Annotated in this window: 52 protein-coding genes and 1 pseudogene (1 of these 53 only partly in view); 21 read left to right on the top strand and 32 right to left on the bottom strand. The window is 58.5% G+C overall.

All coding sequences use genetic code 11. The features are described 5' to 3' along the window. The first annotated feature begins 76 nt into the window (after positions 1-76). A complete protein-coding gene (locus C3406_RS09020) occupies positions 77-640 on the top strand; it encodes a helix-turn-helix domain-containing protein (protein WP_103822142.1) in 564 nt (187 codons plus the stop codon). Then, positions 637-1,191, top strand: a complete 555-nt coding sequence (locus C3406_RS09015; RefSeq protein WP_103822143.1) for a GNAT family N-acetyltransferase — start codon at positions 637-639, stop codon at positions 1,189-1,191. The genes C3406_RS09020 and C3406_RS09015 overlap by 4 nt, the downstream gene beginning before the upstream one ends. 46 nt (positions 1,192-1,237) lie before the next feature. Here the strand turns inward: C3406_RS09015 and C3406_RS09010 are convergent, their stop codons facing one another. The 5 genes from C3406_RS09010 to opgC all read right to left on the bottom strand — a co-directional run bounded on the left by C3406_RS09010 (position 1,238) and on the right by opgC (position 5,336). Further along, the gene (locus C3406_RS09010; RefSeq protein WP_103822144.1) at positions 1,238-1,657 is read right to left on the bottom strand and encodes an ATP-binding protein; all 420 of its coding nucleotides are present in this window, start codon (positions 1,655-1,657) and stop codon (positions 1,238-1,240) included. A gap of 1 nt (position 1,658) precedes the next feature. Continuing rightward, complete coding sequence (locus C3406_RS09005; protein WP_103822145.1) at positions 1,659-1,997, bottom strand: STAS domain-containing protein; 339 nt, start codon at positions 1,995-1,997, stop codon at positions 1,659-1,661. Beyond that, positions 1,994-3,139 (bottom strand): PP2C family protein-serine/threonine phosphatase, encoded by a 1,146-nt coding sequence (locus C3406_RS09000; protein ID WP_233210560.1) that lies wholly within the window; start codon positions 3,137-3,139, stop codon positions 1,994-1,996. The genes C3406_RS09005 and C3406_RS09000 overlap by 4 nt, the downstream gene beginning before the upstream one ends. Before the next feature lie 69 nt (positions 3,140-3,208). Beyond that, the gene (locus C3406_RS08995) at positions 3,209-4,108 is read right to left on the bottom strand and encodes a hypothetical protein (protein WP_103822146.1); all 900 of its coding nucleotides are present in this window, start codon (positions 4,106-4,108) and stop codon (positions 3,209-3,211) included. A gap of 10 nt (positions 4,109-4,118) precedes the next feature. Next, positions 4,119-5,336 carry an OpgC domain-containing protein gene (gene opgC, locus C3406_RS08990; protein ID WP_103822147.1) on the bottom strand — a complete coding sequence of 406 codons (1,218 nt, stop codon included), beginning with the start codon at positions 5,334-5,336 and terminating at the stop codon, positions 4,119-4,121. Between the two features lie 284 nt (positions 5,337-5,620). On the opposite strand from opgC, the gene C3406_RS08985 reads away from it, so the two are divergent. The 9 genes from C3406_RS08985 (at position 5,621) to nadS (ending at position 17,839) form a co-directional block, all read left to right on the top strand. After that, complete coding sequence (locus C3406_RS08985) at positions 5,621-7,435, top strand: glycosyltransferase family 2 protein (RefSeq protein WP_103822148.1); 1,815 nt, start codon at positions 5,621-5,623, stop codon at positions 7,433-7,435. Beyond that, entirely contained in the window at positions 7,432-8,763 is a 1,332-nt protein-coding gene (locus C3406_RS08980; protein WP_103822149.1) for a DUF3131 domain-containing protein, read from the top strand. Before C3406_RS08985 ends, C3406_RS08980 begins: the two co-directional genes overlap by 4 nt. Continuing rightward, positions 8,760-10,307 carry a DUF3131 domain-containing protein gene (locus tag C3406_RS08975; RefSeq protein WP_103822150.1) on the top strand — a complete coding sequence of 516 codons (1,548 nt, stop codon included), beginning with the start codon at positions 8,760-8,762 and terminating at the stop codon, positions 10,305-10,307. The genes C3406_RS08980 and C3406_RS08975 overlap by 4 nt, the downstream gene beginning before the upstream one ends. Further along, positions 10,292-11,686 (top strand): DUF3131 domain-containing protein, encoded by a 1,395-nt coding sequence (locus C3406_RS08970; RefSeq protein WP_103822151.1) that lies wholly within the window; start codon positions 10,292-10,294, stop codon positions 11,684-11,686. Before C3406_RS08975 ends, C3406_RS08970 begins: the two co-directional genes overlap by 16 nt. After that, positions 11,683-12,117 (top strand): globin family protein, encoded by a 435-nt coding sequence (locus C3406_RS08965; RefSeq protein WP_103179796.1) that lies wholly within the window; start codon positions 11,683-11,685, stop codon positions 12,115-12,117. Before C3406_RS08970 ends, C3406_RS08965 begins: the two co-directional genes overlap by 4 nt. A gap of 2 nt (positions 12,118-12,119) precedes the next feature. Then, positions 12,120-14,792, top strand: a complete 2,673-nt coding sequence (locus C3406_RS08960; RefSeq protein ID WP_103822152.1) for a response regulator — start codon at positions 12,120-12,122, stop codon at positions 14,790-14,792. Next, complete coding sequence (locus C3406_RS08955) at positions 14,782-16,980, top strand: glycoside hydrolase family 2 protein (protein ID WP_103822153.1); 2,199 nt, start codon at positions 14,782-14,784, stop codon at positions 16,978-16,980. Before C3406_RS08960 ends, C3406_RS08955 begins: the two co-directional genes overlap by 11 nt. Before the next feature lie 240 nt (positions 16,981-17,220). Then, positions 17,221-17,553 carry a type II toxin-antitoxin system RelE/ParE family toxin gene (locus tag C3406_RS08950; RefSeq protein WP_103822154.1) on the top strand — a complete coding sequence of 111 codons (333 nt, stop codon included), beginning with the start codon at positions 17,221-17,223 and terminating at the stop codon, positions 17,551-17,553. Position 17,554: 1 nt separating this feature from the next. Beyond that, positions 17,555-17,839: a NadS family protein gene (gene nadS, locus C3406_RS08945; protein ID WP_103822155.1), complete on the top strand. Its 285-nt coding sequence runs from the start codon at positions 17,555-17,557 to the stop codon at positions 17,837-17,839. Positions 17,840-17,999: 160 nt separating this feature from the next. Here the strand turns inward: nadS and paaY are convergent, their stop codons facing one another. The 13 genes from paaY to paaA form a co-directional block, all read right to left on the bottom strand. Further along, entirely contained in the window at positions 18,000-18,596 is a 597-nt protein-coding gene (paaY, locus tag C3406_RS08940) for a phenylacetic acid degradation protein PaaY (RefSeq protein WP_103822156.1), read from the bottom strand. 10 nt (positions 18,597-18,606) lie between these two features. Beyond that, on the bottom strand, positions 18,607-19,542 hold the full coding sequence (gene paaX / locus C3406_RS08935; RefSeq protein ID WP_103179802.1) for a phenylacetic acid degradation operon negative regulatory protein PaaX: 936 nt from the start codon (positions 19,540-19,542) through the stop codon (positions 18,607-18,609). Between the two features lie 85 nt (positions 19,543-19,627). Further along, a complete protein-coding gene (paaK, locus tag C3406_RS08930) occupies positions 19,628-20,980 on the bottom strand; it encodes a phenylacetate--CoA ligase PaaK (protein WP_103822157.1) in 1,353 nt (450 codons plus the stop codon). A gap of 39 nt (positions 20,981-21,019) precedes the next feature. Then, on the bottom strand, positions 21,020-22,225 hold the full coding sequence (gene pcaF, locus C3406_RS08925) for a 3-oxoadipyl-CoA thiolase (RefSeq protein WP_103822158.1): 1,206 nt from the start codon (positions 22,223-22,225) through the stop codon (positions 21,020-21,022). After that, positions 22,225-22,647 (bottom strand): hydroxyphenylacetyl-CoA thioesterase PaaI, encoded by a 423-nt coding sequence (paaI, locus tag C3406_RS08920; RefSeq protein ID WP_103822159.1) that lies wholly within the window; start codon positions 22,645-22,647, stop codon positions 22,225-22,227. Before paaI ends, pcaF begins: the two co-directional genes overlap by 1 nt. Beyond that, positions 22,637-24,061 carry a 3-hydroxyacyl-CoA dehydrogenase gene (locus C3406_RS08915; protein WP_103822160.1) on the bottom strand — a complete coding sequence of 475 codons (1,425 nt, stop codon included), beginning with the start codon at positions 24,059-24,061 and terminating at the stop codon, positions 22,637-22,639. The genes paaI and C3406_RS08915 overlap by 11 nt, the downstream gene beginning before the upstream one ends. 1 nt (position 24,062) lies before the next feature. Further along, complete coding sequence (gene paaG / locus C3406_RS08910; RefSeq protein WP_103822161.1) at positions 24,063-24,848, bottom strand: 2-(1,2-epoxy-1,2-dihydrophenyl)acetyl-CoA isomerase PaaG; 786 nt, start codon at positions 24,846-24,848, stop codon at positions 24,063-24,065. A gap of 2 nt (positions 24,849-24,850) precedes the next feature. After that, complete coding sequence (gene paaF / locus C3406_RS08905) at positions 24,851-25,618, bottom strand: 2,3-dehydroadipyl-CoA hydratase PaaF (RefSeq protein WP_103822162.1); 768 nt, start codon at positions 25,616-25,618, stop codon at positions 24,851-24,853. Beyond that, entirely contained in the window at positions 25,615-26,685 is a 1,071-nt protein-coding gene (gene paaE, locus C3406_RS08900) for a 1,2-phenylacetyl-CoA epoxidase subunit PaaE (RefSeq protein ID WP_103822163.1), read from the bottom strand. Before paaE ends, paaF begins: the two co-directional genes overlap by 4 nt. A 7-nt stretch (positions 26,686-26,692) precedes the next feature. Continuing rightward, positions 26,693-27,190 (bottom strand): 1,2-phenylacetyl-CoA epoxidase subunit PaaD, encoded by a 498-nt coding sequence (gene paaD, locus C3406_RS08895; RefSeq protein WP_103822164.1) that lies wholly within the window; start codon positions 27,188-27,190, stop codon positions 26,693-26,695. A 14-nt stretch (positions 27,191-27,204) separates the two neighbouring features. Beyond that, a complete protein-coding gene (gene paaC, locus C3406_RS08890; protein WP_103822165.1) occupies positions 27,205-27,951 on the bottom strand; it encodes a 1,2-phenylacetyl-CoA epoxidase subunit PaaC in 747 nt (248 codons plus the stop codon). 8 nt (positions 27,952-27,959) lie between these two features. Further along, entirely contained in the window at positions 27,960-28,247 is a 288-nt protein-coding gene (gene paaB / locus C3406_RS08885) for a 1,2-phenylacetyl-CoA epoxidase subunit PaaB (protein ID WP_103179812.1), read from the bottom strand. An 11-nt stretch (positions 28,248-28,258) separates the two neighbouring features. Continuing rightward, positions 28,259-29,188: a 1,2-phenylacetyl-CoA epoxidase subunit PaaA gene (gene paaA / locus C3406_RS08880; RefSeq protein WP_103822166.1), complete on the bottom strand. Its 930-nt coding sequence runs from the start codon at positions 29,186-29,188 to the stop codon at positions 28,259-28,261. A gap of 282 nt (positions 29,189-29,470) precedes the next feature. On the opposite strand from paaA, the gene paaZ reads away from it, so the two are divergent. Both paaZ and tynA read left to right on the top strand, forming a co-directional pair. After that, on the top strand, positions 29,471-31,516 hold the full coding sequence (gene paaZ, locus C3406_RS08875; protein WP_103822167.1) for a phenylacetic acid degradation bifunctional protein PaaZ: 2,046 nt from the start codon (positions 29,471-29,473) through the stop codon (positions 31,514-31,516). A gap of 176 nt (positions 31,517-31,692) precedes the next feature. Continuing rightward, positions 31,693-33,960 (top strand): primary-amine oxidase, encoded by a 2,268-nt coding sequence (gene tynA / locus C3406_RS08870; protein WP_103822168.1) that lies wholly within the window; start codon positions 31,693-31,695, stop codon positions 33,958-33,960. A 170-nt stretch (positions 33,961-34,130) separates the two neighbouring features. Here tynA and C3406_RS08865 read toward each other — a convergent pair whose 3' ends face one another. Then, positions 34,131-35,630 (bottom strand): aldehyde dehydrogenase family protein, encoded by a 1,500-nt coding sequence (locus tag C3406_RS08865; protein WP_103822169.1) that lies wholly within the window; start codon positions 35,628-35,630, stop codon positions 34,131-34,133. A 236-nt stretch (positions 35,631-35,866) separates the two neighbouring features. Between C3406_RS08865 and feaR the strand changes: the two genes are divergently transcribed. Next, positions 35,867-36,775 (top strand): transcriptional regulator FeaR, encoded by a 909-nt coding sequence (gene feaR / locus C3406_RS08860; protein WP_103822170.1) that lies wholly within the window; start codon positions 35,867-35,869, stop codon positions 36,773-36,775. Here the strand turns inward: feaR and C3406_RS08855 are convergent, their stop codons facing one another. Genes C3406_RS08855 through C3406_RS08845 form a run of 3 tightly spaced genes read right to left on the bottom strand, consistent with a single transcriptional unit; the run spans position 36,776 to position 39,931 of the window. Next, positions 36,776-37,096, bottom strand: coding sequence for a YdbL family probable chaperone protein (locus tag C3406_RS08855; RefSeq protein WP_103822171.1), 321 nt, complete (start codon positions 37,094-37,096; stop codon positions 36,776-36,778). Positions 37,097-37,103: 7 nt separating this feature from the next. Beyond that, complete coding sequence (locus C3406_RS08850) at positions 37,104-37,295, bottom strand: YnbE family lipoprotein (RefSeq protein ID WP_039028506.1); 192 nt, start codon at positions 37,293-37,295, stop codon at positions 37,104-37,106. After that, on the bottom strand, positions 37,292-39,931 hold the full coding sequence (locus tag C3406_RS08845; protein ID WP_103822172.1) for a YdbH family protein: 2,640 nt from the start codon (positions 39,929-39,931) through the stop codon (positions 37,292-37,294). The genes C3406_RS08850 and C3406_RS08845 overlap by 4 nt, the downstream gene beginning before the upstream one ends. A gap of 209 nt (positions 39,932-40,140) precedes the next feature. Here C3406_RS08845 and C3406_RS08840 point away from each other — a divergent pair, with 209 nt between their 5' ends. Together C3406_RS08840 and hslJ are read left to right on the top strand one after the other, a co-directional pair. Further along, entirely contained in the window at positions 40,141-41,130 is a 990-nt protein-coding gene (locus C3406_RS08840) for a 2-hydroxyacid dehydrogenase (protein WP_103822173.1), read from the top strand. A 497-nt stretch (positions 41,131-41,627) separates the two neighbouring features. Next, positions 41,628-42,041, top strand: coding sequence for a heat shock protein HslJ (gene hslJ / locus C3406_RS08835; RefSeq protein ID WP_103822174.1), 414 nt, complete (start codon positions 41,628-41,630; stop codon positions 42,039-42,041). Here hslJ and C3406_RS08830 read toward each other — a convergent pair whose 3' ends face one another. After that, complete coding sequence (locus tag C3406_RS08830) at positions 42,042-42,308, bottom strand: putative hemolysin (RefSeq protein ID WP_103179824.1); 267 nt, start codon at positions 42,306-42,308, stop codon at positions 42,042-42,044. A gap of 267 nt (positions 42,309-42,575) precedes the next feature. On the opposite strand from C3406_RS08830, the gene nifJ reads away from it, so the two are divergent. Beyond that, positions 42,576-46,100 (top strand): pyruvate:ferredoxin (flavodoxin) oxidoreductase, encoded by a 3,525-nt coding sequence (gene nifJ, locus C3406_RS08825; RefSeq protein WP_103822175.1) that lies wholly within the window; start codon positions 42,576-42,578, stop codon positions 46,098-46,100. A 400-nt stretch (positions 46,101-46,500) separates the two neighbouring features. Beyond that, positions 46,501-47,616: a porin OmpC gene (ompC, locus tag C3406_RS08820; RefSeq protein WP_103822176.1), complete on the top strand. Its 1,116-nt coding sequence runs from the start codon at positions 46,501-46,503 to the stop codon at positions 47,614-47,616. Positions 47,617-47,794: 178 nt separating this feature from the next. Here ompC and C3406_RS08815 read toward each other — a convergent pair whose 3' ends face one another. The 3 genes from C3406_RS08815 to C3406_RS26465 all read right to left on the bottom strand — a co-directional run bounded on the left by C3406_RS08815 (position 47,795) and on the right by C3406_RS26465 (position 49,123). Continuing rightward, on the bottom strand, positions 47,795-48,217 hold the full coding sequence (locus C3406_RS08815) for a GFA family protein (RefSeq protein WP_103822177.1): 423 nt from the start codon (positions 48,215-48,217) through the stop codon (positions 47,795-47,797). A gap of 82 nt (positions 48,218-48,299) precedes the next feature. Beyond that, the gene (locus C3406_RS08810; protein ID WP_103822178.1) at positions 48,300-48,806 is read right to left on the bottom strand and encodes a hypothetical protein; all 507 of its coding nucleotides are present in this window, start codon (positions 48,804-48,806) and stop codon (positions 48,300-48,302) included. Between the two features lie 239 nt (positions 48,807-49,045). Continuing rightward, complete coding sequence (locus C3406_RS26465; RefSeq protein WP_225759512.1) at positions 49,046-49,123, bottom strand: hypothetical protein; 78 nt, start codon at positions 49,121-49,123, stop codon at positions 49,046-49,048. A gap of 247 nt (positions 49,124-49,370) precedes the next feature. Between C3406_RS26465 and ttcA the strand changes: the two genes are divergently transcribed. Continuing rightward, a complete protein-coding gene (gene ttcA, locus C3406_RS08805) occupies positions 49,371-50,306 on the top strand; it encodes a tRNA 2-thiocytidine(32) synthetase TtcA (protein WP_103822179.1) in 936 nt (311 codons plus the stop codon). A 43-nt stretch (positions 50,307-50,349) separates the two neighbouring features. Here the strand turns inward: ttcA and dbpA are convergent, their stop codons facing one another. The 4 genes from dbpA to C3406_RS08780 all read right to left on the bottom strand — a co-directional run bounded on the left by dbpA (position 50,350) and on the right by C3406_RS08780 (position 54,319). Further along, positions 50,350-51,723, bottom strand: a complete 1,374-nt coding sequence (gene dbpA / locus C3406_RS08800) for an ATP-dependent RNA helicase DbpA (protein WP_103822180.1) — start codon at positions 51,721-51,723, stop codon at positions 50,350-50,352. 28 nt (positions 51,724-51,751) lie between these two features. Then, complete coding sequence (ynaL, locus tag C3406_RS26815; RefSeq protein ID WP_269776161.1) at positions 51,752-51,928, bottom strand: proline-rich small protein YnaL; 177 nt, start codon at positions 51,926-51,928, stop codon at positions 51,752-51,754. 282 nt (positions 51,929-52,210) lie between these two features. Further along, positions 52,211-53,194, bottom strand: coding sequence for a zinc transporter ZntB (gene zntB / locus C3406_RS08785; protein ID WP_103822182.1), 984 nt, complete (start codon positions 53,192-53,194; stop codon positions 52,211-52,213). A 156-nt stretch (positions 53,195-53,350) separates the two neighbouring features. Beyond that, the gene (locus tag C3406_RS08780) at positions 53,351-54,319 is read right to left on the bottom strand and encodes a methyl-accepting chemotaxis protein (RefSeq protein WP_103822183.1); all 969 of its coding nucleotides are present in this window, start codon (positions 54,317-54,319) and stop codon (positions 53,351-53,353) included. Positions 54,320-55,011: 692 nt separating this feature from the next. Here C3406_RS08780 and C3406_RS08775 point away from each other — a divergent pair. Further along, on the top strand, positions 55,012-56,244 hold the full coding sequence (locus C3406_RS08775; RefSeq protein ID WP_103822184.1) for a sensor domain-containing diguanylate cyclase: 1,233 nt from the start codon (positions 55,012-55,014) through the stop codon (positions 56,242-56,244). A gap of 53 nt (positions 56,245-56,297) precedes the next feature. Then, entirely contained in the window at positions 56,298-56,864 is a 567-nt protein-coding gene (locus C3406_RS08770) for a DJ-1/PfpI family protein (protein ID WP_103822500.1), read from the top strand. Between the two features lie 34 nt (positions 56,865-56,898). Here C3406_RS08770 and C3406_RS08765 read toward each other — a convergent pair whose 3' ends face one another. Together C3406_RS08765 and C3406_RS08760 are read right to left on the bottom strand one after the other, a co-directional pair. Then, positions 56,899-57,273, bottom strand: a complete 375-nt coding sequence (locus tag C3406_RS08765) for a hypothetical protein (RefSeq protein ID WP_476629932.1) — start codon at positions 57,271-57,273, stop codon at positions 56,899-56,901. A 148-nt stretch (positions 57,274-57,421) separates the two neighbouring features. Beyond that, a pseudogene (locus C3406_RS08760) lies at positions 57,422-57,671 on the bottom strand (VasL domain-containing protein); it runs 1,063 nt beyond the window's last position.

Raw genomic sequence — 57,671 nt, 5'->3', positions numbered from 1 at the left:
AGCGGTGCTTGACTCGCGTTCAGCGTGCAGTATTATCTCTCATTAGAGAATTTTATCTCACATGCGGGAATCAGGTATGAACAATCAGGACTACAGGGAAAAGCTGGCGGCACGTCTGGCCGCGCTACGCCTGCAGCATAACCGTTCGCTGGAGGATCTCTCCGCAGCGTCGGGAATAAGCAGAGCCTCACTGTCACGCATTGAACGGGGTGAAGTCAGCCCCACCGCGGAAGTGCTCAACCAGCTCTGCAGCGTATACGGCATGACCATGTCCCGGCTGATCAGCGAGGTTGAGCAGGTCGCCGATAACCTGTTCCGGGCCAGGGAGCAGAGCCTGTGGCATGATGAACACAGCGGGTTTGAGCGGCGTCTGTTAATACCACCGTCTAACGCTTTCCGCTGCGAAATGATTGACGGGAAATTACGTCCGGGTGCTTTTATTGAATATCTTCAGCCACCGGTTCAGGGGCTGGAGCAATATATCTGGTTACATGCAGGGGAGTTGATTATTACCATGAATGCGGAAACCTGGCATCTGAAAAAAGGTGACAGTTTACGTTTTCATTTATCGGGAACCTCATCATTCAGGGCACATGAAAATCTTGGCGCCCACTATATTCTGGTGGTATGTAAATCATGATTGAATATAAATGTCTGACTGCTGACGAGGCACGTCAACGCTTCTCAGAATTAGGTGATGTTTTGCAGGCGTGCGTAAAAGATGGCGCGAGTGTCGGTTTTATCGATCCCACCGACCGTCCTGCCATCGATCGTTTCTGGCAGGAAAAAATAGATAGCCTTGCGCGCCGCGATTGCGATCTTTTCATCGCCCTGGATAACGGCACGGCAGCCGGTACCGTCATGGTTAACTATTGCGCCACGCCTAATGGCCGCCACCGGGCAGAAATGACCAAGCTGCTGGTTCACCCACAATCACGTCGCCAGGGAATTGCACGAGCGCTGATGATGCAGGCAGAACAGTTGGCCTGGGAAAAGGGACTCGTTTTGCTGGTGCTGGATACACGCAGTGGCGACGTGGCCAGCGATCTCTACCGCTCGCTTGGCTGGCAGACCGCGGGGTCGATTCCGTTTTATGCGCAGTCGGTTGAAAACACCCTGGATTCGACCACATACATGTACAAAGTTAACGAAAACGCAAAAGCCGCTATCGCCAGCCCGTTGACCGCGTAAGTTTGCCCCTCTCACCGCCCGGTGGGAGGTTTTTGCTTTTCAGCCCTCACCACCCTTTTTCCAGCACCGCAATATTCTTTCCGTCCCGGCGTTCGAGGTCAAAACTGTCTACCGACAGCAGGATCAGTCTGAGCCCCCGGCCATTTTCTGCGAGCAGCGTGTCGTCATCAAACGCCTCATTACGCGCCTCGGCCAGGCGTTCAGCGGGAAAAGGCGTCCCTGCATCGGTAAAGCGCAGGGTCACGCCAGCGTCCGCGGCGATAAAGGTCACGTTAAAAAGCTGGCATTGATCCTCGTGCAGCGCATAGCGGATGATATTGGTCGCCGTCTCGCAGGCGGCGAGATCCAGCGCAAAGCGCCAGGTTTCGTCCACGGGCAGCGAGGCCATCTGTTGCGCCAGCCACTCCGCCAGCGGCGAGAGCGAACTTAACGCGGCCGAAAGCGCAATCTCGTGAGCCACGACCATATCATTGATTCAGCTGCGCCAGCGCCGCGGCGCGGTCCGGACAGATGCGGAAAATGCGATCCATCCGGGTCAGGGTAAACATGTTGCGGATGCCGGGGTTCAGCGCGCAGAGTACCATATCGCCTTTACCGTTCATCATTTTCAGCAGGGAGACCAGGGTCCCCAGACCGCTACTGTCGATAAAATCGATTTTGCTGAAGTCGACGATCAGGGCTTTGCGATCTTCACCGATCTCGCGGGTAATCGCCTCCTTAAACGCCGCCGCCACCGAGGCATCCAGCCGGCGCACCGCCGGGGTCATAATGTTCACATTGGGCTGCCGCTCTGTATCAATATTCATTGCTCTTCTCCTTTACGCTCAATCACTAAGAGTGAAACATCATCGGCCATCGATGATTGCTCCTGGTTTTCCCCGCTACGCCAGTGAATAAGGTGCCGGGCAAACTGCGCCAGGAGATCGTTCAGCCCGAGGGTGGCCCCGTGCCTCAGCGCCTCCTGCAGCCGCTGCGGGCCAAACTGTTCCCCGGTGAGGTTTTCACATTCGGTAATGCCGTCGCTGAACAGGCAGAGCCGCTCGCCTGCCGCCAGCGTGAAGTCAACATCCGTCCAGCTGAGATCCGGCATCAATCCTACCGGCGCTCCGCCGCTGCCGACGGCTCTGACCTCTCCGTCCGGGCTGACGATAAAGGGGGTCGGGTGACCGGCCTGGCACAGTTTCCCCTCGCCGGTATCAAGATCAATGACGCCGTAAATCATAGTGAAATAGCTGACTATCTCTACCTCATCGCTGCAAAAACGGCCGTTGAGGATGCGCACCACCTCGGCGGGCGACGCCACCTCGTCGTCGTCGGTAAAGAGAAAGCGCTCTACCGCCCTGCCGTGCAAAAACTGGCGGGCCACCGCGAGGGACATCATTGCCGCCCCTACGCCGTGGCCGGAGACGTCCACACAGTAAAAGCCCAGATGGTTATCCAGCGGGAAGACGTTAAAGATATCCCCGGAAACCCAGGCCGAGGGCAGAAAGAGCCAGTCGGAAAAGTAGTCCCGGTAGCGCTGCTGGTGCGCGGGCAGCACCGACTGCTGGATACGTGCCGCCACCTCGAGATCTTGTTCAATCTGGCGCAGGGCCTCACTAAGGCGGGCGTTGCGGGCGGCGAGGGTCGCCTCCAGGGAGAGAATACGCGCCCCCGCATGCAGCCGCGCCCGCAGTTCGCTCTGCTCGACAGGCTTGCTGAGAAAGTCATCCGCACCAGCGTCAAACCCCAGCGTCAGATCGTCTGGATTTTCACGGCCGGTAAGGAGAATGACATAGATATAGTGACCAATCTGGCGGCTGCGGATTTCCCGGCACAGCGTCAGGCCATCCATCTCCGGCATTTCCCAGTCGCTGATGACCAGACTGACCGGCTGGCTTTCGAGGATCTGCAGCGCGGCGAGGCCGTTTTCCGCCTCGCTGACCTTATAGCCCCACTGCGCCAGCATCCGGCTCAGCAGCCGACGATAGACCAGCGAATCTTCCACAATCAGTACATGCTGCGCCACTCTCGCCCCCTAAAGCGGTAAGAACCAGATAAGGCTAACCGTTCCTTCACGAAACTTACCGTTGCCGCTCTGGTGGCCGGGATAACGGGTGCCGGAATAGTTGGCATACTGAACGGAGAATGAGCCTGGCGTATAGCCTGCATAGCCGAAGCTGTAGCTGTAATCGCCGTTCCAGGGCTGTTGCTGGCTGCTGTCCGGGAACCAGAACGCCGTGGCGCGCACAAAGAAATGTTGTTTGAAGGTGTAACCGCACCCACCCAGCATCACGTTTTTGTTTTTGCGGATGTCGTTGCTCTCCAGATCGTAGTAGCGCGGTACCCAGCTGTAGCCCACCTGGCAGATAATGGAGTCACCTTTGTTGATCAACAGCGTATTCTCCACCGGTTTCGGCAGCGAGAATTTGTAGGCCAGGGTTACCGCCCCCTGCTCGAAATAGGTGTGACGACCGCTGCCCGAGGTCCAGAAGCGGTTATCCCCGTAATTGCTGTACACCAGGCTAAGGGTATTGGCGTGCCAGTCGTCGTAGCCGAAGCTGTAGCGAAAGTCAGCGGTATAGCGGCTGGTGTCGGTGACCGGTAGACGCGACGTGACGTTGGCAAACCAGTAGCTGTAAGGGGAATATTGCAGACTCAGGTTCAGCGTCTGGTTATATTTTCGCTTCTGCTCCGCGCTGTCTGAGCTGTTGGGGATAGTCATCCACTGCTCTTTCAGGCCCGAGCTAAAGCTCAGCGCGCCGGAAAAAACATCCTCATTGCCTGAGAAAAGCCGCCCCCAGCGGCTGGTAAATACCCCCGCCTGCACCGGCTCGCCGTTGTTGTCGCGCAGTGTCCCGGCATCCTCCTTCGGCGCCGCCTCTGCGCCGATGGCAATGCACAAGAGTGCGCAGGCCAGCAAATATCTCTCCCGCATCTCCCCTTCCTTAGTTAGGTATCCAGCGTGCGGCGACGTTATATTTCGCCAGTAGCCACAGCACACCAAGCGCCGCTGCATGTACAAAGGTGTTTACTATCCAGTCCTGACGCCACAGATCGAAGGTCACAAACTGGCTTACCGCGAGCACGACGTAGACGTGCAAAATAAAGGTATAAAGCGAGCGCTGGCCGAGCGGGATAAGAAACCAGCCTGCCAGCCGGTAAAGAGGTTGCCAGCACCAGGTCAGGAGGAGATAGACCGTCACCATCAGGCAGATATCGTTCAGCACCCTCACCGGGCCCAGCCCGTTTTTTGCCGCCCAGGTATGGTAAAAAGCGTTGAAGTCCGCCGCAGGGATGGTATGCATCAGGAGCGCGGGCGGCATAAAGGGGTTGGTATGATTCTGGGCGACAAAACCGAGGGCCAGTGCAATCACCACCAGCGCCGCGACCACCACTTTGCCAGCGGGGGTGCGAGCGAAAGAGAGCAGCTCCTCTTTATACCAGCCGCAACTCATTCCCAGCACAAAAATAAACTGCCACGCCAGCAGCGGAAAGGCGAACTCAAACTGCGACGGGGTTATCCGTACCGGCCAGCGCTGCCAGCAGCAGTAAACCAGCAGCGAAAGGCCCAGCAGCCAGTACACTTTATCCCTTTGCAACATGCCTAAAAACAAAGGGCTTAACAGCAGGAGAAAGATATAGAGCCCTAAAATTTGCGTCTGGTGAGGACCAATTTGCAGATAGAGAACAATGTTAAACCAGGTCTCTTTTATCTGCGGCGTCACCGGATAAAGGGACCAGGTGGTTCCCGAAAAACGGTCGGTAAAATGGGTCACTTCAAAAACGTTTATAAAAGGCAAATACCCCAGCAACAGAAAGGATAAAATGATAATAATATTTACCCGGTATATTTTCCACGCCCTGAGGTAAAGCCCCCAGGAAATAGTGAGCAAGACAACTTTTTGTAATCTGGCACGATTTAACATCCCCAGCATAAATCCGGAAAGAATGACAAATCCTTCCGCACCGGTCGTCAGACCAAAACGCTCCCAGGTAAATATATTAAATATCGACATCACCTCTGTATGCGCCACCACCATCATTACCAGCGCAATTCCGCGCATAAAATCAATACGCAGATCGCGATTCCCGGCAAGAGAATAGCGCCATGCCCTTGATTTTATGTTTTCTTCTTGCGGTATTGCAGGCGCAATCTGGCTCATAGGGAGTCCTGTTAATGATCCTGAAAAAGCATCGTGCTAATAATTTAGATAGCGTAAATGCCTTCATCTGGCAATTATTGCGGTACGCAGGAAAAAACCTTATTAATAATTAACTTTTATTTAAGCGCCCCTAAACTGTTGCAATTTAACCTGCTGGATTATTTTTATCCGCGTTCTACACTTACCTTAAATTATGTTTTTGTGAGCGTTATTTCCATGGCGTTCTCCCTGTCGGTAACAGGCTATTAATTTATTGTCATCGTGGAATCAGGATATCCTTCGCTATGGATTTTTATTTTTCCCGTTTTGAACATCGTCGTCCGCCTGAACCGCTTAAAACGCCGCGCTGGGTCATGATGACCTGGCAGGTATTAGCGGTGGCCGCGCTTATTCTTGGTGCCAACTATATTTACTGGCGCTGGACGGCCTCTTTAAATACCGACGCGCTCTGGTACGCCATTCCGCTGGTGCTGGCGGAAACCCTGGCCTGGATCGGCACGGTGCTGTTCACCATTAACTTGTGGAAGGAAGAGGATCCGCCGCAAACGCCCCCGCCGTCTGAGATCAACGACTGCCTGCGGCCGGAAGATGCCGAGGAGTCCAGGCCGATAAAGGTCGATCTCTTTATCGCCACCTACTCCGAAGATGTAGAGCTGGTGCGGCTCTCCATCCGCGACGCCATGAAAATGGCCTACCCTGTCCCGCTGGATTACAAGGTCCATGTGCTGGATGATGGCCGGCGTCCGGAGATGAAAGCCGTATGCGAAGAGGAAGGCGCCAACTACATTACCCGCCAGACCAATATCGGCTTTAAGGCGGGCAACCTGCGCAACGGACTTGAGCAGACCGACGGCGATTTCCTGATCATCTGCGACGCCGATACCCGCGTTTTCCCCACGCTGCTGAGCCATACGCTGGGCTATTTCCGCGATCCGGACGTCGCCTGGGTGCAAACACCCCAGTGGTTCTTCGACCTGCCGGAAGGGGAAAATCTGGCGCACTGGCTCGGGCGCAGGGCGGGTAAAGCGGGATACGGTCTCGGCTGGCTCGCCCAGAAATTTATCGGCCCGGTAACCCTTGGCCGGGATCCCTTTTTCAACGATCCGCGCATGTTCTACGACGTGATTTTACGCCGTCGCAACTGGGCTAATGCCGCCTTCTGCTGCGGCGCGGCCTCGGTGCATCGACGCGAGGCGGTGATGCAGGCGGCGCTGCGCAGCTACGTCTGGACCGTCGAAGAGGAGATCGACCGCCATACCCGGGACATACGCGATCCGGCGATGCGCGAAACCCTGCAGGAGGCAATGCGTCCCCACGTGGCCTTCGATACGGAGCTGACCCCATATAAATTCCACGTTTCCGAGGATATTTACACCTCTATCCTGCTGCACGGCGATGCCGCGCGCCGCTGGCGCTCGGTCATGCACCCGCGCATTGAATCCAAGATGCTCTCCCCGCAGGATATGCTGACCTGGATGATCCAGCGTTTTAAATATGCCGCCGGCTCGCTGGATATTCTGTTTCACGACAATATCTTCAGCCGCCGCCGCTTTAAGCTCTCTCTGCCGCAAACGCTGATGTATGCCACCACCTTCTGGTCCTACATGGCCTGCGTATGGAATACCATTTTCCTGGTCTCGCCGATTATCTATCTCTTTACCGGTATTCCCCCTGTGTCGGCCTGGTCTGAGCCCTTTTATCTCCACTTTTTGCCCTTTTTCATCGTCTCCGAACTGGCGTTTATGTTCGGCACCTGGGGAATATCAGCCTGGGATGGCAGGGCATCGTATCTCTCGTTTTTCTCCATGAATCTGCGGGCGCTCGATACGGTGCTGCGCGGCGAGCAGATAAAATTTCACGTCACCCCCAAAGAGCGGCAGACAGGGCGTTTTCTCTACCTGGTGAAGCCGCAGATCGCTATCGTCGTGCTCACCCTGGCGGGCCTCATCTGGGGCGGAATACAGGTAGCCCGCGGCCAGGTTGACGACCCTTCCGGCTACGTCATCAATATTTTCTGGGGTGCGGTGAATATTGCCGCCATGCTGCCGCTGATTCTGGCCGCCGTCTGGACCCCGGCCGAAGAGGAGGCGAGCCAATGAGAAAACGCGATGCGCTGCTGTCGGCCCGCAGCTACCTCACTATTCTGATCGGTTTCCTGCTGGGCTTCGCCATCGTCGTCTGGGTGGAGAAACAGATGCCTTCGCGCGTGGAGAGCAGCGCGGGCATGACCCTGAGTAAAGATTTCCCACCCCTGCCCGCCACGCGTGAACTCACCTTCGACGAGGCGATCTGGGCGCGGGTAGCCTGGCAATATTATGTCAACAATACCCAGCCGAACGGCCTGGCCAACGCCCACGATGGCGAGCCCTGGCTCAGCCTGTGGAGCACCGGCAGCTATCTCTTTGCGCTGGTGGCCGCCAAACAGCTCAATATCCTGACGACAGACGAATTTGATGAGCGCATCACCGCGGCGCTGTTTACGCTGGGGCAGCTCCCGCTGAATCCCGAAGGGCTACCCGCCGCTTATTATCATGCGGACACGCTGCAAATGCTGGGCAAGCCAGACTCCTCCGCTATTGGCATGGGCCGCCTGCTCAATGCCCTTCAAACCCTGCTGTGGCGCTATCCCCAGCATGCCGCCGCCGTGCGCGACCTCTTTAACCAGTGGAAGGTTGGGGCCCTGATCGCCAGTAATCCCGCGACCCAGGCCGCAGCGCCGCTCCACCACTGGGCACTGGCGGCGGACGAGCCCAGAAACAGCTTCGGTTATCGTCTGTATGCCAGCCATACGCTTCGGCTGATCGACAGCGCGGCGGGGCTGGCGGTGACCAACCCGCCGGAGGGGCAGCAGATGATCGATATCGACGGTATTATGGTGCCCGACGAGGGGCTACGTACCCCCTGGGGCCGACAGCCATCGCTTATCAGTCTCCCCTACCTGTTAACCGGCCTGGAGCTGGGCTTCGACGCCCAGAGCGCGGAGATCGCCTGGCGCATTATGCAGATCCAGCAGCGCCGTCACGGGCTGCGGGTGAGCAAGCCGCCCATCAGCACCGACTATGCCGAGCCCGCGCCGGATTACGTAAACGATCTGCCCGATCGCCAGCCGCTACAAACCAGCGCCCTGCGCGATGCCACCCCGGAACAGACTGCGATTACCTCCACCCGCTCCGCCTTCGCCTGGTACGCCCTGTTCCGCAACGGCTGGAGCGAAGCGCTGCGCCAGCAGGTTCAGACGCTGCAGGTGCCCGGCAAGGGGTGGCAGCGCGGACTTAACCTGAACAGCAGCGTGAATGATGTGATTGACGCTGATACCAATGCCATCGTGCTCGAAAGCCTGGCCTATATTGCCCACGGCCAGATGCTCTGTCTGGCCTGTCTGAGCCTGACGACTTCCCCTACTTCTTCAGCAGGAGCTACGCCATGAAGCTGAAATTTCTCCTCTTTTTTCCTCTTCTGGCCGGGCTTATGGCGTGCTGGCTCACGCTTTCCGCTGCACAGGCCGCCACCGGGCTGCCGGCCTCGGAGTACGAACCGCGCAACGGCGAGCTTACCCCCAGGGAGATGGCTATCGCCAAAAACGCCTGGCAATATTTTGTCGCCAACTTCCAACCCACCACCGGGCTGGTCAATGCGGTAAACAAATACCCCTCCACCACCATGTGGGACAGCGCCTCCTATATGGCCGCCATGACGGCGGCGCGGGAGCTGGGGATCATTGATAAAGCCGAGTTTGACCGCCGGATGCTGAAATTGCTCGCCACCCTGAACAAGCTGGATCTGTTCCGCAACGAGCTGCCTAACAAGGCCTACAACACCATTACCGGCCAGAAGGTGAACTACCAGAACAAACCGGGGGAGATTGGCTTCTCGGCGCTGGATATCGGCAGGATGCTGATCTGGTTAAAAGTGATCAAAGAGCGCTACCCGGAGTATGCCAACAGCATCGATAACGTGGTGCTGGGGTGGGACTTCAGCCACGTTATCGATCCCTGCGGCATGATGTACGGCGCCTACCTGGAGAACGGCCAGCCGAAATATGTGCAGGAAGGACGGCTGGGCTATGAAGAGTATGGCGCGGCAGGTTTCCAGCTCTGGGGGTTTAGCACCTGTCAGGCCAGCCGCCCGCAGCCTTACGAGCTGGCGGAGATCTACTGCGTGCTGGTGCCCTACGACTCGCGCGATCCGCGTCAAACCAGCCAGCATAACTACGTGGTGACCGAATCCTACGTGCTGTACGGCATGGAGTTCGGGTATGACAATCCGCTGGACCGGAATAACAGCCCGCGCGACTACTCCCACCCGTGGATGAAAAACTTTGCCGACCGGGTCTATCAGGCTCAGGAGAACCGCTACGCCATTACCGGGATACTGTCCGCCCGCTCCGAGCACCAGCTGGATAAGTCGCCCTACTTTGTATATGACACCGTCTTTAGCGACGGCTTTAACTGGAACACCATCACCGACAAAGGCCAGTATGTCCCTAACACCGCCGCCGTATCCCTGAAGGCGGCACTGGGGATGTGGGTACTCTGGAACTCGCCTTACACCGACCGCCTGCTGGACACCATTGAAAACGCCAACGAAGAGGGCAAAGGCTACTACGAGGGGCTTTACGAAAACGGCGACGGCCCGATTAAAGAGTTCACCGCCAATAACAACGGCATCATGCTGGAGGCGCTGCTGTTCAAGAAAGAGGGCAAGCTGCTGCGGTTTAATACCGACAACCCGAAAAACCGCGATTTCGCCCCTTCGCTCTGGGACAAAAAGCTGGTGGATCTTTTCGAGCCCAATAATACCCCGCGCAACCGCCCCTTCCTGAGCAGCACCCCGGCGGTTAAGAGCTGGTGTGAACAGACCGGGACCACCCAGCGCACGAAACCCGCCTGCCAGGCCTGCCAGTGCGCCGCCTGTAGTGCAGACGAGCCTGTCAAACTGCCGCCGGTGACCGCGCAATGCTTAAAACCGTAGCCCGCTGGCTGGCGGTCGCCCTCCTCCTAGTGCTTATTGCCCTCGCCCTCTTCAGCCGGGAGGGCGCAGGGTGGCGCTGGCTGACGAAGGGCGGCTGGCACACCACCGCGCGCATCGACAGCCTGACGTCGCAGGAGCAGGCGTGGGCCCGCATCGCCTGGCGCTATTTCGAAAATAACACCCAGCCGCAGACCGGGCTGGTGAACGGCAGCGACAAACAGCCGCGGGTCACCCTCTGGCAAATGGGCGACACCCTCATCGCCCTGCTCGCCGCCCGGGATCTGGGGCTGGTGCAGGAGTCTGAGTTTGACGCCCCCCTGACGCGCCTGCTCGGCACGCTTAACCGGCTGACCCTGACCGAAACCCGCACCCCGGGCAGGCTTTACTCCAGCCGGACGGCGACCCCCATCGACTTTACCGGTAAACCGGCAAAGAGCGGTTGGTCGGCAAAGGATATGGCCCGACTGATGCTGGCCCTGCGGCTTACTGCCGAACGCGCCCCCCAGTATCGCGAGTATCTGGATAAGATCATTCTGCGCTGGAACTTCTGCCGGGTGATGGATAACGAGGGGGAACTGTGGTCCGCCTCCGTTCAGAACGGCCAGCCGGTGCTGCGCGAGGAGCTGCGTATGGGTGAGAGTGAGTACGCCGCCAGCGCGTTTCGCCTGTGGGGATTCCCGGCAGGAAAGGCGTTCACTCCCCCTTCGCGTAATGTGATCCTCTTTCAGCGCAGCCTCGCCGTAGATGCCCGGGATCCGCGCACCACCTGGCAACCTTCGCTGCTGACCACCCTCCCCGCGATGCTGCCGGGAGTGGAGTTCGGCTGGCAGCCGCCCGGCGTACCGTCCGATGTGCAAAAAGCGCTGCGCGCCCGGGCAGAAGGGATATGGCTCTCTCAGAAATCGCGCTGGGAGCAGGACAAAGTGCTCACCGCGCGGGCCGATTTTTATCTCTCCCAGGCGCCCTGGCACGTTGAGGACACCGTCTGGGGAAACGGCTATGCCTGGAACACCCTGGGGGACGACGGCAAATACTACCCCCGGCTGGCGCAGGTCTCTACCAAAGCGGTCTTCCTGCTCTGGGCGCTGTGGGAAAACGACTATACCGATGCTCTGATGGCGGTCACCCGCCATCTCAACAACCCGCAGCAGGGCTGGTTTGAGGGACGCGTTGAGGCGACCGGCGATATCAACCCGACCCTCACCCTCTCCACCAACGCCATGGTGCTGGAAGCCCTCTACTACAAACACAACGCCGGGCCGCTGTTTGAAAACGGCCTTGCGGATGAGAACAGCTATTTCTCCCGCCGCACGACGGATGAATTTAACCCGCCCGGCCTCTGTCTGCCCGGCGAACGGGCCACGAGGGGTGCACCATGAAGTTTTATCGCGATCTCTTTGAGGCAAGCCTGAATCGCGTCTTGCCGGAGAACGACAAAAAACGCTTTTTTGAGGCCTTCCGGGAGACATTTATCCATATGTCTCCTGAAACGGAGCAGCACTTCGCCCGGCATCCGGAGGCGGAGGGCCAGCAGATGCTCTTTAAGAGCTTTTTCGCCATGCTGGCCGTCGATGGTGCGCTCTTCGTGCCGGACTTTCTGGAGCGGCTGGCGCGGGAGCAGAGCCATGAAGGGCTGCGCCTGCCGCCGCGGTTTTTCGCCCTCTGGCGGGAAGCGATGCTCAGAACCGTTCGCGCCTGCGATCCCCTCTGCGACGAGGAGATCCTCACCGCCTGGGCAATGGCGATCGCGCCCGGGCTGGAGTACCTGCGCCGCCAGGCGGAGCTGCACTATCAGGCGGGAGGCGAATAACCATGCAAGAGCGATCCTATTTCGATCTTAACGCGCTGCCCATGGGGGTAATGATCTACGATCCGGCGGAGCGCCTGCTGGCCTGGAACGACCAGGTGACGCGCTTTTACCCGGTCATCACCCCCTGGCTGGCCGTCGGCGCCACCCTGGAGAGCCTGGCGGAAAAATTTATCGATGCGGGCTATAACATCGATCCTGGCCGCCGCCAGACCCTGCGCGAAGCGATTATCCGCAACTGCCGTCAGCCGAGCCATCGCGAAGTGCGGCAGTCGGGTCAGCGGCGGCTCTACGTCCAGCATCAGCGGCTGGCGGACGGCGGCATTATCAGCCTGCATACGGACATCACCGAGCTGGACGAGGCCCAGCGCTCGCGCCACCAGCTGCACGACGATTTTTTACTTACCGCGGAGTCGATCCAGATCGGCATCTGGGACTGGCAGGTCTCCCACGACAGCCTGCAGGTGAACGATACTCTACTGGCGATGGTGGGCGAGTCACGCACGCAGTTGCTCTATCCGCTGCGCTTTTTGCTTAACCTGGTGCACGAGGAGGATCGCGCCACCCTGCGCCAGGCGATGATCGCCTCGCGCCAGGCGCATATGCCGGTATTCGAATGCGAAATTCGCGTCCAGCACGCCGCCCGGGGCTGGCGCTGGATGTTGATTTCGGGCCAGGTGGTGACTCTCAACATGCAGCAGCAGGCCGAACGGGTGATCGGCACCCTACAGGATATTACCCGTCGTAAAGAGGCGGAACTGCTGGCCATAGAGGCGGCGAAGGTGGCCCGGGAGGCCAACGAGGCGAAGAGCGCCTTCCTCGCCAACATGAGCCACGAAATTCGCACCCCGATGAACGGCATTCTGGGCATGACCCAGCTCTGTCTGGACACCCCTCTTAACCCGGAGCAGCGGGAGTATCTTTCGCTGGTCATGAGTTCGGCCCAGTCGCTACTGCATATTATCAATGACATTCTCGACTTCTCCCGCATCGAGTCGGGCAAGATGTCGGTGGATGTGGAGCCGCTGGAGATCCGCCCCTTTATTCAGTCGCTGATCCGCCCCCACATGCCCGCCGCCAGCGAAAAAGGCATTGAGCTGCTGGTGGATATTGCCCCCGAGCTGCCGGAGGTGCTGGTAGCGGACGGTCCCCGGCTGCGCCAGATCCTTACCAACCTGCTGGGCAACGCCCTGAAGTTTACCCACCAGGGCGAAGTGCTGCTGGCGATAGCGCCCGCTGACGATGAAGGTCGGTGGCGTTTTCGCATACGCGACAGCGGCATCGGCATTCCGGCGGATAAGCAAAAAGCGATCTTCGAGGCCTTCAGCCAAGCCGATAGCTCCACCACCCGCCGTTACGGCGGCACCGGACTGGGGCTGACCATCTCGGCCCGGCTGGTGAGCCTGATGGGTGGCGAGCTGACGGTTGAGAGCCAGCCCGGCGTGGGGAGCGAATTTGCTTTCACCCTGCCGCTGGAGAGCCAGCAGGCCGCCGCGCCTGTGGGGCGCTTCAATGGCGAACAGGTGCTAGTGGTGGATGACAACAGCACCAACCTGCGCCTGCTTGATACCATGCTTCACCAGATGGGGCTGGCGCCAACCTGCGTTAACAACGCCGCCGAGGCGCTGCGACGCGCAGCCGAAGAGAGGCGCTGGGCGCTGATCCTGCTGGACGCGCAAATGCCGGATATGGACGGCGTTTCGCTGGCGCTCGAACTCTCCGTGCTGCCCCAGACCGAGCAAAGCCATATCATTATGCTCAGCTCCATGAGCCGCCATTTTGACGCCAACATGCTTAAGCGCATCGGCATCGCCCACTATCTGCATAAACCCATTGCCCAGCGCGAGCTGCATCAGGTGATTGCCAGCGTGCTTGAACCCACCCCAGTCCTGACCCCGGCCCCCGCGACGGCGCCCGCCGTGCCGCAGTCCGGGCTACGCATTCTGCTGGCCGAGGATAATCTGGTGAACCAGAAAGTCGCCCGCCGCCTGCTGGAGCGGCTCGGCCACCGGTGCGAAGTGGTCAATAACGGGCGCGAGGCGCTGGAACGCTGGCGGGAACACGCCTGGGACATTCTGCTGATCGACCTGCAAATGCCGGAGATGGACGGCGAAACCGCTATCCGCCAGCTGCGGGAAGAGACGCAGGCCAAGGGGGGCACCCACCAGCCCGCCATCGCCATGACCGCCCACGCCATGCAGGGAGATAAAGAACGCTGCCTGGCGATGGGGTTCGATGGCTATATCGCCAAACCGGTGAGCCAGGAGGCGTTGCAGCAAGAGATTGCGCGCGTCGGCCCGGGGAGTCATAACCCGCAGAGTGATAAAGGGCTGCCGGACGAAGCCCGGCTATTAAAACAGTGCGCGGACGATCCCGCTCTGGTACAGGAGCTGCTGGATCTGTTCGGCGAGGGGCTCGACGAGGCGGTAGCAACAATCGCCCGGGCGATCGACCGCGACGACCGCGAGGCTCTGGGCCGGGCGGCGCACCGGCTTCGCGGCGAAGCCGCCACCCTCGGCTTTACCGGATTGGCAGAACGGCTCCAGCAGTTAGAGAGCCAGGCGGCAACGCTGGACCCGGCCGGGCTTAAAGCGCTGCGCGGCGAGCTCTTCAGCGAGGCCGGACGCGGTGCCGCCTGGCTGCACCACCGGGCGCAGGAGATAAATCATGATCCCTAAACTTATTCTGCCGCTGGTCGTCTGGCTTCCGCTGGCGCAAGCGGCGCCTGTGCCGGTCACCTGGTCGCTGGCCGGGCAGTGGCGCGTGCATGATGCCAACGACAACACTTTTAACGGGGCCAGCGCCCCTGACAGCGGCTGGCGCACGCTCCGGGTGCCCGCCAACTGGTACAGCGCCGGATACGATCATCAGGGCGCGCTCTGGTACCGTCATGAATTTACCCTGCCGGAGCGCGCGCCGGATACCATGGCTACCCTGGTGTTTGACGGCGTGGATTATTTCGCCGACGTGACGCTCAACGGCAAGGCGCTTGCCCGCCACGAAGGCTATTTCCAGCGCTTCCCGGTGGATATAAGCGACGCCCTGCGCCGCCATAACCGGCTCGCCGTTCGGGTGGAGAGCCCGTTCGAAGATCCGAAAACCATCTGGCCGCTGCACAAAACCCTGGTCAAAGGGGTGCTTAACCAGCACGACACCCGCCCCGGCGGCGCCTGGTCCGAGCACGGTCAGGATGCCAACTCCGGCGGCATCTGGGCTCCGGTGAAGCTGCACCTGAGCCGCGGCGTGACGATTGACGAGGTGATCCTGCGCCCGGACTGGCGCGAGGGGCTGGAAAACCCCATCTTGCGCGCCGAGATTCGCTACCGGGCGCTGGCGGATGGGCCCGCCATCCTGCGCCTCTCTGCCGCACCGGACAATTTCAGCGGCCCGGACTTTCAGCAGGACTTCCCGGTCACGCTCAAGAGCACCGCTGGCACCCTGAACGTCTCGCTACCAATGCGCTCCGCCAGGCTCTGGTGGCCGGTGGGCGTCGGCAAGCCGAACCTCTACCGGGTGCGAGCCTCGCTGCGGAATGAGCAGGGGCTGATGGACACCGCCCTCACCCGAACCGGGTTACGCAAGCTGGAGGAGCAGCCGGACAATAAAGGCTGGCTCATCAACGACCGTCGGCTGTTCATCAAGGGCCGTAACTATATTGGCTCCCCCTGGCTCGGTACCATGACGCGGGCAAAATACCGCCGGGATTTCGAACTGGTGGAGGCGATGAACGCCAACGCCATTCGCGTCCACGGGCATGTGGCAGGCCGCGCGCTCTATGATGTAGCGGACGAGATGGGGCTGATGATCTGGCAGGATGTGCCCCTGCAGTGGGGCTATGATGACAGCGTCGCCTTTGCCGATAACGCGGTTCGCCAGACCCGCCAGATGGTTGAGCAGTTCGGTAACTCGCCGGCCATCATCGTCTGGGGCGGGCACAACGAGCCGCCCTGGAACTCACCGTGGATGGAAAAACGCTTCCCGGACTGGAACAAAAGCTTAAACCAGTCCCTGACGAAACGGGTGGGCGACACGCTCGCGGAAGATAGCTCCCGCATCGTGCACCGTTTTTCCGCCGTGGAGGAACACTATTGGGCGGGGTGGTACTTCGGCACGATACGCGATCTGCTGGCGCCCGCCAAAACCGGGATTATCACCGAGTTTGGCGCCCAGGCGCTGCCGCGGCTCTCCACCCTGAAAACCTTCATCCCTGAGAGCCTGATGTGGCCGAAGAGCACGGCGGCGGACGATCCCGGCTGGACGCACTGGAAGTACCATAACTTCCAGCCCTTCCAGACCTTTAAGTTCGCCAACATTCCCCGGGGCAATACTATCCAGGAGATGATTGCCAATACCCAGGCGTATCAGGCGCAGCTGGTAGCGACGGCGGCGGAGAGCTATCGCCGACAGCGCTATCAGCCGGTGACGGCCCTCTTCCACTTTATGTTTGTCGAAACCTGGCCCTCGATTAACTGGGGGGTGGTGGATTACCTGCGCAAACCGAAGGCGGGTTACTACGCCCTGAAGCGCGCCTACCAGCCGATCCTCCCCTCCATCGAACCCGTTACCGATATCTGGCGTCAGGGAAGCGAGGCGACGGTGCGCCTGTGGGCGATTAACGACACCTGGTCAGCCTGCGAAGATTGCCGCCTGACGTGGCAGGTGAAGCAGAGCGGAAAACGGCTGGCTGAAGGCGAGACGATCATGACCCTGCCGCCCGACTCGGGTACCAGGGTAAAAGAGATTACCGTCACACCGACCAGTGGTGAACGGGTGACCATTGAGTATCGCATTGAGAATAACGCGCGAGAAACGGTGGGCAAAAACCGGCGTGAAGAGTCTGTCGAGGCGTCGCCCGCCAGGAAGTAAAGCGTAAATTTCCTGATAACCCTCTCCTCTGAGAGGGTTTACCTTCTGATAAACCCTGCAATTTTACGAGACGCCTCGTAGCGTCAGCACGTGTTTCAGCACACTCTCGCCATGCTCCTTACAATGCCGCTCGGTGCCAGCGCGCGTTTCAGTTCACGCGTTCTCTGGCAGCAAAATAATTCTGGATCTGTACTATGTACACCTGAAGGTGTACATGGTACCTTACATGGAGAGAGAATCGTGTGCCATGCGATAGAATTTATCGAGACGTCACTGTTTACGCGGCAAATCAAACAGATCGCGACTGATGATGAACTCCTGACGTTACAAAAAGAGCTCATTGCCTTTCCGGACAAAGGTGATGTTATTCAGAATACCGGCGGGCTGCGAAAAGTCAGGATGGCCACGGGTGGCCAGGGTAAAAGCAGCAGCGCCAGGGTAATTTACCTTCTGGCAACACGGGAGATTATCTGGCTGGTGCTCGCTTATCCGAAAAGCGCCAAAGAGAATCTGACTGATGCGGAAAAGGTTGAACTAAAAAAACTGACAACCTTACTGAAAAACGAGGTGTGAAATGCATTTTTTTGACGAACTCAAAACGTCCCTGGAAGAGGCGGTCGACATCAAAAACGGGACCAAAGCCCCTTCCCGCGTTACCCGCTATGAGATTGCCGATGTCAAAGCGATCAGAGAGCAGCTCAACGTCTCCCAGGCAGAAATGGCAAAAGCGCTGGGCACCAGCGTGGATACCATCAAAAGCTGGGAATCCAGAAGACGTAACCCCACCGGCCTGGCAGCCAAAGTGCTGGCCACGATCCAGGCGAACCCGGCATTCTTTTACGAACTGGCAGCGCATTAACAGGTCGTGTTGGGGATGCCAACAGCGACAGGTAAAATAAAAACGCAGAAAAAAGCCCCAGCGACAGCGTGCCGGGGCTTTTAGGGTGCCACTAAATTAACCCTTAACATCCTTCAATCTACACAAAGATGGCCTCACGCAGGATTAAGGGGTTTGCCGCTCAGCGGGCCGACTTGGGCCGCAGGTTCTCGTCAAACACCAGCCGCTTGCGATCCGGTTCCACCTCGTGCAATGGCTCCACCTGATGCATCGTCTGTTTGCAGCGCTCCACCAGCGTCTGATACTCACGGGTGCCCTGCTTTTTCCACGCCATCTCCTGCTCGCTCAACACGCGGATCGCTTTGGCCGGGCTGCCGATAATCAGATGGTCGGCAGGCATTTCCGCTTTCGCTTTCACAAATGCCGCCGCGCCGACGATGCTGTTCTCGCCAATCACGGCGCCATCCATGATCACCGCATTCATCCCCACCAGCGCATTGCGGCGGATCACGCAGCCGTGCAGAATGGCGCCGTGCCCGATATGCCCCTCTTCTTCCACCACCGTATCCTGCTCGGGGAAGCCGTGCATGATGCAGTTATCCTGAATATTGGCCCCGTCTTTCACCACGATACGGCCAAAATCTCCGCGCAGGCTGGCGTTGGGGCCCACGTAGACGCCCTTACCGAGGATCACGTCGCCAATCAGGACCGCTGTCGGGTGGACATAACTCTCCTGTGGAACAACCGGTGTCAGACCATCAATTTGATATACAGGCACATAACCTCCGTTACGCGGGCGTCAGGCCGCCGAAGCGCTGCCAGTAGGAGGAGCCGGGCGACGGCAGTTCGCCGACCGAGGTCTCCCCTTTCTCACTGACAAACGCCAGCGCACCCGGCGCGACGCGCTGATAAATGTTAATGCACAGCTGGCGGGCCGTCTGGCCTGCCCAGTGCGACGGGAGTAACTCTTCCGGCAGGAGCGGATCCTTAAGCACCACCCGGCGATAAAAATGGATCAGCAAGAGCTGGATATGGAAACAGCGCGCCGGCGTCAGCTCCTCCGGCGTGGCCTCCCGCAGCAGGGGCAGCAGGGGCCGGAACGAGTCGATAAAGGTTTCATACATCAGGTTCTGCTCGCTGAGCTGCCAGCACTCCTCCACCCGGGCGCGCAGCGCGGCGCGGGAGAGCGCCAGCGGCGAATGCGCCTCAAAGCAGATGACGTTTTCCGCCACGCCCGCTTCATGCAACAAGGTCTGTACGTCTGCCAGCTGTTGCGACGGCGAGGCCATCAGGCTCGGCGCCAGGGTGCCGAAGCCCTGCCAGATCAGCTGCTTTTTCACATCCGCCAGCGTGGTTTTGTCCATCCCTTCAGAGAGCAGCAGCAGCCATTTGCCGTCCCAGGCCGGTAGCTCTGCGCGATAAATTTTGGTTTCTGCCCGGCGGGTTAAACGCAATCCTTTGTCGCTCAGGCGGTAGAAGCTGCGCCTGCCGATGCGAACCACATCCAGCCAGCCCTCTTTATTAAGACGGAACAGCGCGGTACGCACGAAGCGCTCGCCGAATCCCATCCCCTCCAGCAGGGCCGCCAGGCTTCCCAGCCAGACTTCACCGCCGCGATGGGACAGGGCATCACCGTACAGGGAGGAGATCAGCGAGGTGCCGCTGACGGGAACGGAGCTGACAGCGTGCTGGATAAAGGCGTCGAGTTTACTCATGTGATTCATTCTGTTGTGATTATTTTCGCGGATGAATCATAGCATAGCGCTAAAAGCGCGACCCTCCCTAATACGCAGAGGGTCGCGGACAGCCTTAGCTGTTGGCAGCGGCTTTACGCAGATCGAAGACGCGGCAGGCTTTGCCTTCGGAACGTGGAATGCTGCCGCAGTTGACGATCGTCACGTCGGTAGAGATCCCCACCATCGACTTAATGCGGTGGCGCAGCTGGTGGCAGACGTTGCAACGCTGCTCGTGGGTCAGGGTTAAGCTGCTTTCTCTCAGCTCCACCTTCACCGAAAGTGAATCAAGATGGCCCCGACGGTTCACCTCCAGCTGATAGTGCGGCGACAGGTGCTCAAACTTGACGATCTCCTCTTCCAGCTGGGACGGGAAGACGTTGACGCCGCGGATAATCAGCATATCGTCGCTGCGGCCGCTGATCCTGTCCATGCGGCGCATGGTGCGGGCGGTGCCCGGCAGCAGGCGGGTCAGGTCGCGGGTGCGGTAGCGGATCACCGGCAGCGCCTCTTTGGTGAGGGTAGTGAAGAGCAGTTCCCCCTGCTCGCCATCGGCCAGCGGCGTGCCGTCGTTCGGGTTGACGATCTCCGGGTAGAAGTGATCTTCCCAGATGGTCGGGCCGTCGGCGGTTTCGATGCACTCCATCGCCACCCCCGGCCCCATCACTTCGGAGAGCCCATAGATATCCAGAGCGGTAATACCGAGGCGTTTTTCAATTTCCCGGCGCATCGCCAGGGTCCACGGCTCGGCGCCAAAAACGCCCACGCGCAGGGAGCACTGGCTGGCATCGCCGCCCATCTGGCGCTCAAGCTCTTCGATCAGGTTGAGGCAGTAAGAGGGGGTCACCATGATCATGTCCGGCTGAAAATCGCGGATCAGCTGGGCCTGTTTCTCGGTCTGGCCGCCGGACATCGGGATCACCGTGGCGCCCAGGCGCTCGGCGCCGTAGTGGGCGCCCAGGCCGCCGGTGAACAGGCCATAGCCGTAGGCGACATGAATTTTGTCCCTGGCACTGCCCCCCGCGGCGCGCAGGGAGCGGGCCACAATGTTGGCCCAGTTATCAATGTCGTTCTGCGTGTAGCCGACCACGGTGGGTTTACCGGTGGTGCCGGAGGAGGCATGAATACGCACCACCTGTTCCATCGGCACCGCAAAGGTGTCAAACGGATAGTTATCGCGCAGATCCTGCTTGGTGGTGCACGGGAACTTGCGGATATCCGCTAACTCTTTGAAATCGTCAGGATGCACGCCTGCCGCATCAAACTTGCGTTTGTACATCGGCACATTTTCATAGGCGTGTTTTAAGGTCCATTTCATGCGCTCGGTTTGCAGGGCCTGCAGCTCATCAAGGGAGGCGGTTTCGATGGGGTCAAGATGCGTTGCCGTCGAGGTTGCAGTTGACGTTGCGGTTGTCGCTGTATTTGTCATTGTCGTTGTCATCGTAGGGTACTCGCTTTTTATAATTGTTCAGACACGCTCAAGGATCATGGCAATGCCCTGACCGACACCAATGCACATCGTACAGAGCGCATAGCGCCCTTTACGACGATGCAGCTCATTGCTGGCGGCCAGCGCCAGGCGGGCCCCGCTCATACCCAGCGGATGGCCTAAGGCAATTGCCCCGCCGTTGGGGTTAACGTGCGGCGCATCGTCCGGCAACCCCAGCTCTCGCAGCACGCCCAGCGCCTGCGAAGCAAAGGCTTCATTCAGTTCGATCACGTCCATGTCGTTGATGCTCAGCCCGGCGCGCTCCAGCACACGACGGGTGGCAGGCACCGGGCCCAGCCCCATCAGACGCGGCTCAACGCCGGCGGTGGCCATCGCCACGATGCGGGTACGCGGGGTCAGGCCCTGGGCCGCCGCCATCTTCTCGCTGGCGACAATCAGCGCCGCAGCGCCATCGTTCACGCCGGAAGCATTACCGGCGGTGACCACGCCGCCCGCCCGGAAAGGGGCTTTCAGCCCGGCCAGCATTTCGAGGGTGGTGTCCGGGCGCAGATGCTCGTCATGCACCACTTCGGTGACCGCCCCTTTTTTGCCTTTAATGACGACCGGCACGATCTCCTGGGCCAGAATGCCGCTGGCCTGGGCCTGAGCGGTGCGCTGCTGGCTGCGCAGGGCGAAGGCATCCTGATCCTCACGGGAAATCTTTAACAATTCCGCTACATTCTCTGCCGTTTCCGGCATGCTGTCAGAACCAAATTGCTGCGCCATGAGCGGGTTCACAAAACGCCAGCCGATGGTGGTATCGAAAATTTCATTCTGGCGCTGGAAGGCGCTGGTCGCTTTGCCCATCACGAACGGCGCGCGGGACATCGACTCCACACCACCGGCGATCATCAGGTCGCCATCACCAGCGCGGATGGCGCGGGCGGCAAAGCCCAGCGCATCCAGACCGGAACCACAAAGGCGGTTCAGGGTGGTGCCGGATACCGTCTGCGGCAGCCCGGCCAGCAGCAGGGACATGCGCGCCACGTTACGGTTGTCTTCCCCCGCCTGGTTCGCGCAACCAAAGATCACATCGTCGATGCGCTCCGCATCCAGACCCGGGTTACGCGCCAGCAGTTCGCGCAGCGGGATGGCGCCCAGGTCGTCCGCGCGCACACCGGACAGCGCACCGGCATAGCGACCGATTGGGGTTCTGATCCCGTCACAGATAAAGGCGTCACGCATCATGCTTCTCCTGTCACAGTGCCGCCGATACGGTGGGATTTCCCACGGAACAGGGCAACCGTTTTCTGTTGTTGATTAACGATTTCAATGTCATATACGCCGGTCTGTTTCCCCTGATGACGCACCTGCGCGGTGGCGGTGAGCTTGTCCTGGGCAAACGCCGGACGGACAAAATCGATGGTGCAGCCCGAGGCCACCGCCGCCAGCCCCTGGCTGTTGCAGGCGTAGGCGAAAGCGGTGTCGGCGAGGGTAAACAGCTGTCCGCCGTGGCAGCTCTTGTGGCCGTTGAGCATCTGCGGCGTGACGGTCATGGTCAACACGGCGACGCCGTCATCCATCTCAATAATGTCGATGCCATAGGCCTGGGCGCAGGCATCGTTTTCATACATGGCGCGGGCGTTGCGCCAGGCGTTATGACTCATAGCTACTCTCCAGAAGCGCGCGCTGGCGCAGCAGGGATGAAGGACGGTAACGCTCTTCGCCGTAATGGCGTTGCAGGTTTTCCAGCAGGCGCAGCAGACGCTGCCAGCCAAACTGTTCTCCCCAGGCCAGCGGGCCGCGCGGGTAGTTCACCCCGAGGCGCATGGCGGTATCGATATCCTGTTCGCTGGCGACCCCTTTTTGCAGGGCGTCGAGGGCTTCGTTGATAATCATCGCCACCGTGCGCCAGATGAGCAGGCCGGGATAATCCGCCACCTGCAACACGCGCTTGCCCTGCTGCTGGAAGTGGCGCACCGCTTTCAGTGTCGCGGCTGTCGGGTTGCTGGCCGCGGCGGCAATCACCGCCACGTCGCTCTCCTGTCTGTCGAACACAACCACTGGCTGGCCGTAACGGTTCGCCAGCGCCTGAGCGGTCTCGCCCTGGGTTTCAATCAGCAGTACGCCGTCGATTTCAGTGACACCGTCACTTTTTTTCTGCTGATGCGTGACACTGTAACTATCGTCCACCTCTGCAAGCCAGTTAACGGCAGGCTTTTCGTTACGCCAGTTGTAGACCCCCTGCCCGCTCTTCTTGCCGAGACGTCCGCCCAGCACCAGCTCCTGCTGCACCAGCGACGGCAGGAACCGGCGCTCCTGCCAGAAAGCGTTAAATACCGAGCAGGTCACGGCGAAGTTGACGTCCTGGCCGATCATGTCGGTCAGCTCCAGTGGCCCCATCGGGAAGCCCGCCCCCTCACGCAGCGCCGCGTCGATGACTTCCGGAGCGGCAACCTGCTCTTCCAGCGCCCGCCAGGCTTCGGCATAGTACGGACGCGCCACGCGGTTAACGATAAAGCCCGGCGTGGACTGGCAGCGCACCGGCTGTTTGCCCCAGCGCGTCGCCAGCTCGCTCAGCTGTTCGACCACTTCCCCGGAGGTCGCCAGGCCGCTTACCACTTCCACCAGCTTCATCACCGGGGCGGGGTTAAAGAAGTGCAGCCCCGCCACGCGCTCAGGATGACGCAGGTCGGCGGCAATCGCGGTAATAGAAATTGAGGATGTGTTGCTGGTTAAAAGCGTGTTAGCCGGGCAGATCTCCGCCAGTTGGGCAAAGAGCGCCTTTTTAACGGCCATTTGCTCAGAGGCAGCTTCAATCACCAGGTCGGCCTTCGCCAGCGCGTGGATGTTAGTCGCCGGGATGAGGCGCTGGAGCGTCTGTTCGGCGTCATGGGCGGCGAGCTTGCCGCGCGCCACGCGGGATTCAAGACGGCTGCGGATGGCGTCAATGGCGCGGGAGATGGCGTCGGCATTGATGTCATAGACCAGCACCGGATGGCCGTGGCTGGCCGCCACTTCGGCGATCCCGGCCCCCATAATGCCGCTGCCAATCACCGCCACGGTATGAATTGTCGTCATCTTATTTCCCCGTAAACTGCGGCGCGCGTTTGTTGAGGAAGGCGCTGACCCCTTCCCGGTAGTCGGCGCTGCGCCCGGCCAGACGCTGATAGTCGCGCTCCAGATCCAGCTGCGCGTCAAGGGTGTTGGTTTCGGCGGCATTGATCGCCCGCTTGATCAGCCCCAGGCCAAAGGTCGGCTGGGTGGCGAGATGCACGGCCAGCTGACGGGCGGTGTCGGTCAGTTCGGCATCATCCACGACCTGCCAGATCATCCCCCAGGCGTGTGCCTGCTCAGCGCTGATCTTCTCCCCCAGCAGGGCCAGGCCCATCGCCCGGGCGCGTCCGGTCAGACGCGGCAGCAGCCAGGTACCGCCGGAATCCGGCACCAGACCGAGCTTGCTGAAGGCCATCACAAAGTTCACCGAACGGGCGGCGATAACGATGTCGCAGCCCAGCGCCAGGGTCGCCCCCGCTCCGGCGGCCACGCCGTTCACCGCGCAGATCACCGGCTTGGGCAGTTTTGCCAGACGGCGTACCAGCGGGTTGTAAAATTTCTCCACCGACATGCCGAGATCCGGCGCGGGGCTGTTCGGGTCGACGTTACGGTCGTTGAGATCCTGCCCGGCACAAAAACCGCGTCCGGCACCGGTAATCAGCAGACAACGCACGCTGTCGTCGCGCTCCGCCTGGGTCAGACATGCCGCCAGCTGCTGATGCATCTCCTCATTGAAGCTGTTGAGCCGATCCGGGCGGTTCAGGGTAAGGGTCATGACCCCCTGCTCAACGTGACTCAGAATGAAATCCATGGTTAGCGTCCTTTAAATTCAGGGGTGCGTTTTTGCAGGAAGGCGTCGATCCCTTCCCGGCGATCCTCGGTGGCCGCCAGCAGGGTGAAGAGCTGACGCTCCTGGGCCAGCCCGGCGGTGAGGGCCACCTCCTGAGACTGGCGTAACGCCTGCTTCGTCGCCTGCAACGCCAGCGGGGAGTGACGCGCCATCAGTGCCGCCTGTTTGAGAGCATATTCCAGGGTCAGGGCTTCGGGATGTACATCGCTCACCAGCCCGGCCGCCAGCGCCTGACGGGCGGTGATGCTTTCCCCGGTCAGCACCATTTTGCTGGCAAGGGATTTGCCGACGCTGCGGATCAGGCGCTGCGTGCCGCCCGCGCCCGGCATAATGCCTAAGGTGATTTCCGGCAGGCCGAAGCGGGCATTTTCTCCGGCGATCGCCACATCGCACAGCAGCGCCAGCTCGCAGCCCGCGCCCAGCGCATAGCCATTGACGGCGGCGATAAGCGGCTTACTGAAGGCGTTGATCCGCGCCCACAGCTGCGGGCGAATGTCGTTGAGGGTGGCGGGGAGATCTTTTTCCGCCATCTCGTTCAGATCGGCTCCGGCGGCAAAGAAGCGTTCGTTGCCGGTAATCACGCACACCGAAATCTCGCTGTCTACGGCGGCAGCTTCCAGGGTGGACGCCAGTTCGCTCAGCAGGCCATTGTTCAGGGCGTTGCGGGCCGCGGGGCGATTGAGGGTCAGGAGCAATACCCGACCGTGACGGGTGACAATCAGGTCGCTCATGCCATCCCCTTCGCATCAAAGTCCACCACCACGTCGCTGGTCAGCGGCAGGGTCTGGCAGCTCAGCACGTAGCCTGCCGCCAGTTCATCCGGCTCCAGACTGTAGTTGGTCACCATATCCACCTTGCCGCGCACCACCTTGCATTTGCAGGTGGCGCAGACCCCGCCTTTACAGGCGTACGGCAGGTCCGCCCCCTGGCGCAGAGCGGCATCCAGAATGCTTTCGTCTTCGGCGGTGAGGGTGATCTCGCGGTCGCGCCCGTCCTGGCGCACCGTCACTTTCTGTCCTTCCACCTGTACCTGGTGGGCGCGTTTCACGCTGGTGCCCGGCGTGTTGAAGCGCTCAAGATGCAGCGATTTCTCCGGCATCCCCAGCGCCTTAAGCGTCTGTTCGGCCTGGTCCATCATTGCCGCCGGGCCGCAGATAAAGGCTTCATCAAACTGGCTGAAGTCGATGAGGTGTTTGGCCAGCGCCTGCAGTTTTTCGCCGTCGATGCGCCCGTGCAGCAGTTCGCTGTCCAGGGTCTCCTGGCTGAAGATGTTGACCACCTGCAGGCGGGTCGGATAGCTGTCTTTCAGATCGGCCAGCGCCTGGCGGAACATCATGCTCTGGCTGCTGCGGTTGCCGTAGATGAGGGTGAACTGGCTTTTCGGTTCGGTTTTCAGGGTGCTGGAGATGATTGCCAGCATCGGGGTAATGCCGGAACCGGCGGCAATCGCCAGGTAGCAGCCTTCCCGTTCGGCCAGCGGCTGATAGCCAAAATGGCCCTGCGGCACCATCACCTCCAGCGCCATCCCCTGCTTGATTTCATCCCGGGCATAGCGCGAGAAGCGCCCGCCGTCGATGGCTTTTACCGCCACGCTGATTTCGCCCGGCTGAACGCTGCGGCAGATGGAGTAGCAGCGGCGCAGTTCTTCGCCCGCGAGGTGGGCTTTCAGGGTCAGATGCTGGCCCGGACGGAAGCGATAGGCCTCCTGCAAAGGCTGGGGAACCGCGAAGGTGATGGTCACCGCATCGCGGGTTTCGGGTTCCACTTTTGCCACCGTTAAGGAATGAAACGTTGTCATGGCGACCTCAGATACATTTGAAATAATCGAAGGGTTCACGGCAGCTGTCGCAGCGCCAGAGCGCTTTGCAGGCCGTGGAACCAAATTCACTGATCAGCGTGGTGCGGGTGCTGGCGCAGCGCGGACAGGTCACCTCAGCTGGCAGATGCGCATGGCAGCTGTGCCCGACCGGTGGGCTGATGCCGTACTGGCGCAGGCGCTCCCGGGCGTCCGGGGTCATCCAGTCGGTGGTCCATGCCGGGTTGAGCTGGATGGTGATCTGCACCGGGCCATAGCCGTGGGCGGTCAGGGTGTCGCGGATCGCCCCCATCAGATGGTCGGTAGCCGGACAGCCGGAATAGGTCGGCGTAAAACCGATGGCCCAGCCCTCATCCTGCGGCGTCACGCTGCGCACCATCCCTAAGTCGGTGATGGTCAGTACCGGGATCTCCGGGTCCGGGATTTGGCTTAACAGAGACCAGATCTGCGGGACGGCGGCGGGGGTGAGTTGGACGGCATGTTGCATGGCGCTCTCCTGGGTTACCACTGCTGGCCGGGATAGACGCGCTGCAGATACTGCATCTCTGCCAGCATCGGCCCCAGATGTTCGGTGTGCAGCCCTTTACGACCACCGGTGCGGTAGGCGGACTCGCCCGGCACGCTCAGCGTCGCCTCGTTCAGCCCGGCAAAGACTTCCGCTTCCCACGCGTCGCGCAGGCTGCGCGGATCGACGGCGATACCTTCGGCAGCCAAAGTCAGGTCAATCTCGTCGGCCTCGAACAGCTCGGCGGTGAAACGCCACAGGTCATTGACCGCCTGCTGCATTTTTTGCCCGGAGATCTCCGTGCCGTTGCCCAGGCGTTCCAGCCAGCCGCGGCTGAAGCGCAGGTGGTAGCGGGCTTCTTTGATGGATTTGGCGGCGATGGCGGCAAGCTGCCCGTCGCGGCTCTGGGTCAGACGGGTATAGAGCGCCACGTGCCAGGCGTCGATAAAGTACTGACGGGTGATGGTGTCGGCGAAGTTGCCGTTGGGCTGCTCCACCAGCAGCAGGTTGCTGAACTGGCGCTCGTCGCGCTGGAAGGCCAGCGTGTCTTCGTCGCCCTCGCCTTCCAGCTCGGCGGCGTAGGTTAAGAAATTGCGCGCCTGGCCCAGCAGGTCGAGGCCGATATTGGCCAGCGCGAGGTCAATCTCCAGCTCCGGGGCGTGACCACACCACGCCCCCAGACGCTGGGAGAGCACCAGCCCGTTATCACCCAGGCGCAGAACATATTGCGTTAACGTTTTCATCCCTTGCCTCACATGTGCTCAATGCCATCAGGGATGGTGTAGAAGGTCGGATGGCGGTAGACCTTGCTCTCCGCCGGGTCGAAAAACTCACCACGCTCTTCCGGCTGAGAGGCGACAATTTCGCTCGCCTTCACCACCCAGATGGAACAGCCTTCATTACGGCGGGTGTAGGCGTCCCGGGCGTTTTCCAGCGCCATACGGTCATCGGCGGCATGCAGGCTGCCCACGTGACGGTGGGATAACCCCTGCTTGCTGCGGACAAAGACTTCGTACAACGGCCAGTATGTTTTGCTCATCTTGATTCCCCTTATGCGACCTTGCGGGCGTGTTGTTTTTCAGCGTGCGCCAGTGCGGCTTCGCGCACCCACGTCCCCTCTTCCCAGGCTTTACGCTTGGCGGCCAGACGTTCGTGATTGCAGACACCGCGCCCGTTAATCACCTCGTCAAACTCCTGCCAGTCGATCTCGCCAAAACGGTAGTGACCGGTTTCGGCATCGAACTGCAGATCCGCATCCGGGACGGTCATGCCCAGCATTTCCACCTGCGGCACGGTGTTGTCGACAAAGCGCTGGCGCAGCTCGTCATTGCCAAAACGTTTGATCTTCCAGGCCAGGCTGCGGGCGCTGTTCGGCGAGTTGTCGTCGTTCGGGCCAAACATCATTAGCGCTGGCCACCAGAAGCGGTTGATGGCGTCTTGCAACATCTGGCGCTGGGCTTCGCTGCCCTGGGCCAGGGCCATGCAGGCCTCAAAGCCCTGACGCTGGTGGAAGCTCTCTTCTTTACAGATTTTCACCATCGCCCGGGCATAGGGGCCGTAGGAGGTCCGGCACAGCGCCACCTGGTTAACGATGGCCGCGCCATCCACCAGCCAGCCGATCACGCCGATATCCGCCCAGCTCAGGGTCGGGTAGTTGAAGATGGAGGAGTATTTCATCTTGCCGTCGAGCATCTTCTGGTAGATGTCTTCCCGGGCGCAGCCCAACGTTTCCGCCGCGCTATAGAGGTAGAGCCCGTGCCCGGCTTCGTCCTGCACTTTCGCCAGCAGGATGGCCTTACGGCGCAGCGTCGGGGCGCGGGTGATCCAGTTCCCTTCCGGCAGCATGCCGACAATTTCGGAGTGCGCATGCTGACCAATCTGGCGGATCAGCGTTTTACGGTACGCGTCAGGCATCCAGTCCTGCGGCTCGATGGCCGTCTCTTGCGCGATGCGCTGCTCAAAGCGTTGTTCTTCCGTCACGTCATCACCCTTTTGATTCGTTTAACTGCTAAATATCATTCAATGATGAATCACTTTGTTTTATAAAAGTTACACAAAGGTTAATGAATAACCCAAGAAGCGTTTATTCGTTTTGTGATGAGGCTCGCAAGAGATTTCCACACCCCAGATACGACGCGGCCTGCGGGAGTTAAGAAGATTAAGCGAGATCACAATGTTAATAAAACATTAACAAGTCGCTTGCTTTTTATGATTCACAAACGAACTATTTATAGTGAAATTACGAACCATCTGGAGAGAAAGATGCAGCAGTTAGCCAGCTTCTTGTCCGGTACCTGGCAGTCTGGCCGGGGCCGTGAGCGCACCATTCAACACGCCATCAGCGGTGAATCCCTCTGGTCCGTTACCAGCGAAGGGCTGGACATGGCCGCCGCGCGTCGCTACGCCATAGAGAAAGGCGGCGAAGCGCTTCATGCCATGACCTTTATCGAACGCGCCGCGATGCTGAAGGCGGTAGCAAAACATCTGTTGAGCCAGAAAGAGACCTTCTATGCCCTGTCGGCGCAAACCGGGGCGACCCGCGCCGACAGCTGGGTGGATATCGAGGGCGGGATCGGCACGCTGTTCACCTTCGCCAGCCTCGGCAGCCGCGAGCTGCCGGACGATACCCTGTGGCCGGAAGATGAGCTGATCCCGCTCTCAAAAGAAGGCGGTTTCGCCGCGCGTCACGTCCTGACATCGAAATCCGGCGTCGCCGTCCACATTAACGCCTTTAACTTCCCCTGCTGGGGGATGCTGGAAAAGCTGGCCCCCACCTGGCTGGCGGGGATGCCAGCAATCATTAAACCAGCCACCGCCACCGCTCAGGTGACTCAGGCGATGGTGAAAGCGATCGTCGACAGCGGCCTGGTACCGGAGGGCGCCATCAGCCTGATCTGCGGCGGCGCGGGGGATCTGCTCGACCAGCTCGACAGCCAGGACGTGGTGACCTTTACCGGCTCCGCCGTGACCGGCCAGAAGCTGCGTGTCCACCCCAACATCGTGGCAAAATCGATTCCCTTCACCATGGAAGCGGACTCCCTGAACTGCTGCGTGCTGGGGGATGACGTCACCCCGGAGCAGCCGGAGTTTGCGCTGTTTATCCGCGAAGTGGTGCGGGAGATGACCGCAAAAGCCGGGCAGAAATGTACCGCGATCCGCCGCATCATCGTTCCGCAGGCGCAGGTGGAGGCCGTCAGCCAGGCGCTGATCGCCCGGCTGGAAAAAGTGGCTGTCGGCGACCCGGCTCAGGAAGGGATCAAAATGGGCTCGCTGGTGAACGCCGAGCAGCGCGCTGACGTGCAGGAGAAAGTGGATGCTTTAGTCACGGCAGGCTGCCAGATTCGTCTGGGCGGGAAAGCCGACCTGAACGCTGCCGGGGCCTTCTTCCCACCGACGCTGCTGTTCTGTCCGCAGCCGGATGAAACCCCTGCCGTACACGCCACCGAAGCCTTTGGCCCGGTGGCGACCCTGATGCCGTATCAGGATCGCGAGCACGCCATGACCCTCGCCCGCGCCGGGGAAGGTAGCCTTGCCGGGACGCTGGTCACCGCCGATTTGCACCTGGCGCGTCAGTTTATCGCCGGCGCCGCCCGCGCCCACGGACGTATCCAGATCCTCAACGAAGAGTCGGCCAAAGAGTCCACCGGCCACGGTTCCCCGCTGCCGCAGCTGGTACACGGCGGCCCGGGCCGCGCCGGGGGTGGTGAGGAGCTGGGCGGCCTGCGGGCGGTGAAACACTACCTGCAACGCACCGCTATCCAGGGCAGCCCGAGCATGCTGGCCGCCATCAGCCAGCAGTGGGTACGCGGCGCGCAGGTGCAGGAGGATCGCGTTCATCCGTTCCGCAAATACTTCGAGGAGTTACAGCCGGGCGACAGCCTGCTGACCCCACGCCGCACCCTGACCGAGACCGACATCGTTAACTTTGCCTGCCTGAGCGGGGATCATTTCTACGCCCACATGGACAAGATTGGTGCGGCGGAGTCGATTTTTGGCGAACGCGTGGTGCATGGCTACTTCCTGATCTCTGCGGCAGCGGGTCTGTTCGTCGATGCGGGCGTCGGGCCGGTGATCGCCAACTACGGCATGGAAAACCTGCGCTTTATTGAGCCGGTGAAGCCGGGCGACACCATCCAGGTGCGGCTGACCTGTAAGCGCAAGACGCTGAAGAAACAGCGTACAGCGGAAGAGAAACCGACCGGCGTGGTGGAATGGGCGGTTGAGATTTTCAACCAGCACCAGCAGCCGGTAGCGCTCTACTCGATCCTGACCCTCGTCTCCCGTCAGCGCGGAGATTTTGACGCCTGATTCCCCTCCATCCGGGTAACGTCGCGCACGTTACCCGGCTTCTGGCACATCTGACAAAACATCTGGCAAATGCAGGCAAACGGTACTTAACGCGTTATTGCTATGTTGGCAATGAATAAACCGCGCGCAGAACAGCGGTCCCGAGTGGATAACAACACATACAACAGAGGTTAATCATGGGAAGCTCCTCCATTTTTTCTCCACGTAAAACGGCGCTGGCGTTGGCCGTTGCCTGTCTCTTTTCCGGCCAGGTGCTTGCGCACGGTGGTGCAGCACATATGGTCGAAATGGATAAAACCCTGACCGAGTTTGGCGCTGATGTGAAATGGGACGACTACGCCCAGATGTTCACCATCAGCAAAGACGGGGCCTTCATCAAAGTGAAGCCGGGCGCCACGACCGCTATGGTCAACGGCAAACCGCTGACCCTACAGGCGCCGGTGGTGATGAAAGACAATAAGGCCTGGATCGCCGATACCTTTGTTAACGATGTGTTCCAGTCCGGCCTTGACCAGACCTTCCAGGTGGAGAAAACCCCGCACCCGCTGAACGCCCTCTCCGCGGATGAGATCAAAGAGGCCGTCGAGATTGTGAAAGCCTCGCCGGACTTTAAACCGAATACCCGCTTCACGCAGATCGCGCTGGCCGAGCCGGACAAAGCCAAAGTGTGGGATTTCGTGCTGAACGGCACGGCGGTGGATGCGCCGCGTCAGGCCAATATCACCCTGCTGGACGGCAAATTTATCGTTGAAGCGCTGGTAGATCTGCAGGACAAAAAAATCCTGCACTGGGAGCCGATCAAAGACGCCCACGGCATGGTGCTGCTGGATGACTTTATGTCGGTGCAGAAGATCGTCACCGGCAGCCCGGAGTATGCCGAGGCGCTGAAAAAACGCGGCATCAACGACCCGGCAAAGGTGATGACCACCCCGCTGACGGTCGGCTACTTTGACGGTAAGGATGGTCTGAAGCAGGAAGATCGCCTGCTGAAAGTGGTGAGCTACCTGGATACCGGCGACGGCAACTACTGGGCTCACCCGATTGAAAACCTGGTGGCGGTGGTCGACCTGATCGAGAAGAAGATCGTCAAAATTGAAGAAGGCGCCGTCGTGCCAGTACCGATGCAGTCCCGCCCCTATGATGGCCGCGACCGCGAACCGGTGGTGCACAAACCGCTGGAGATTGTGGAGCCGGAAGGCAAGAACTACACCATTACCGGTAATATGATCCACTGGCAGAACTGGGACTTCCACCTGAGCCTCGACTCCCGCGTCGGGCCGATCATCTCCACCGTCACCTTTAATGACAACGGCAAAAAACGCCAGGTGATGTACGAGGGATCGCTGGGCGGGATGATCGTCCCTTACGGCGACCCGGACGTGGGCTGGTACTTCAAAGCCTATCTGGATTCCGGCGACTACGGCATGGGCACCCTCACCTCGCCGCTGGTGCGCGGTAAAGATGTGCCCTCCAACGCCGTGCTGCTGAATCAGACCATCCCGGATTACACCGGTCAGCCAATGGAGATCCCGCGGGCGATGGCGATTTTTGAACGCTACGCCGGGCCGGAGTATAAGCACCAGGAGATGAATCAGCCGAACGTCAGCACCGAACGCCGCGAGCTGGTGGTACGCTGGATCAGCACCGTGGGCAACTATGACTACATCTTCGACTGGATCTTCCACGAAAACGGCACCATCGGCATTGATGCCGGGGCGACCGGTATCGAAGCGGTGAAAGGGGTGATGGCGAAAACCATGCATGACCCGAGCGCCAAAGAGGATACGAAGTACGGCACCCTGATTGACCACAACATTGTCGGCACCACCCACCAGCACATCTATAACTTCCGCCTGGATCTGGACGTGGATGGCACCAACAACAGCCTGGTGGCGATGGATCCGGAGGTAAAACCGAACACCGCAGGCGGCCCGCGCACCAGTACCATGCAGGTTAATCAATACAACATCGACAGCGAGCAGCAGGCGGCGCAGAAATTTGACCCGGGCACCATTCGTCTGCTGAGCAACACCAGCAAAGAGAACCGCATGGGTAACCCGATCTCTTACCAGATCATCCCTTATGCGGGCGGTACGCACCCGGTGGCGACCGGCGCGAAATTCGCCCCGGATGAGTGGATCTATCACCGCCTGAGCTTTATGGATAAACAGCTGTGGGTGACCCGCTACCATCCAAACGAGATGTACCCGGAGGGCAAATTCCCGAATCGCTCCTCCCATGACCAGGGGCTGGGCCAGTTCAGCAAGGATAACGAGTCGCTGAATAACCAGGATAACGTGGTGTGGATCACCACCGGTACCACCCACGTGGCCCGCGCCGAAGAGTGGCCGATCATGCCAACCGAGTGGGTGCATGCCCTGCTCAAACCGTGGAACTTCTTCGACGAGACGCCCTCTTTAGGCAAGAAGAAAGAGGGGCAGTAGTGTTAAAAAGCCGGGCATCTTGCCCGGCTTTTTATTGTCTGTGCGGTTTGTTGTCGGGTGGCGGCTACGCCTTACCCGACCTACGGGTTCGTGCGGTTTGATGTCGGGTGACGCTGCGCTTACCCGACCTACGGGACCGTAGGCCCGTGCAAGCGCAGCGCCGCCGGGCGTCAGTAGCGCACGCACACCGATTTGGTTTCACACCAGCCATCCAACCAGTCCGGGCCGAAATCACGGCCTGTGCCGGACTGCTTCATCCCCCCAAACGGCAGGTTGGCGTCGATCAGGGTATGGCTGTTCACCCACACGGTGCCCGCCTGCAGGCGGTCGGTGTACTCCAGCGCTTTACTGATGTTTTGCGTCCAGACGCTGGCGGTCAGGCCATATTCGGTATCGTTCGCCAGGCGTAGCGCCTCTTCGCCGTCGGCAACGCGCACCAGGTTGACCACCGGGCCAAACACCTCTTCGCGGGTCAGGCGCAGGCTGGCGTCCGGGTTCACCACCAGCGTCGGTGACACGTAGTAACCCTGATCGTTCGGGCCGCGGTTACCGGTGATTAGCTCCGCCTGGCGCGACTGCGCTTCGTCGAGGAAGGTCTGCACTTTGTCGCAGTGGGCGCGGGAAACCAGCGGGTTGATGTGCGCCTCCTGGGACATCCCCGGCCCGACGCTGAGGGATTTCACCGCCTGCTCAAAACCGCTCACCACGGTATCAAACAGCGGCGCTTCAATGTAAATACGCGAGCTGGCGGCGCACACCTGGCCCTGGTTGAGGAAACTGCCGGTCATCAGCCCTTCGATCACCCATGCCGGATCGGCATCTTTCAGGACAATCGCCGGGTTTTTACCGCCCAGCTCCAGCGTTACCCCCATCAGGCGATCGGCGGCGGCGCGCGCAATCTGTTTCCCGGTGGCGGTCGAGCCGGTAAAGCTCACCTTGGCGATATGCGGATGGTTGGTGAGCGCAGCGCCACACACCGCCCCGCTGCCGGTTACTACGTTAAAGACGCCGTCCGGGACCCCGGCCTCGGTTGCCAGTTCCGCCACGCGCAGCAGGGTCAGGGGCGTGGTTTCGGACGGTTTGATCACGATAGAGCAGCCGGCCGCCAGGGCGGGCATCACTTTCCACATGCCAATCAGCAGCGGGAAGTTCCACGGCACAATCCCGGCCACCACACCAATCGGCTCTTTGCGCGTCCACGCCTGGTAGCGCGCTCCCTGCGGCATAGGAATAGAGAGATCCAGCGTCTTACCGGCGATTTTAGTGGTCAGCCCGGCGGTGTAGCGCATCCAGTTCAGGGTGCAGCCCACTTCAAAGGCGCGGGAGATGTTAATGGATTTACCCTGCTCCAGAGTTTCGAGCTGGGCCAGCTCCTCGGTGTGCTGCTCCACCAGATCGGCGAAGCGCAGCAAAATACGTTCGCGCTCAGCCGGCAGTTTGCCGGACCAGCTGCGGGCGACAAAGGCACGCCAGCCTGACATCACCGCGCGGTCGACATCCTGCGCGCTGGCATCGGCGGTCGAGGCAATCACCTGCCCGGTTGCCGGGTTAAAGATATCCAGACGCTTTTCGCTGTCGGAGGCGGACGGTTGTCCCTCGATCCAGAGGCCATGTTGGCGATCCAGAAATTGCTGCACGCTGTGCAGTACTGCGACCTGTGTATCAGACATAGCGATTCCTTATTATTCGCAGGGTGTCATCGCAGTCTAAGATGGGTTTGCGCAGTGCGCTTTTATCTCTGTGACATTCGCTTTGTCGGCTGTGACAGGCTCCGCAAAACGCGACAATAACGCCGTTTCGCTCTGTTCCACCGCAAGGTTCTTGCCTATATTTCGCCCCATGTCACGGGTAATTAGAAACATAAATGCAACAATGTTTAAACATTCACGACGTAGCAGGTCAGACGATGGCGAGTGCAAAGGAAACGGACAATTATCAGCAGTGGCTGGCGCAGATTAATCAGGCTTGCGGAAGTTTTGCGGCCCGGCCCATGAGCGGCGAGTTTTACGGCGAGCTGGACTCCACCTGGACCGGCAACCTGAAGCTCAGCACCGTCACCGCTGGCGGCGTAAACCTGTTTCGTACCCGCCAGGAGATTAAGACCAGCAACGATGCCTGGTTCTACACTGTCTTTCAGCTGGAAGGTGAAGCGGGACTGGAGCAGGACGACCGGCAAATTATGCTCAACGCGGGGGATATCACGCTGATCGACGCCTCCCGCCCCTGCTCGATCTACTGGCCGGAAAAATCCCGGCAGATCTCATTGCTGCTGCCGCGCCAGATCCTTGAGCAGCACTTTCGTTTTCAGGAGGTAAGCTGCGCACAAAAACTCTCCCACAGTCTGCCTACCGTCCAGCTTAGCTATCGTCTGCTGCAGGAGAGCATGAACAATCCGCGATTGAGTGAAACCGAGAGCGAAGCCGCGCTGGAGGCGATGGTCTGTCTGCTGCGACCGGTATTGCAGCAACGGGAAAGCGTTCAGCCGCGCAAGGCGCGCCAGTTCAACCACGTACTGACGCTCATCGACGATCATATTCAGGCGGAACATTTGCGACCGGAGTGGATTGCGGCGGAGTGTGGGATGTCGGTGCGAAGCCTGTACCGGATGTTTGCCGAGAAAGGGCTGGTGGTGGCGCAGTACATCAAGAACCGTCGGCTGGATCTCTGCGCGCAGATGCTACGTGGCGCCCGTGACGACGAAAAGCTGGCGGGCATTGGCTACAGCTGGGGCTTTACCGACCATAGCCACTTCTCCACCGCGTTTAAGCAGCGCTTTGGGATCTCCCCTGGCGAATACCGCAAACGCCACCGCTAATCACTTCTGTAACCATTTGCCATTAACGCCCTGGACATACTCTCCGGGGCTGGCGCGGGCAACCAGTTTGCTCCCCGCCATTTTCGCCACCTCATCGACCGGAAGGTTATTGCTGTCGGCAAGCCGCTGATAACTCTCGGTGCGGGCCTTGTTGATCTGCTCCACCAACGCCAGGGTTTCGCGATCCTGGCTGCGCGGGGCGATATACCCGCTCAGCGTTTCCCCCACGCGCCCCTCGGTGCGGGCTTCGTTGAGGGTCAGGGCGAACGCGGGCGCACAGAGCCCCGGCGTCAGCAGAATGAGCGTGAAGTATTTTCTCATGGCGGCCTCAGAAGAGATCGCTGCGCGATTTCAGCAGCGATTCCACATCTTTATCCACTTTGATGTGGATTTCATGTTCAATTTTGACGTTCATGTTGATGGTGATGGGCTCCTTCGACGCCGCCACTTCTATCCTCGGCGTGCAGCCTGTCAGCGTCAGTATCACAATCGCGGTGAAGCCACCGGCCAGCTTTTTCATGGTTGTTCCTTACATTCCTTGCCTGTCGGACAGCGGTTATCCGGTAGTGCCGCGTGCTCCTCCAGCCACGTCTGCAGCTTGTCGCCAAAACGCAGGCTGCGCCAGAGGGTAAACACGTTCTCCTGATGGGTATAGTTGAGGTTGACGGCCTGTGTCTGACCCTCCACGCGGCTGGCGCCACGCAAGGTCGACGCCAGGGTTAATTCACCCAGGTTATCTAAATTGAGTTTCGTCCACGACTGCGAAATTTCCATATAGCGAAGCCAGTTAATCGCGCCGCCTGCCGCCCCATTCTCTTTCACCAGCGCATCGGCAGTCTCTTTATCGAGACGCAACGTCATCGGACCCGCATTGGTCAGCCAGCCATCTTTGATGATCCACTTGTCGTTGTCCAGCCACAAGGGCAGCGCCCCGCTGAACGGACCGGACAGGGCAAACTGTTTGGGATTTATCGCGCTGATAAGCTCGCTGGCGGAGAGATTATGCACCCGCAGCAGGGCCGCATCGTGCTGGGGCATGCGCAGCTGCTGCAGGGTCACTTTGCCACCCAACAGATCCACGCTGACGTCGCTCAGCAGCAGCGGATTGGCTTCGCTCCAGGGGTAATCGCCCTGGAGATCGGCGGTAATGTTGCGGGCCGTGACCTGGTTTTTCACCTCGCCAATGCGCAACGTCACCGGGCCGCGGGTCCCTAATGACCAGGTGCCCTGGCTGAAGCGGAACGGCAGGACAAAGTCGACCCCGTTGATTTTGTTGTCCGGCATCCAGACGCTACCGCTCTTCAGCACCCCGTGGCCCCCGGCCTCAAAGCCCTGATCCGCCGCTGCGGAATAAGCCACCTGGGCATAAAGCTCCCCCTCTCTGAGGGTCATCTTCCAGTCCGGTGGGATCAGCGGCTGAAAGACGGTCAGGGATTGCTTCGGCCACCAGGCCTGGCCGCGCATACGCTCCCCGTCCCAGCGCCCGTTCAGCTGCACCGGGCCGATGGCTCTGGCATTAAGGGTGCCTTTGTACTGGAAAAATGTCGGATCGCGACCTTCCACGCTGAATTTGATCGTTGAGGGGGGTAACACGCTACCACCGGTAAAAGTGGTCTCTCCGGCATCGAAGGAGAGCGCGCCGCTGAAGTGCGGATCGGCAGGGTCGCGCTGCCAGGGGATTGGGCGCTCAAGCACCATGCGCGGTGCGCTGGCATGCAGGGTGCCATATTTCAGCTGATCGAAGCCGGTGGAAAGCTCGCTCAGCTCAATCACGCTGTCGCGCCACTCTCCCCTGCCCGCCACGTCCCAGCGAGCCTGCATCGGGGTAAAGTTGCCCTCGCCCCAGTAGCGCCATTGCCACAATCCGTTGTCCGGCAGGAAATTGCTCGCCCGGCCATCCAGGTGCAGGGTGAAATCCCCCATCTCCTGTTCATGGGCGCGTAAGATGGCCTGCAGGCGACCGTCGATGCCGTTAAGGGTCAGCACCACGCCAGCCAGCGGCCAGCGCACCTCGTCGATATTCAGGGAGTCGATTACCCGCCCCCGGGAGCGCAGCAGCGCCCCCGGCGCAAATGCCAGCCGGGGATCGGCAAGGCTGCCGGTCAGCGTGGCGGGCAGCTTCGCGTACAGCGTCAGGTCGTTCTGTTTGGCAATGCCGGTGAGCTGCATTGGCATGGCGCTGTCGTCCATGCTGAGCTTACCGGGGCCAAAGGTGAGCACCGCGTTGCCCTTCCCGGCATCGCCCTGGGTCAGCACGTTCATTCGCCCGCTGACGATAGCCTTCTCTGTGCCCTGCTGCCAGTTGTCGATCTTAAGCCCCAGACGTCCACTCAGGGGAATACCAGCCTGAACCCAGCGCCAGCGTCCGTCGCTGATGGTGAACTGTTCCGGGGTGATCTGCCAGGGGAGATCCAGCAGCGGCTCGCCGCTCTCCCGGGCAATCATCACCAGCTGGCCCTGATTGTCCTGCCACTCAAGCTCGGCATCCACAAGGGTTGAGATCTGCGGCACGGTAAAGGTTGCCACCGTGTGCCCCTGCACCGGCAGGCCATCCGGCACCAGCGGCAGGGTAAATTCTCCGACCAGTTCTACCGGCTGGGGATTATCAGGAAGGTGAAGCGTGACGTCGGTTACGGTCAGCGAGCGCCCGCGTAGTTTTCCCCGCAGGCTAAACTTATCCCCGTGGTAGACAATTTCTTGCAGGGTCGGTGTTAACGAGGCGGTTAATTTCCCCTCCCACACCTGCCAGGGGGAGAGCGTCAGTCGGTCGATGTTAAGCCAGGTGTTGGGTAGCAGGGCTTGCCATTCGGCCAGGGTGCGCGGCGCGGCGGGCGTGGGCTCGCTGGCGGGGATTTTGCTCAGGCAGGCGCTGTTGAGATCCAGCGCACCGATGTTGATTTTCCAGCGGCTTGGGTGGCTGAGGGTGGCGTCTTTGACGCGGGCGATTTCGCACTCCTCCACCAGATAGCGCAGATCGGGGATGACCAGAGCGCTGCGGGTCAGGCGTGGGCTTTCTTCAAAGGCGATGCGGGTCCCGGCGGGGAGCCAGATCCCGGCAAGCGTAGGCACCCACTGCGCCAGCGTCAGTAGTAGCGTCAGCGGCAAAAGAACGATCAGAAGCAGTAGCGCGATCGCGGCTTTGTATATACCCCTCATGGGCAGTTAATATCCTGATTTAGCGAAAAAATTAGCCGACAGTATCGAATATTGTGGCATGTTTAGCCGATCAGTTGAAGCGAACGCCACTTTTAAGGATAGTTGCTACATAATTATCCATAGAACTTATTGAATTCAATAAAATTTTATAAATTGTAAGATTATTTTAATCATGCTACCGTAATTGAAAACACACTGGAGAAAGTCTTATGAAACTCGCGGTATACAGTACAAAGCAATACGACAAAAAGTATCTGCAGCACGTTAACGAGGAGTATGGCTTCGAACTTGAATTTTTCGACTTTCTGCTTAACGAAAAAACAGCCAAAACCGCCCACGGGTGTGACGCGGTCTGTATTTTCGTTAACGACGATGGCAGTCGTCCGGTGCTGGAAGAGCTGAAAAAACAGGGTGTGAAGTACATCGCCCTGCGCTGCGCAGGCTTCAATAACGTGGATCTGGATGCGGCAAAAGAGCTGGGTCTGCAGGTGGTGCGCGTTCCGGCCTACTCCCCGGAAGCGGTAGCTGAACACGCCATCGGCATGATGATGTCCTTAAACCGCCGTATTCACCGTGCTTATCAACGCACCCGTGATGCGAACTTCTCCCTGGAAGGGCTGACCGGGTTTACCATGTACGGCAAAACCGCCGGGGTGATCGGTACCGGTAAAATTGGCGTAGCGGCCCTGCGGATCCTGAAAGGATTTGGTATGCGCCTGCTGGCGTTTGACCCGTACCCAAGCGCCGCCGCGCTGGATCTGGGGGTGGAGTATGTCGACCTGTCAACTTTGTACGCAGAGTCCGACGTGATCTCCCTGCACTGCCCGTTAACCGCTGACAACTACCATCTGCTGAACCAGAGCGCCTTCGACCAAATGAAAGATGGCGTGATGATTATCAACACCAGTCGCGGTGGGCTGATTGACTCACAGGCCGCCATCGAAGCCCTGAAAACGCAAAAAATCGGCGCGCTGGGGATGGACGTCTACGAGAACGAACGCGACCTCTTCTTTGAAGACAAATCCAACGATGTGATTCAGGATGACGTCTTCCGCCGCCTTTCCGCCTGCCACAACGTGCTATTCACCGGCCACCAGGCGTTCCTGACCGCCGAGGCGCTGATCAGTATTTCGGAGACGACGCTGGGTAACCTGAGTCAGCTGGAGAAAGGCGAAAAGAGCCCCAACGCGCTCTTTTAATTCTTAAAGCAATAAAGATGCTTAAGGAAAGAGAAATCTGACAGCGGCTCCCTGGTCCGGCTGAAAATCGCTGAGGCGTTGACCGCAGGCCGGGGCGAGGCGCAGGGATGCGCCGAGAGGGCGTGACCTACAGGGATGTAGGATCGCGCCCGACCCGATAGCCGGAGGGAATAAGCCGAAGGGACCGCGAAGCGGCGATTTTCTTGCCGGGAGCCGGGATTGTTAAGGGGGCGGCGATAGCCCCCTTAACACGTTCACCGGTGACGTGGTTTACAGAGAAGCAGCGAACGCAAGGTGAACGGAACCACCTCCACCGCAACATGTTATTCCGTGCATTGCCCGGCGGCGCTACGCTTGCACGGGCCTACAAAACCCAAACCCCAAGCCCCAACCCCAAACCCATCTCCCTACATTTCAGATTAACCCGCAAGACAATCTCATCCCCCGCAATACACTATCCAATAGCTATTTACGAAGTGAATATATTGAGAAGAAACATGAAAACGCTCGTCGCAGTAACACTCCTCAGCATGGCGCTGACAGGCTGTGTTAACCCAGGGAAAGCCTCTGTCCAGGAAGAACAACTCCAGCAGCACCGCTTTGTGCTGCAAAGCATCAACGGCAACGCCGTCGCCCCGGTCACCACGCCGCCGGAAATCACCTTTGGCGAAAAAATGGCGGTCTCAGGAGTGATGTGCAACCGCTTCATCGGCCAGGGCAAGCTCTCCGATGGCGAGCTGAAGGTCAACGATCTCGCCATGACGCGTAAGCTCTGCACCGAACCCCAGCTCAATGAACTGGATCACGCCATCGGAACGATGCTGCGCAGCGGCACAGAAGTGGATCTGACGGAAGATGTATTAACCCTGGCGACGGCCGAGACGACGCTGGTCTTCAAACGCGCAGAATAATCAGTAACTGCCGCACGATCCCACGGCAAGCGACTGTTCACTGCAGCGTTTGCCGTTAGGCAGCGCACACATGCCGATGGCGGAGCCATCGAGCTGACGCGCAACGGACAGCGAACCGCCAATCATGGCGCAATTCGCCTGGCCCGAACTGGACATCGCCGCCTTCATCCCCGGCGCGACGTGCGCGGCGGTTGCCTGCTGAACAGGTTCATTGCTGCAGGCCGACAGTAACAAAGCGGCACACCCAACCCAAAATGCTGCGCGCATAATCTCTCCCCTCGTTGAATTGCAAAACCTATGCATAATAGGCACCCCGTCCGCGTCCGTCGAGAGCGAAACCACGATTTTCCGTGTTGTAAAACGTTTTGTTCGCTATTTTTACGCAAAAGTTTGATCGAGCCATTGGTAGCGTCAATAAGCAGGACACAAAAGCGAAAATCGTTTCAGCGCCCCTTTGCTAAACTCACAAGATAATTACAGGACCCGCCGATGCGTTACGGGCCCCTCTTTCTTTGCGCAATGTAAGGGTGTCATATGCAAACTATTGACGGCAATGGCGCAGTCGCGTCCGTCGCGTTTCGCACCAGTGAAGTGATCGCCATCTACCCCATTACACCCAGCTCGACCATGGCGGAACAGGCCGATGCCTGGGCCGGTAACGGGCTGAAAAACGTCTGGGGTGATACCCCTCGCGTGGTTGAGATGCAGTCGGAGGCCGGGGCGATTGCCACCGTTCACGGCGCGCTGCAGACCGGCGCGCTCTCCACCTCGTTTACGTCGTCGCAGGGTCTGCTGCTGATGATCCCGACGCTCTACAAACTGGCGGGACAACTCACGCCATTCGTGCTGCATGTCGCGGCGCGCACTATCGCCACCCATGCCCTGTCGATTTTTGGCGATCACTCCGACGTCATGGCCGTTCGCCAGACCGGTTGCGCCCTGCTCTGCTCCGGCAGCGTGCAGGAGGCGCAGGATCTGGCGCTGATATCACATATGGCGACGCTGAAAAGCCGCGTGCCCTTTATCCACTTCTTCGACGGCTTCCGCACCTCCCACGAGATAAATAAAATTGTCTCGCTCTCGGATGAGACGATCCGCACCCTCCTTCCGCAAGCGGAGATCGATGCCCACCGCGCCCGGGCGCTGAATCCGGAGCATCCGGTGATCCGCGGCACCTCCGCTAACCCCGATACTTATTTCCAGTCCCGCGAGGCGACCAACCCGTGGTATGACGCGGTGTATGACCATGTGGACCAGGCGATGGCCGACTTCGCCGCCGCCACCGGGCGCGAATACAAGCCGTTTGAATATTACGGCCACCCGCAGGCGGAACGCGTCATCGTTATCATGGGTTCTGCCATCGGCACCTGTGAAGAGGTGGTGGATGAACTGCTGCGCCGGGGCGAAAAGGTGGGCGTGCTGAAGGTGCGTCTCTACCGTCCGTTCTCGGCCAAACATCTGCTGGCGGTGTTGCCGGAAAGCGCGCGATCTGTGGCGGTGCTGGACCGCACCAAAGAGCCCGGCGCGCAGGCCGAACCGCTCTATCTGGACGTGATGACCGCCCTGGCGGAAGCCTTTAACGGCGGCGAGCGCGAGACGTTACCGCGGGTGATTGGCGGACGCTACGGGCTGTCGTCGAAAGAGTTTGGCCCGGATTGCGTGCTGGCCATCTTTAACGAGCTGAGCGCCGCGAAGCCGAAGCCGCGCTTTACCGTTGGTATCTATGACGATGTGACCAATCTGTCGCTGTCGTTACCGGAAAATACCCTGCCGTCAACCGCGAAGCTGGAAGCCCTCTTTTACGGTCTGGGCAGCGACGGCAGCGTGTCGGCGACCAAGAACAACATCAAGATCATCGGTAACTCCACACCGTGGTATGCCCAGGGCTATTTTGTCTATGACTCGAAAAAAGCGGGGGGGCTGACGGTATCCCACCTGCGCGTCAGCGAACAGCCGATCCGTTCGGCATATCTGGTGTCGCAGGCCGATTTCGTCGGCTGCCACCAGCTGCAGTTTATCGACAAATACCAGATGGCCGAGCGCCTGAAGCCGGGCGGGATTTTCTTGCTCAATACCCCGTATAGCGCCGATGAGGTCTGGGCGCGCCTGCCGCAGGAAGTGCAGGCGGTGCTGAACCAGAAAAAAGCGAAATTCTGGATCGTTAATGCGGCGAAAATCGCCCGCGAATGCGGCCTGGCGGCGCGTATCAACACCGTGATGCAGATGGCCTTTTTCCATCTGACCCATATCCTGCCCGGCGACAGCGCCCTGATGGAGCTGCAGGGGGCCATCGCCAAAAGCTACAGCAGTAAAGGTCAGGAACTGGTGGAGCGCAACTGGCAGGCGCTGGCGCTGGCGCGGGAGTCGCTGGCGGAAGTGCCATTGCAGCCGGTCAACGCCCACAGTCCGAACCGTCCGCCGGTGGTGTCGGACGCCGCACCAGACTTTGTGAAAACCGTCACCGCCGCGATGCTGGCCGGACTGGGCGATGCTCTCCCCGTCTCCGCCCTGCCGCCGGACGGTACCTGGCCGATGGGAACCACCCGCTGGGAAAAACGCAATATCGCTGAAGCGATCCCAATCTGGAAAGAGGAGCTGTGCACCCAGTGTAACCACTGCGTGGCGGCCTGCCCGCACTCCGCTATCCGCGCCAAAGTGGTGCCCCCTGAAGCCATGGAAGCTGCCCCGGCCAGCCTGCACTCTCTGGATGTAAAATCCCGCGATATGCGCGGCCAGAAATATGTTCTGCAGGTGGCCCCGGAAGACTGCACCGGCTGTAACCTCTGCGTGGAGGTCTGCCCGGCGAAAGACAGGCAGAACCCGGAAATCAAGGCCATCAACATGATGTCGCGCCTTGAGCATGTGGAAGAGGAGAAAGTGAACTACGACTACTTCCTCGACCTGCCGGAGATCGATCGCAACAGCCTTGAGCGCATCGATATTCGTACCTCACAGCTGATCACCCCGCTCTTCGAGTACTCCGGCGCCTGTTCCGGCTGCGGCGAGACGCCGTACATCAAGCTGCTGACCCAGCTGTATGGCGACCGGATGCTGATCGCCAACGCCACCGGTTGTTCGTCGATCTATGGCGGCAATCTGCCGTCAACGCCGTACACCACCGATGCCAATGGACGCGGCCCGGCGTGGGCGAACTCGCTGTTCGAAGATAACGCCGAGTTTGGCCTCGGGTTCCGCCTGACGGTGGATCAACACCGCGTGCGGGTGATGCGTCTGCTGGAACAGTTCGCCGATACGATCCCGGCGGAGCTGAACAGCGCCCTGCACAGCGAGGCAACGCCTGATGTACGTCGTCAGCAGGTGGCCGAGCTGCGTCAGGCGCTGGCGGGCGTGGAAGGTGCAGAAGAGCTGTTAACCGATGCCGATGCGCTGGTCGAGAAATCGATCTGGCTGATTGGCGGTGACGGCTGGGCCTATGACATTGGTTTTGGCGGCCTCGATCACGTTCTCAGCCTGACCGAAAACGTGAACATACTGGTGCTGGATACCCAGTGTTACTCCAATACCGGCGGCCAGGCGTCGAAGGCGACGCCTCTGGGGGCGGTGACCAAGTTTGGCGAGCATGGCAAACGCAAGGCGCGTAAAGACCTGGGCGTCAGCATGATGATGTACGGTCATGTTTATGTGGCGCAGATCTCGCTGGGGGCGCAGCTGAACCAGACGGTGAAAGCGATCCAGGAGGCGGAAGCCTACCCTGGCCCGTCGCTGATTATCGCCTACAGCCCTTGCGAAGAGCACGGATACGATCTGGCGCTGAGCCACGATCAGATGCGCCAGTTGACCGCGACCGGCTTCTGGCCGCTCTACCGCTTTGATCCGCGTCGTGCCGACGAGGGCAAACTGCCGCTGGCGCTGGACTCCCGCCCACCGTCAGACGCGCTGGCAGAGACGCTGATGCAGGAACAGCGGTTCCGTCGCCTCAATGCTCAGCAGCCCGAGGTGGCTGAGCAGCTGTGGAAAGATGCCGCCGCCGATCTGCAAAAACGCTATGACTTCCTGGCGCAGCTTGCCGGGAAAGCCGAAAAGTCGGCCAGCGAATAACCCGAAGCCCGGCATGACCGGGCTTTTCTTTACCTATAAAAAAAGCCCGCCAGAAAGTGTCTGGCGGGCGGCTCCTGTTCAGTAATAAATAACAGTTTAAATATTAAAAAGTTATTTATGCTATAAACGGAAAAATAACTACAGGCATATAACGCCGCCGAGTGTACTGATTTTAGGGAAGAAAGAGTAATTTTACTTTTATATGGGTTAATTAAATACATTCACCATATTTATCATCATTTCTCTGGCAGTAATTCCTTTAGATTTTACTTACCTGGTAACAATTATGTTTTATCGCTAAAAGAGAGAGTGATTTAGCATGAGACATCTTTCCAGCGTAGGAAGTTCAGCGGAAAGTTAAAAACATTCAAATAAAAACACAGCGTAAGGATTAGTCACAATGCAAAGAAAAGTACTGGCTCTGATAATCCCAGCTCTTTTAATGGCTGGCGCAGCAAATGCAGCAGAGATTTATAATAAAGACGGCAATAAATTAGATCTGTACGGTAAAGTGGACGGCCTGCATTATTTCTCTGACGACAGCAGTGCGGACGGCGACCAGACCTATGTCCGTCTGGGCTTTAAAGGCGAAACGCAGATTAACGATATGCTCACCGGCTACGGCCAGTGGGAATATAATATCCAGGCCAATAATACCGAAGGCTCTGAAAATCAGTCCTGGACCCGTCTGGCGTTTGCCGGTCTGAAAGTCGGTGATTACGGTTCATTTGACTATGGCCGTAACTACGGCGTGCTGTACGACGTGGAAGGCTGGACCGATATGCTGCCAGAGTTCGGCGGCGACTCCTACTCCAAAGCCGACAACTTCATGACCGGCCGTGCGAACGGCGTGGCGACCTACCGTAATAACGATTTCTTCGGCATGGTTGAAGGTCTGGACTTCGCCCTGCAGTACCAGGGCAACAACGAAGATGCCGGTAACGGTAACGAAGGCACCAACAACGGTCGTGACGTGCGTCATGAGAATGGTGACGGCTTCGGTATCTCTACCTCTTACGACTTCGGCATGGGATTCAGCGCAGCAGCGGCCTACGCCTCTTCTGACCGTACCAACGACCAGGTTAGCAATACCACTGCGCACGGCGACAAAGCGGATGCCTGGACTACCGGCCTGAAATATGATGCCAACAACATCTACCTGGCGGCAATGTATTCTGAAACCCGCAATATGACGCCTTATGGTGACGGTAAAAAAGCAAACACTGTAGCCGACAAAACCCAGAACTTTGAAGTTACCGCTCAGTACCAGTTCGATTCTGGCCTGCGTCCGGTAGTCTCTTATCTGCAGTCAAAAGGTAAAGATCTTGATAACGGTCAGGGCGATCAGGATCTGGTTAAATATGCTGAAGTGGGTGCGACTTACTACTTCAACAAAAATATGTCTACCTACGTTGATTATAAAATTAACCTGTTGGACGAAGACGATCAGTTCTACAAAGACAATGGCATCGGCACCGATGACATCGTAGCATTAGGTCTGGTTTATCAGTTCTGATGAAATTAGCCCGCGTTACGACGCGGGCTAACTATTTATATTGGCAAAACTCCCAGCCTCTTTATTATTCCTGTCTGGCGTTCCAATATTCTGATATTGCGGCATTACCTGCTTTGTTGCACCGCTCAGACAAGTGAGACAAGAATAGTTGTGTATGCCCTTCTGAACCTGGCAGCGATTACTTTTCTGCTGTACCCGTTTCGCGATAGCTCAGCACGCCGGCAACGCCTCCTCCGCCATCGTTAGGGTGAACCCGCCCCTCCATTACCAACACTTCAGGGAAATCAAACGGCGAGACGCCTTCAATGCAGGCTACGTTGACGCCATACTGATTTGGATTTGAGCGCCGCTGGTGGAAGGTGTAAATCCCACAGACCGAACAGAAATAGTGCGCCGCCGTCTGGGTGTTGAACCGGTACTCGGTCAGCAGCGACTCGCCCTGAATAATAGTGATGCCAGATAATGGCGCGGAGACCGCAATCGCCCCACGCATCCGGCAGTATGAGCAGTTGCAGCGCCGGATGGTGTTGAACCCGTCTGAGAGCTCGACGGTGAACCGGACCGCGCCGCAGTGACACTGAGCAGAAACTCTATTCGCCATTACAGGCTCCTTGCGTTAACCATGTCTCACAGGCGGCGTGACGGCACGCCGCATACTGGCTAAGTGTACGCCAGGCTCCCCGTCAGCGCCGGATATATTCCTCCGCGCTCTTTTTCAGATATGCCTCCTGAAAAATCTGTTCTGAATAGGTGAGCTTCATGACGGATGATAAATAGGGGGCGTCGAGTTCGATTAAATCTTCATCATTCTGGTATTTAGCGTATTTATCACCGGCGAAGGAGATCTGTTTTTTCACCACCACATACTTATGCGCCAGCATACTCTCGATTTCATCAAAACGGCTCTTATCCAGCTCAAGCATAATCGCGGTAATTTTGCCGCCCTTATTGAAGATCACCGCGTTGTTTTTCACTCCCTCCAGACCCAGCTCCCGGTTCGGAATAGAGAATATGTCGCCGTCGCTCCACTTACTGCGCCCTTCATGCAGGGACGAGGGATAGGCTTTAATGAATTGCTGTAGCGTGGTTTTGCCTAACGTCAGCCCCATTGCGGTGGTGTTCGCCCGGGCGAATGAAGACACTGCGATCAAAATGAATATACCCACGATCAGTTGCCACTGTTTGCCCATCGTTATCACCTCATCGTATTAGTCTGTTTTTACTCACCATCGTCTCTGTTACCTGCCACTTCTCAATCGTACAGGGTCAATTATTAATGGCCTATGCGTCTTTATGGTGAGTGAGCGGTACAGATACAGTACGAGTTACTGAGCTACACAGAGACAACGTCGGGGAGGTATGTGGCGGGGAGAAGCGATAAAAAAAGCCACCAGTTAATACTGGTGGCGCGGGTACAACTCACGGTCAGCTATTTTTTGACGGGTTGAGGTTTTTTATCACCTGATTCCGGCGCCTCGCGCGGGTCATCTTTTTCAACATACTGCATGAGTACCTCCCGTTGTTGTGGATGGACTACTACTATAGCGTTGATTATCAAAATAGAGCCAAGCGGCAAACGGCAAAAAACCCAACCTTGTGGAACAGCGTGATTACGCGCTGTAAAACGTGCTGACATTCATCGCCGTAATCCGTACCATACACGCCATACTTTTTCATGTTGACCTGCTGCCCCCCTTCTTAATGGGTGAGCCGCCTGAGCTGCTTTAGCCACAAACGAATTGAGCCACTATTAAATGTCGCAAAATCAAGATATTACCAAGAAAGAACAGTATAATCTCAACAAACTTCAGAAGCGTCTTCGCCGCAATGTGGGTGAAGCCATTGCCGATTACAACATGATTGAAGAAGGCGACCGCATCATGGTCTGCCTGTCTGGCGGCAAAGACAGCTACACCTTGCTCGAAATTTTGCGCAATCTTCAGCAAAGCGCGCCGGTCAATTTCTCGTTAGTGGCCGTCAACCTGGATCAGAAGCAGCCGGGCTTCCCGGAGCATATCCTGCCGGAGTATCTGGAGAAGCTGGGCGTTGAGTACAAGATTGTCGAAGAGAATACCTACGGCATCGTTAAAGAGAAGATCCCGGAAGGGAAAACCACCTGCTCGCTCTGCTCCCGCCTGCGCCGCGGCATTCTTTACCGTACCGCGACCGAGCTGGGTGCAACCAAGATTGCCCTGGGTCACCACCGCGATGACATTTTACAGACGCTGTTCCTGAACATGTTCTACGGCGGCAAAATGAAGGGTATGCCACCGAAGCTGATGAGCGACGACGGGAAGCACATTGTGATCCGCCCGCTCGCCTACTGCCGCGAAAAAGATATCGAACGTTTTGCCGAGGCCAAAGCCTTCCCGATCATTCCATGCAACCTGTGCGGCTCACAGCCAAACCTGCAGCGTCAGGTGATTGCCGACATGCTGCGTGACTGGGATAAGCGCTATCCAGGCCGGATCGAAACCATGTTCAGCGCGATGCAGAATGTGGTGCCTTCGCACCTTTGCGATATCAACCTGTTTGATTTCAAGGGAATTCAGCACGGTTCTGAAGTGGTAAACGGCGGCGATCTGGCGTTTGACCGCGAAGAGATCCCGATGAAACCGGCGGGCTGGCAGCCAGAAGAGGATGATACCCAGCTCGATGAGATGCGTCTGAACGTTATCGAAGTGAAATGATTTTTAAGCGTCTCAGCATGCGTGTTGAGACGCTCCCGCCCGCTTATTTCAGCAGACGAACCCGGCAGCTTTTGCCTTTGATCTTGCCGTTTTGCAGCTGTTTCCACGCTTTCTGCGCGACAGACTGACGCACCGCCACATACACATGCGCCGGATGCACCACGATTTTACCAATGTCTGCTCCGTCCAGGCCGATATCTCCGGTCAGCGCCCCCAGTACATCGCCGGGACGCATTTTGGCTTTTTTACCGCCGTCGATACAGAGCGTTGCCATCTCTGCCGCCAGCGGCGTAATGGTGACGTTTGCCGGGGCATCAACCCAGTTCAGTTTGATTTGCAGCATCTCTGCCAGAATATTGGCGCGCTGTGCCTCTTCTGGCGCGCAGAAGCTGATCGCCAGGCCGCTATTACCGGCTCGCGCGGTACGGCCAATACGGTGAACATGCACCTCCGGATCCCAGGCCAGCTCAAAGTTCACCACCAGCTCCAGGGATTTAATGTCCAGGCCGCGGGCGGCGACGTCGGTGGCGACCAGCACGCGGGCGCTACCGTTGGCAAAACGTACCAGGGTCTGGTCACGATCGCGCTGCTCCAGATCGCCATGCAGCGCCAGGGCGCTCTGTCCGGCCTCGGCCAGCGCATCGCATACCGCCTGGCAATCCTTTTTGGTGTTACAGAACACCACGCAGGAGGCAGGCTGGTGGATGCTGAGCAGTTTTTGCAGCAGCGGGATTTTGCCCCGCTGGGTGGTATCGAAGAACTGCTGTTCGATGGCGGGCAGCGCGTCAACGGTGTCGATTTCGATGGCGAGCGGGTTTTGCTGCACGCGTCCGCTGATGGCGGCGATCGCCTCCGGCCAGGTGGCGGAGAAGAGCAGCGTCTGGCGCGTTGGCGGCGCAAAGCGGGTTACTTCATCAATGGCGTCGCTAAAGCCCATGTCCAGCATCCGGTCGGCTTCATCCAGCACCAGAGTTTGCAGCGCCTCAAGCGAGACGGTGCCTTTCTGCAGATGGTCGAGCAAACGGCCCGGCGTAGCGACGATGATATGCGGGGCATGCTGCAAAGAGTCACGCTGGGCGCCGAAGGGCTGTCCGCCGCAGAGGGTCAAAATTTTGGTGTTTGGCAGAAAACGCGCCAGACGACGTAACTCTCCTGCAACCTGATCCGCCAGCTCGCGCGTCGGGCAAAGAACCAGAGACTGCGTCTGAAACAGTGTGGCATCAATCTGCTGTAACAGCCCAAGACCGAAGGCAGCCGTTTTACCACTGCCGGTTTTGGCCTGCACACGGACGTCACGTCCTTCCAGGATCGCTGGCAGCGCGGCAGCTTGTACAGGGGTCATGGCCAGATAACCCAACTCGTTCAGGTTATCGAGTTGGGCGGCAGGCAGTACGTTCAGCGTTGAAAAAGCAGTCACAGTTATTCTCGCGGTAAAAGACTCACAGTCAGCAGGCGCGTATCCTCGCAGATCTCCGCCTCTGATGCGACATTTTAATCGGCACTTCATCCGGTGGCGGATCCGGCATCGGCTGCGGACGTGGAATCGGATCGGGAACCGGCACCGGATCAGTAGGCACCGGGTCCGATTGCCGCAGGGGTTGCAGCAGCAGTGATAAAAGCATGGCCATATAACCCTCCAGAAGAACGGGAATCTCTCTTTTAGGGTAGACGCTGCTGAGTTGCAGGCAAAAAAAAGCCGACTTATTTAAGTCGGCGTCGTACGAATCAATTTTGCTATGCAGTAATTCAAAAAAGGAAGTAAGACAATATGGAGCGCAACGCCCATCGCTTGACGTTGCATTCACCTGCGGGAGAGATATTGCACCTTATGGGTAAATCGTTTTTTGACTTCGCTCAATTAAAATGGCGTTTTAAGAAATTCATGGCGACGAAAAAATGTAAATTTACAACCATTTACTGCGATGCAACCACCATGCAACACCACCAATCAAAACGACTAACATGATGCAAAACAGTGAGAAGCCGAAGCGGAAATCGCCGCCGGGGATCCCTCCCAGGTTGACGCCAAACAGACCTGTCAGGAAGGTGCTGGGCAAAAAGACCATCGCCATCAGTGACATGGTGTAGGTTCTGCGGGAGAGCGACTCCTGCATCACCTGGGAAATTTCATCGGTCATGACCCCCGTTCGTGCGATGCAGGCATCAATTTCATCCAGCCCGCGCCCCAAGCGCTCGGCGATATCCTGCATTCTGCGGCGATGATCGTCACTCATCCAGGGGAACCGTTCGCTCGCCAGCCGGGCATAGACATCCCGCTGAGGCGCCATATAGCGGCGCATCACAATCAGCTGCTTTCTTAATAACGCCAGAAAACCGCGGGGTGGGATTTGCTGGTCGATGAGATTATCTTCCAGATCGATAATCTTATCGTGCAACTCTTCGATAAACTCGCTGGCGTGATCGGTCAGCGCGTCGCAGACGTCCACCAGCCAGCCCCCACAATCTTGCGGGCCGCTGCCCTCTTTTAAATCGCCGACGACATCATCCAGCGCCAGGACTTTGCGCTGCCGGGTCGAGACAATAAGCCGCTCGTCCATGTATAGGCGCATCGCCACCAGCTGGTCCGGGCGTTCATCGGTGCTGCCGTTAATGCAGCGCAGCGTAATCAGCGTCCCCTCGCCCATGCGGGTGACGCGAGGGCGCAGGCTCTCACCGGCCAGCGCGTCACGCACGTTATTGGGTAATAAGGGCGTCGAGGCCAGCCAGTGGGCGCTCTCCGGATGGGTATAGTTCAGGTGCAGCCAACAGGGATGCTGCTGATCGATAGTATCGTCGTCGGTGAGGGGCCGTGCCCCGCCTTTACCATCCAGTAACCACGCAAATACTGCGTCAGGAACGTTAACTTCCGATCCTTTTATGCCTTCCACAGCGCCTCCGCCAGTAGCTGTTCTTTGCTGTCAGTCTAGCCACCCTGCCAGCTTAAGCAACATTTTCTCCCGGCATCGCGCTGAATTTATTCATAAAAGAGATTAATCCGGTACCGTTTGCTCCCATGATAAAGCCTGGCGAGCCAGGCTTAATTATCAGGCACGTGCGGGTAAGGTTACACCGTCGTACAGAGGCGCAGTGGATGCCGGCTCCAGACGGAAGTTACGGGTACGGGTTTGCAGTTCAACGACCTGATTTTTCAGTACCGCTGATGAACCTGACAGCTCTTCAACCATCACCACGTTACTCTGGGTCACCTGCTCCAGGTCACTCAACGCCTGGGTGATCTGGGCGATCCCCCTCTCCTGCTCGTCGGTAGAGGTGGAGATTTCATCCATCAGCTTACTGACCTGCCCGGAACCGCTGACGATGTCGTGCATGTTCTTTTCAGCCTCTGCGACGACCATCGCCCCCTGACTGACGTTGCTGCTGGTGACGTCGATGAGTGACTTGATATTTTTAGCTGCTTCGGCGCTGCGATGGGCCAGGCTACGAACCTCACCCGCCACGACGGAAAAGCCTTTACCATGATCGCCCGCGCGGGCGGCCTCAACCGCGGCATTCAGTGCCAGAATATTGGTCTGGAAGGCGATGCCATCAATCAGCGAGATGATCTCCGTCATCTGCTGGGCACACTCAGTAATGGAGCGCATGTTATTGGCAACCTGCCCCATCAGCTCGCCGCCTTTTGTTGCCTGAAGCGTGGCGGCACTGGCTTTCTCATTGGCCAGACGGGTGTTATCTGCCGTATTTTTGGTGGTGACGGCCATCTGTTCCATGCTGGCGGAGGTCTGAATCAGGGACGCCGACTGTAGCTCGGTTTTAGAGGCCAGCGCCGTGCTGCGGGCGGCGAGCTGTTCCGACAGGGTCATTGCGGTATGAGAAGAAGAGCGGATCTCGCGCACCAGCGTAGCGAGATTGCTGGACAACGTATTGATTCCTGGGATCAATCGGCCTGCACAATTATTACCAAATTCAGGGATGCTTACCCCCAGATTGCCCGAAATAACCTCTTCGATACTCCTCTTGACGGTATTGATTGGCGCGACCAGATATTGCGTCATGTAAACCCACAGAAATACCCACGCGACGAGAAACAGAGAGTTTAGCAATATTAACAACGATGTTTGCGGTGCTAAAAATATAATCAAGCCATCAATGACAAGAAACACAACTAGCAGATAACTCAGAATAAAAGTCCTCACACTTATATTTCTAAGCATAATAGATCCTACAACGGTATTTTCAGAAGGTAACCACTATATAGCATTAAGTTTTTATTTTTTCACTCTGATTTCGTAGAGATAACCTTTTAATATTTAACATTTCGTAATTTGCGTTAGGGAAGACATTAATTCCATGGGTTTTGATATGAAGCAAATACTCTTTCAAAATCAGTATGCTATCTTGACCACTGACGCTATAAATGATTGGCATAGCTATTTCAATCCTTAAATTTAAGCCACAAACCAGTTTCATTGGCGCATATTTAGCCATGCTTCAATTAAGCAGGGTGGGAAACGAAAATAGGGTTAATGTTTTCACAGCAGCGATCCGATACTGAATTAAATAGTTAGTTTCAGGCGACAGCGACGAATAAAAACTTACCAGTTGGTAAAATTAATACGAAATTCATACGCCTATCACAAAAAAATCCTGTCCGATCGGATGAACTAGAGTATGTTTCAGATAAGCCCACGCGTACTGCGCCGTCGTGGCCCTCCGGTATTTGACGCGCAATAAATGAGACTGACCTATGTCGCCCTCAGGGTTTGATGCACTGGATATGCTTAGAACGCCCGTATGGTTGGTATCCCCGGTAACGGAGGATGTGCTGTTCGCCAATACGGCAGCCAAAATGCTCATGCAGGATGCAACGCTGGACATTCTGCGTAAAGGCATCTGCTCGGCCCACGCTCAGGCGACGCTTGCAATGTATGTCCCCGATTTAAAAGCCCGTCAGGAGATCGTGGAAGTCTGGAGCGTGCGGGTCGATGATCAGCAGACCAGCCTCACCTGTCGCCTCTCGCTGGCCGTTTTTGACACGCTCGGTGAAGTGATTGTCTTTGAAGGCATCGCCCGACAGGCAGTAACGGGTCTTAAAGCCACCCGTTCAGGCACCTATCAGCGCAAGAAACAGGGCTTCTACGCCCGCTTTTTCCAGACCAACAGCGCCCCGATGCTGTTAATCGACCCTGCCCGCGACGGCCTGATTGTGGATGCCAATCTGGCAGCTCTGAATTTTTATGGCTATAGCCACGAGGAGATGTGCAGCAAGCACACCTGGGAGATCAACACGCTGGGACGCAATATTATGCCGGTGATGATGGAGATCGCACGCCTGCCCGGCGGCCATAAACCGCTTAACTTTATCCATCGCCTTGCCGACGGCACGACCCGGCACGTACAAACCTATGCCGGCCCCATTGAGATCTACGGTGATAAACTGATGCTCTGCATTATTCATGATATCACCGAGCAAAAACGGCTTGAGCAGGAGCTTGAACACGCCGCGCTGCGCGACTCGCTTACCGGGCTGCTCAACCGTCGCCAGTTTTATCACCTCACCGATCAAACCTCACCAAACCATCTGCCCGCACAGCAGGAGTTCAGTCTGTTGCTGGTAGATACCGACCATTTTAAGCGTATCAACGATCTGTTTGGGCATCAGAAAGGCGATGAGGTGTTGATTGCCCTCGCGCGGATGCTAGAAAGCGGTAGCCGTAAAGATGATTACGTGTTCCGTTGGGGCGGCGAGGAGTTTGTCCTGCTGCTGCCCCGCACGTCACTGGATGCGGCCATGCAGATCGCAGAGACCCTGCGCACGGCAATCGCGCGCATTGCCATTCCCGGTCTGCCCCGCTTTACTGTAAGTATTGGCGTTGCACGGCATAACCCGGATGAGAGTATCGACGATCTATTTAAGCGCGTGGACGATGCGCTGTATCGCGCCAAAAATGATGGTCGTAACAAAGTGCTGGCAGCGTAACTGCGCCTGCTGGCGTCCTCTGTTTTTCACTTTATTTTTGAGGAGTGGTGATGATGAGCAAGAAGATCCTGATGCTGGTCGGCGACTACGCGGAAGATTATGAAACCATGGTGCCCTTTCAGGCTTTGCAGATGATTGGCCATCAGGTTGATGCGGTCTGCCCTGACAAAGCTAAAGGTGATTTTATCATGACGGCGATCCATGATTTTGACGGTGCCCAGACCTACAGCGAAAAGCCCGGCCACCGCTTTGTTCTCAACGCCGATTTTACTGCGGCGAAAGAGGCGGATTACGATGCCCTGTTAATTCCCGGCGGACGCGCACCGGAATATCTGCGCCTGAATGAGCAGATACTCGAACTGGTGCGGGCCTTTGACAAGGCAGGTAAGCCGATTGCCGCCGTTTGCCACGGCCCACAGCTGCTGGCCGCCGCTGGCGTCCTGAAAGGACGAACCTGTAGCGCCTACCCGGCTTGCGCGCCGGAGGTCCGCCTCAGCGGTGGCGAGTATGCCGATATTGGCATCGACCAGGCGCACGTCGACGGCAATCTGGTTACCGCTCCCGCCTGGCCTGCCCATCCGCAGTGGCTGGCGAAATTTGCTGAGGTATTGCAGCAGTAAGCGGTTAAAGAGAGACGGGACAGGCTCGGTGGTTTCAGGCCAGCCTGTCAACCGCTTCAAAAAAGCGCTCTTCGGTCATGATCACGTTATCTTTTGCGCTCTGATACTCCCGCCGGATGAACCAGCCCGTTTCCGGCGCCATGCTCAGAGAAAACACCTGTCGGAATCCAGGCGCCTCCACATGCAGGGCCACAATGCCCGTCTCGGCGCCATTCCAGAGCTGCTCGGGAAGAATAGAGACGCTACGATCGCCGTTCTGCAACCGGATGGCGGTGATGTCATAACGGTATATGCCGCTGTTCAGGCTGTAGCCCACCGTGCTCAGGTCGTGGATATGTTTGGTGGTTAACGTCACCTCAATACCGGAACCCGCAAACCACTGGCTTATTTGCTGCGCAAGGCGATCCATACGTAAGCAGAATGCCCTGACCTCAGCGTCAGCGGATTTTATATCGAATGATTGTCTGTCGTTTTTGAGTTGCACTTTCCTGAAAAAACGTTCTCTGGCTGACACGTTGTGGTTCCTGTATTTTTTATGCGCGGTTTGCTGCCCGGCTTTATTCAGCCGGGGTTTGTTTCAGCGCCGCATAAGAGGCAATCAGCTGCTGCAGATGCTGTTCCACCTGACGCTGCCGGACGGCATTACTGCTTTGCTCTGCGGGGGTAACGGAGAGCTGGCGCAACTGCTCCTCAACCGGAACGGTACGATTAAGCGACTGCGTGATGGCGAAAATCGCCGATTTCAGTTCGCTGACGGTCATATACTTACCCTTCTGCTCATCCAGGGCGTTAAGCCGCTTCGCCAGT

It is taken from the genome of Leclercia sp. LSNIH8 (assembly GCF_002920195.1).
Taxonomy (GTDB): domain Bacteria; phylum Pseudomonadota; class Gammaproteobacteria; order Enterobacterales; family Enterobacteriaceae; genus Enterobacter.
Note: the sequence above shows the minus strand (reverse complement) of the source record. Positions and strands in the feature narration are given on the sequence as shown.

Bases quoted from the DNA above. Each gene is read 5' to 3' on its own strand.
- C3406_RS09020 (WP_103822142.1), top strand. From the start codon at position 77: ATGAACAATCAGGACTACAGGGAAAAGCTGGCGGCACGTCTGGCCGCG.
- C3406_RS09015 (WP_103822143.1), top strand. From the start codon at position 637: ATGATTGAATATAAATGTCTGACTGCTGACGAGGCACGTCAACGCTTC.
- C3406_RS09010 (WP_103822144.1), bottom strand. From the start codon at position 1,657: ATGGTCGTGGCTCACGAGATTGCGCTTTCGGCCGCGTTAAGTTCGCTC.
- C3406_RS09005 (WP_103822145.1), bottom strand. From the start codon at position 1,997: ATGAATATTGATACAGAGCGGCAGCCCAATGTGAACATTATGACCCCG.
- C3406_RS09000 (WP_233210560.1), bottom strand. From the start codon at position 3,139: ATGCTGGCGCAGTGGGGCTATAAGGTCAGCGAGGCGGAAAACGGCCTC.
- C3406_RS08995 (WP_103822146.1), bottom strand. From the start codon at position 4,108: ATGCGGGAGAGATATTTGCTGGCCTGCGCACTCTTGTGCATTGCCATC.
- opgC (WP_103822147.1), bottom strand. From the start codon at position 5,336: ATGAGCCAGATTGCGCCTGCAATACCGCAAGAAGAAAACATAAAATCA.
- C3406_RS08985 (WP_103822148.1), top strand. From the start codon at position 5,621: ATGGATTTTTATTTTTCCCGTTTTGAACATCGTCGTCCGCCTGAACCG.
- C3406_RS08980 (WP_103822149.1), top strand. From the start codon at position 7,432: ATGAGAAAACGCGATGCGCTGCTGTCGGCCCGCAGCTACCTCACTATT.
- C3406_RS08975 (WP_103822150.1), top strand. From the start codon at position 8,760: ATGAAGCTGAAATTTCTCCTCTTTTTTCCTCTTCTGGCCGGGCTTATG.
- C3406_RS08970 (WP_103822151.1), top strand. From the start codon at position 10,292: ATGCTTAAAACCGTAGCCCGCTGGCTGGCGGTCGCCCTCCTCCTAGTG.
- C3406_RS08965 (WP_103179796.1), top strand. From the start codon at position 11,683: ATGAAGTTTTATCGCGATCTCTTTGAGGCAAGCCTGAATCGCGTCTTG.
- C3406_RS08960 (WP_103822152.1), top strand. From the start codon at position 12,120: ATGCAAGAGCGATCCTATTTCGATCTTAACGCGCTGCCCATGGGGGTA.
- C3406_RS08955 (WP_103822153.1), top strand. From the start codon at position 14,782: ATGATCCCTAAACTTATTCTGCCGCTGGTCGTCTGGCTTCCGCTGGCG.
- nadS (WP_103822155.1), top strand. From the start codon at position 17,555: ATGCATTTTTTTGACGAACTCAAAACGTCCCTGGAAGAGGCGGTCGAC.
- paaX (WP_103179802.1), bottom strand. From the start codon at position 19,542: ATGAATCACATGAGTAAACTCGACGCCTTTATCCAGCACGCTGTCAGC.
- paaK (WP_103822157.1), bottom strand. From the start codon at position 20,980: ATGACAAATACAGCGACAACCGCAACGTCAACTGCAACCTCGACGGCA.
- pcaF (WP_103822158.1), bottom strand. From the start codon at position 22,225: ATGCGTGACGCCTTTATCTGTGACGGGATCAGAACCCCAATCGGTCGC.
- paaI (WP_103822159.1), bottom strand. From the start codon at position 22,647: ATGAGTCATAACGCCTGGCGCAACGCCCGCGCCATGTATGAAAACGAT.
- C3406_RS08915 (WP_103822160.1), bottom strand. From the start codon at position 24,061: ATGACGACAATTCATACCGTGGCGGTGATTGGCAGCGGCATTATGGGG.
- paaG (WP_103822161.1), bottom strand. From the start codon at position 24,848: ATGGATTTCATTCTGAGTCACGTTGAGCAGGGGGTCATGACCCTTACC.
- paaF (WP_103822162.1), bottom strand. From the start codon at position 25,618: ATGAGCGACCTGATTGTCACCCGTCACGGTCGGGTATTGCTCCTGACC.
- paaE (WP_103822163.1), bottom strand. From the start codon at position 26,685: ATGACAACGTTTCATTCCTTAACGGTGGCAAAAGTGGAACCCGAAACC.
- paaD (WP_103822164.1), bottom strand. From the start codon at position 27,190: ATGCAACATGCCGTCCAACTCACCCCCGCCGCCGTCCCGCAGATCTGG.
- paaC (WP_103822165.1), bottom strand. From the start codon at position 27,951: ATGAAAACGTTAACGCAATATGTTCTGCGCCTGGGTGATAACGGGCTG.
- paaB (WP_103179812.1), bottom strand. From the start codon at position 28,247: ATGAGCAAAACATACTGGCCGTTGTACGAAGTCTTTGTCCGCAGCAAG.
- paaZ (WP_103822167.1), top strand. From the start codon at position 29,471: ATGCAGCAGTTAGCCAGCTTCTTGTCCGGTACCTGGCAGTCTGGCCGG.
- tynA (WP_103822168.1), top strand. From the start codon at position 31,693: ATGGGAAGCTCCTCCATTTTTTCTCCACGTAAAACGGCGCTGGCGTTG.
- C3406_RS08865 (WP_103822169.1), bottom strand. From the start codon at position 35,630: ATGTCTGATACACAGGTCGCAGTACTGCACAGCGTGCAGCAATTTCTG.
- feaR (WP_103822170.1), top strand. From the start codon at position 35,867: ATGGCGAGTGCAAAGGAAACGGACAATTATCAGCAGTGGCTGGCGCAG.
- C3406_RS08855 (WP_103822171.1), bottom strand. From the start codon at position 37,096: ATGAGAAAATACTTCACGCTCATTCTGCTGACGCCGGGGCTCTGTGCG.
- C3406_RS08850 (WP_039028506.1), bottom strand. From the start codon at position 37,295: ATGAAAAAGCTGGCCGGTGGCTTCACCGCGATTGTGATACTGACGCTG.
- C3406_RS08845 (WP_103822172.1), bottom strand. From the start codon at position 39,931: ATGAGGGGTATATACAAAGCCGCGATCGCGCTACTGCTTCTGATCGTT.
- C3406_RS08840 (WP_103822173.1), top strand. From the start codon at position 40,141: ATGAAACTCGCGGTATACAGTACAAAGCAATACGACAAAAAGTATCTG.
- hslJ (WP_103822174.1), top strand. From the start codon at position 41,628: ATGAAAACGCTCGTCGCAGTAACACTCCTCAGCATGGCGCTGACAGGC.
- C3406_RS08830 (WP_103179824.1), bottom strand. From the start codon at position 42,308: ATGCGCGCAGCATTTTGGGTTGGGTGTGCCGCTTTGTTACTGTCGGCC.
- nifJ (WP_103822175.1), top strand. From the start codon at position 42,576: ATGCAAACTATTGACGGCAATGGCGCAGTCGCGTCCGTCGCGTTTCGC.
- ompC (WP_103822176.1), top strand. From the start codon at position 46,501: ATGCAAAGAAAAGTACTGGCTCTGATAATCCCAGCTCTTTTAATGGCT.
- C3406_RS08815 (WP_103822177.1), bottom strand. From the start codon at position 48,217: ATGGCGAATAGAGTTTCTGCTCAGTGTCACTGCGGCGCGGTCCGGTTC.
- C3406_RS08810 (WP_103822178.1), bottom strand. From the start codon at position 48,806: ATGGGCAAACAGTGGCAACTGATCGTGGGTATATTCATTTTGATCGCA.
- C3406_RS26465 (WP_225759512.1), bottom strand. From the start codon at position 49,123: ATGCAGTATGTTGAAAAAGATGACCCGCGCGAGGCGCCGGAATCAGGT.
- ttcA (WP_103822179.1), top strand. From the start codon at position 49,371: ATGTCGCAAAATCAAGATATTACCAAGAAAGAACAGTATAATCTCAAC.
- ynaL (WP_269776161.1), bottom strand. From the start codon at position 51,928: ATGCTTTTATCACTGCTGCTGCAACCCCTGCGGCAATCGGACCCGGTG.
- C3406_RS08780 (WP_103822183.1), bottom strand. From the start codon at position 54,319: ATGACGCAATATCTGGTCGCGCCAATCAATACCGTCAAGAGGAGTATC.
- C3406_RS08775 (WP_103822184.1), top strand. From the start codon at position 55,012: ATGTCGCCCTCAGGGTTTGATGCACTGGATATGCTTAGAACGCCCGTA.
- C3406_RS08770 (WP_103822500.1), top strand. From the start codon at position 56,298: ATGAGCAAGAAGATCCTGATGCTGGTCGGCGACTACGCGGAAGATTAT.
- C3406_RS08765 (WP_476629932.1), bottom strand. From the start codon at position 57,273: ATGGATCGCCTTGCGCAGCAAATAAGCCAGTGGTTTGCGGGTTCCGGT.